At 70.8% G+C, this 57,378-nt stretch carries 44 protein-coding genes and 6 pseudogenes (2 of these 50 only partly in view); 29 read left to right on the top strand and 21 right to left on the bottom strand.

Annotated features, from left to right (window positions below; all coding sequences use genetic code 11):
• The 3 genes from KKZ08_RS01085 to KKZ08_RS01075 form a co-directional block, all read right to left on the bottom strand.
• A protein-coding gene (locus KKZ08_RS01085; protein WP_223772604.1) for a response regulator transcription factor crosses the window boundary here: on the bottom strand, positions 1-136 show its 5' end (the start). Its footprint begins 470 nt before the window's first position; 136 of the gene's 606 nt are visible here — the first part of the coding sequence; the start codon lies at positions 134-136; the stop codon falls past the left edge of the window.
• Positions 137-200: 64 nt separating this feature from the next.
• Complete coding sequence (locus tag KKZ08_RS01080) at positions 201-1,739, bottom strand: carboxylesterase family protein (RefSeq protein WP_223772603.1); 1,539 nt, start codon at positions 1,737-1,739, stop codon at positions 201-203.
• A gap of 21 nt (positions 1,740-1,760) precedes the next feature.
• Positions 1,761-2,675 (bottom strand): MBL fold metallo-hydrolase, encoded by a 915-nt coding sequence (locus KKZ08_RS01075; RefSeq protein ID WP_223772602.1) that lies wholly within the window; start codon positions 2,673-2,675, stop codon positions 1,761-1,763.
• A gap of 188 nt (positions 2,676-2,863) precedes the next feature.
• Between KKZ08_RS01075 and KKZ08_RS38895 the strand changes: the two are divergent.
• A pseudogene (locus KKZ08_RS38895) lies at positions 2,864-3,394 on the top strand (ATP-binding protein); the annotation flags it as partial.
• Between the two features lie 420 nt (positions 3,395-3,814).
• Positions 3,815-5,864 (top strand): annotated as a pseudogene (locus KKZ08_RS01065) (helix-turn-helix transcriptional regulator); the annotation flags it as partial.
• A 1-nt stretch (position 5,865) separates the two neighbouring features.
• Here KKZ08_RS01065 and KKZ08_RS01060 read toward each other — a convergent pair.
• A complete protein-coding gene (locus tag KKZ08_RS01060) occupies positions 5,866-6,804 on the bottom strand; it encodes a helix-turn-helix transcriptional regulator (RefSeq protein ID WP_223772599.1) in 939 nt (312 codons plus the stop codon).
• A gap of 109 nt (positions 6,805-6,913) precedes the next feature.
• Positions 6,914-8,239 (bottom strand): proprotein convertase P-domain-containing protein, encoded by a 1,326-nt coding sequence (locus KKZ08_RS01055; protein WP_223772598.1) that lies wholly within the window; start codon positions 8,237-8,239, stop codon positions 6,914-6,916.
• Positions 8,240-8,618: 379 nt separating this feature from the next.
• On the opposite strand from KKZ08_RS01055, the pseudogene KKZ08_RS01050 reads away from it, so the two are divergent.
• The 3 genes and pseudogenes from KKZ08_RS01050 to KKZ08_RS01040 all read left to right on the top strand — a co-directional run.
• A pseudogene (locus tag KKZ08_RS01050) lies at positions 8,619-9,220 on the top strand (LLM class flavin-dependent oxidoreductase); the annotation flags it as partial.
• Positions 9,221-9,311: 91 nt separating this feature from the next.
• Positions 9,312-10,517: an FAD-dependent oxidoreductase gene (locus tag KKZ08_RS01045; RefSeq protein ID WP_223772597.1), complete on the top strand. Its 1,206-nt coding sequence runs from the start codon at positions 9,312-9,314 to the stop codon at positions 10,515-10,517.
• A gap of 10 nt (positions 10,518-10,527) precedes the next feature.
• Complete coding sequence (locus tag KKZ08_RS01040) at positions 10,528-11,466, top strand: sigma-70 family RNA polymerase sigma factor (protein WP_223772596.1); 939 nt, start codon at positions 10,528-10,530, stop codon at positions 11,464-11,466.
• A gap of 58 nt (positions 11,467-11,524) precedes the next feature.
• On the opposite strand, the gene KKZ08_RS01035 is transcribed toward KKZ08_RS01040, so the two are convergent.
• The gene (locus KKZ08_RS01035; protein ID WP_263303395.1) at positions 11,525-13,432 is read right to left on the bottom strand and encodes a protein-arginine deiminase domain-containing protein; all 1,908 of its coding nucleotides are present in this window, start codon (positions 13,430-13,432) and stop codon (positions 11,525-11,527) included.
• A gap of 276 nt (positions 13,433-13,708) precedes the next feature.
• On the opposite strand from KKZ08_RS01035, the gene KKZ08_RS01030 reads away from it, so the two are divergent.
• Positions 13,709-14,287 (top strand): phosphoesterase, encoded by a 579-nt coding sequence (locus tag KKZ08_RS01030; protein WP_223772595.1) that lies wholly within the window; start codon positions 13,709-13,711, stop codon positions 14,285-14,287.
• Positions 14,284-15,849 carry an alkaline phosphatase D family protein gene (locus KKZ08_RS01025; RefSeq protein WP_223772594.1) on the top strand — a complete coding sequence of 522 codons (1,566 nt, stop codon included), beginning with the start codon at positions 14,284-14,286 and terminating at the stop codon, positions 15,847-15,849. The genes KKZ08_RS01030 and KKZ08_RS01025 overlap by 4 nt, the downstream gene beginning before the upstream one ends.
• A 37-nt stretch (positions 15,850-15,886) precedes the next feature.
• On the opposite strand, the gene KKZ08_RS01020 is transcribed toward KKZ08_RS01025, so the two are convergent.
• Positions 15,887-16,270, bottom strand: a complete 384-nt coding sequence (locus KKZ08_RS01020; RefSeq protein ID WP_223772593.1) for a DUF4383 domain-containing protein — start codon at positions 16,268-16,270, stop codon at positions 15,887-15,889.
• Between the two features lie 307 nt (positions 16,271-16,577).
• Between KKZ08_RS01020 and KKZ08_RS01015 the strand changes: the two genes are divergently transcribed.
• From KKZ08_RS01015 to KKZ08_RS01000, 4 genes are all read left to right on the top strand, one after another.
• Entirely contained in the window at positions 16,578-17,534 is a 957-nt protein-coding gene (locus KKZ08_RS01015; RefSeq protein ID WP_223772592.1) for a winged helix-turn-helix domain-containing protein, read from the top strand.
• A 245-nt stretch (positions 17,535-17,779) separates the two neighbouring features.
• Complete coding sequence (locus KKZ08_RS01010) at positions 17,780-18,253, top strand: ricin-type beta-trefoil lectin domain protein (protein WP_223772591.1); 474 nt, start codon at positions 17,780-17,782, stop codon at positions 18,251-18,253.
• An 87-nt stretch (positions 18,254-18,340) separates the two neighbouring features.
• The gene (locus tag KKZ08_RS01005) at positions 18,341-19,198 is read left to right on the top strand and encodes an NAD(P)H-binding protein (RefSeq protein WP_223772590.1); all 858 of its coding nucleotides are present in this window, start codon (positions 18,341-18,343) and stop codon (positions 19,196-19,198) included.
• Between the two features lie 224 nt (positions 19,199-19,422).
• Positions 19,423-20,238, top strand: coding sequence for an SAM-dependent methyltransferase (locus KKZ08_RS01000; RefSeq protein ID WP_223772589.1), 816 nt, complete (start codon positions 19,423-19,425; stop codon positions 20,236-20,238).
• Between the two features lie 12 nt (positions 20,239-20,250).
• Here KKZ08_RS01000 and KKZ08_RS00995 read toward each other — a convergent pair whose 3' ends face one another.
• Positions 20,251-21,213 carry a helix-turn-helix transcriptional regulator gene (locus tag KKZ08_RS00995; RefSeq protein ID WP_223772588.1) on the bottom strand — a complete coding sequence of 321 codons (963 nt, stop codon included), beginning with the start codon at positions 21,211-21,213 and terminating at the stop codon, positions 20,251-20,253.
• 90 nt (positions 21,214-21,303) lie between these two features.
• Positions 21,304-21,546, bottom strand: a complete 243-nt coding sequence (locus tag KKZ08_RS00990; protein WP_223772587.1) for a DUF397 domain-containing protein — start codon at positions 21,544-21,546, stop codon at positions 21,304-21,306.
• 94 nt (positions 21,547-21,640) lie between these two features.
• Between KKZ08_RS00990 and KKZ08_RS00985 the strand changes: the two genes are divergently transcribed.
• From KKZ08_RS00985 to KKZ08_RS00940, 10 genes and pseudogenes are all read left to right on the top strand, one after another.
• A complete protein-coding gene (locus KKZ08_RS00985; RefSeq protein ID WP_346657860.1) occupies positions 21,641-22,147 on the top strand; it encodes a restriction endonuclease in 507 nt (168 codons plus the stop codon).
• 194 nt (positions 22,148-22,341) lie between these two features.
• Positions 22,342-22,631, top strand: a pseudogene (locus KKZ08_RS00980) (hypothetical protein).
• 766 nt (positions 22,632-23,397) lie between these two features.
• On the top strand, positions 23,398-24,339 hold the full coding sequence (locus KKZ08_RS38890) for a hypothetical protein (protein WP_320592339.1): 942 nt from the start codon (positions 23,398-23,400) through the stop codon (positions 24,337-24,339).
• Positions 24,340-24,486: 147 nt separating this feature from the next.
• Positions 24,487-25,548, top strand: coding sequence for a LacI family DNA-binding transcriptional regulator (locus KKZ08_RS00970; protein ID WP_223772585.1), 1,062 nt, complete (start codon positions 24,487-24,489; stop codon positions 25,546-25,548).
• A 123-nt stretch (positions 25,549-25,671) separates the two neighbouring features.
• Positions 25,672-27,003, top strand: coding sequence for an extracellular solute-binding protein (locus KKZ08_RS00965; RefSeq protein ID WP_223772584.1), 1,332 nt, complete (start codon positions 25,672-25,674; stop codon positions 27,001-27,003).
• Between the two features lie 5 nt (positions 27,004-27,008).
• On the top strand, positions 27,009-27,992 hold the full coding sequence (locus KKZ08_RS00960; RefSeq protein ID WP_223778866.1) for a sugar ABC transporter permease: 984 nt from the start codon (positions 27,009-27,011) through the stop codon (positions 27,990-27,992).
• The gene (locus KKZ08_RS00955) at positions 27,989-28,825 is read left to right on the top strand and encodes a carbohydrate ABC transporter permease (RefSeq protein ID WP_223772583.1); all 837 of its coding nucleotides are present in this window, start codon (positions 27,989-27,991) and stop codon (positions 28,823-28,825) included. The genes KKZ08_RS00960 and KKZ08_RS00955 overlap by 4 nt, the downstream gene beginning before the upstream one ends.
• Positions 28,826-28,873: 48 nt before the next feature.
• A complete protein-coding gene (locus KKZ08_RS00950) occupies positions 28,874-31,105 on the top strand; it encodes a glycoside hydrolase family 3 N-terminal domain-containing protein (protein ID WP_223772582.1) in 2,232 nt (743 codons plus the stop codon).
• A gap of 107 nt (positions 31,106-31,212) precedes the next feature.
• Entirely contained in the window at positions 31,213-32,262 is a 1,050-nt protein-coding gene (locus tag KKZ08_RS00945) for an endo-1,4-beta-xylanase (RefSeq protein WP_223772581.1), read from the top strand.
• A 173-nt stretch (positions 32,263-32,435) separates the two neighbouring features.
• The gene (locus KKZ08_RS00940; RefSeq protein WP_223772580.1) at positions 32,436-33,401 is read left to right on the top strand and encodes a glycoside hydrolase family 6 protein; all 966 of its coding nucleotides are present in this window, start codon (positions 32,436-32,438) and stop codon (positions 33,399-33,401) included.
• 51 nt (positions 33,402-33,452) lie between these two features.
• On the opposite strand, the gene KKZ08_RS00935 is transcribed toward KKZ08_RS00940, so the two are convergent.
• Complete coding sequence (locus KKZ08_RS00935; protein ID WP_223778865.1) at positions 33,453-34,691, bottom strand: aromatic acid exporter family protein; 1,239 nt, start codon at positions 34,689-34,691, stop codon at positions 33,453-33,455.
• 174 nt (positions 34,692-34,865) lie between these two features.
• On the opposite strand from KKZ08_RS00935, the gene KKZ08_RS00930 reads away from it, so the two are divergent.
• The gene (locus KKZ08_RS00930; protein WP_223772579.1) at positions 34,866-35,795 is read left to right on the top strand and encodes a hypothetical protein; all 930 of its coding nucleotides are present in this window, start codon (positions 34,866-34,868) and stop codon (positions 35,793-35,795) included.
• A gap of 67 nt (positions 35,796-35,862) precedes the next feature.
• Here KKZ08_RS00930 and KKZ08_RS00925 read toward each other — a convergent pair.
• Positions 35,863-36,538, bottom strand: a pseudogene (locus KKZ08_RS00925) (SDR family oxidoreductase).
• Between the two features lie 237 nt (positions 36,539-36,775).
• Here KKZ08_RS00925 and KKZ08_RS00920 point away from each other — a divergent pair.
• The 4 genes and pseudogenes from KKZ08_RS00920 to KKZ08_RS00905 form a co-directional block, all read left to right on the top strand.
• Positions 36,776-37,567: pseudogene (locus tag KKZ08_RS00920) on the top strand (glycosyl hydrolase family 5); the annotation flags it as partial.
• Positions 37,568-37,626: 59 nt separating this feature from the next.
• On the top strand, positions 37,627-39,120 hold the full coding sequence (locus KKZ08_RS00915) for a glycoside hydrolase family 6 protein (protein ID WP_223772578.1): 1,494 nt from the start codon (positions 37,627-37,629) through the stop codon (positions 39,118-39,120).
• Positions 39,117-40,235 (top strand): lytic polysaccharide monooxygenase, encoded by a 1,119-nt coding sequence (locus tag KKZ08_RS00910; RefSeq protein WP_223772577.1) that lies wholly within the window; start codon positions 39,117-39,119, stop codon positions 40,233-40,235. Before KKZ08_RS00915 ends, KKZ08_RS00910 begins: the two co-directional genes overlap by 4 nt.
• A gap of 23 nt (positions 40,236-40,258) precedes the next feature.
• Positions 40,259-40,966: a lytic polysaccharide monooxygenase auxiliary activity family 9 protein gene (locus KKZ08_RS00905; RefSeq protein WP_223772576.1), complete on the top strand. Its 708-nt coding sequence runs from the start codon at positions 40,259-40,261 to the stop codon at positions 40,964-40,966.
• Positions 40,967-41,095: 129 nt separating this feature from the next.
• Here the strand turns inward: KKZ08_RS00905 and KKZ08_RS00900 are convergent, their stop codons facing one another.
• Positions 41,096-42,295: a serine hydrolase domain-containing protein gene (locus KKZ08_RS00900; protein WP_223772575.1), complete on the bottom strand. Its 1,200-nt coding sequence runs from the start codon at positions 42,293-42,295 to the stop codon at positions 41,096-41,098.
• A 61-nt stretch (positions 42,296-42,356) separates the two neighbouring features.
• Between KKZ08_RS00900 and KKZ08_RS00895 the strand changes: the two genes are divergently transcribed.
• On the top strand, positions 42,357-42,998 hold the full coding sequence (locus KKZ08_RS00895) for a TetR/AcrR family transcriptional regulator (protein ID WP_223772574.1): 642 nt from the start codon (positions 42,357-42,359) through the stop codon (positions 42,996-42,998).
• A gap of 136 nt (positions 42,999-43,134) precedes the next feature.
• On the opposite strand, the gene KKZ08_RS00890 is transcribed toward KKZ08_RS00895, so the two are convergent.
• From KKZ08_RS00890 to KKZ08_RS00880, 3 genes are all read right to left on the bottom strand, one after another.
• Complete coding sequence (locus KKZ08_RS00890; RefSeq protein WP_223772573.1) at positions 43,135-44,073, bottom strand: MerR family transcriptional regulator; 939 nt, start codon at positions 44,071-44,073, stop codon at positions 43,135-43,137.
• A gap of 147 nt (positions 44,074-44,220) precedes the next feature.
• Positions 44,221-44,421: a hypothetical protein gene (locus KKZ08_RS00885; protein WP_223772572.1), complete on the bottom strand. Its 201-nt coding sequence runs from the start codon at positions 44,419-44,421 to the stop codon at positions 44,221-44,223.
• A 457-nt stretch (positions 44,422-44,878) separates the two neighbouring features.
• Positions 44,879-46,060 (bottom strand): serine hydrolase domain-containing protein, encoded by a 1,182-nt coding sequence (locus KKZ08_RS00880; protein ID WP_223772571.1) that lies wholly within the window; start codon positions 46,058-46,060, stop codon positions 44,879-44,881.
• Between the two features lie 198 nt (positions 46,061-46,258).
• Here KKZ08_RS00880 and KKZ08_RS00875 point away from each other — a divergent pair, with 198 nt between their 5' ends.
• Together KKZ08_RS00875 and lipB are read left to right on the top strand one after the other, a co-directional pair.
• Complete coding sequence (locus KKZ08_RS00875; protein WP_223772570.1) at positions 46,259-47,017, top strand: hypothetical protein; 759 nt, start codon at positions 46,259-46,261, stop codon at positions 47,015-47,017.
• 985 nt (positions 47,018-48,002) lie between these two features.
• Positions 48,003-48,701, top strand: coding sequence for a lipoyl(octanoyl) transferase LipB (gene lipB / locus KKZ08_RS00870; protein ID WP_223772569.1), 699 nt, complete (start codon positions 48,003-48,005; stop codon positions 48,699-48,701).
• 197 nt (positions 48,702-48,898) lie between these two features.
• Here lipB and KKZ08_RS00865 read toward each other — a convergent pair whose 3' ends face one another.
• The 6 genes from KKZ08_RS00865 to KKZ08_RS00840 form a co-directional block, all read right to left on the bottom strand.
• On the bottom strand, positions 48,899-51,031 hold the full coding sequence (locus tag KKZ08_RS00865) for a carbon starvation CstA family protein (RefSeq protein ID WP_223772568.1): 2,133 nt from the start codon (positions 51,029-51,031) through the stop codon (positions 48,899-48,901).
• A gap of 78 nt (positions 51,032-51,109) precedes the next feature.
• Entirely contained in the window at positions 51,110-52,030 is a 921-nt protein-coding gene (locus KKZ08_RS00860; protein ID WP_223772567.1) for an AfsR/SARP family transcriptional regulator, read from the bottom strand.
• 240 nt (positions 52,031-52,270) lie between these two features.
• Complete coding sequence (locus KKZ08_RS00855) at positions 52,271-54,139, bottom strand: helix-turn-helix transcriptional regulator (protein ID WP_223772566.1); 1,869 nt, start codon at positions 54,137-54,139, stop codon at positions 52,271-52,273.
• 157 nt (positions 54,140-54,296) lie between these two features.
• Positions 54,297-55,796 (bottom strand): MFS transporter, encoded by a 1,500-nt coding sequence (locus tag KKZ08_RS00850; RefSeq protein WP_223772565.1) that lies wholly within the window; start codon positions 55,794-55,796, stop codon positions 54,297-54,299.
• The gene (locus KKZ08_RS00845; protein WP_223772564.1) at positions 55,793-56,254 is read right to left on the bottom strand and encodes a hotdog fold thioesterase; all 462 of its coding nucleotides are present in this window, start codon (positions 56,252-56,254) and stop codon (positions 55,793-55,795) included. Before KKZ08_RS00845 ends, KKZ08_RS00850 begins: the two co-directional genes overlap by 4 nt.
• Positions 56,251-57,378: the 3' portion of a long-chain fatty acid--CoA ligase gene (locus tag KKZ08_RS00840; protein WP_223772563.1), read on the bottom strand. 411 nt of this gene lie beyond the right edge of the window; the window shows 1,128 of its 1,539 coding nt (coding positions 412-1,539); its start codon lies beyond the right edge, outside the window — the gene reads right to left on this strand; it ends in the stop codon at positions 56,251-56,253. The genes KKZ08_RS00845 and KKZ08_RS00840 overlap by 4 nt, the downstream gene beginning before the upstream one ends.

Below are 57,378 nucleotides of genomic sequence, written 5' to 3'. Positions count from 1 at the left end.
ACGAGAGCGCTCGCGCGAGGACCAGTCCGTCCCCTCCGGTCTCCGCGACGACCTCGATGTCGTCCTCGCGGGTCAGGAGGGCGGCGAGTCCTCCGCGCAGCAGCCCGTTTTCCTCGACGAGAAGAACACGGATCACTGTGGCTCCCTGCTATCGCCTCTGCCTCCGAAGAATTATCCCCGGTTATGTCCAGAAAGGCCGGTTATCGCGCCCGCTCCGGCGGACGGGGGCGTATCCAGGCCCTCCGTTCCTGGCCGCGGGGGTCGTCCAGCTGGGTCCACTCGGCGTCGATTCGCATCGTGGCCCGGCGCTCGGTGTCGTACGGGTCCCAGCCGGGATTGCCGGTGGCGGCGAACCGGACCCAGGCCCCGTGCACGCGGGCGGCGAGCGCCGCGGGGGGCCCGCCGGGGCCGAGCAGCCCGCCCGCACCCCGCAGTCGGGGGAGCTGCGCGAGATCGAAGACGAACGGCAGCTCCACCGCGTGGGCGGCGCCGAGCGCTGCGTTCAGTGCCCGCGACCGCCAGGCGAACTCGTAGGCGAAGGTGGCGGACTCGGGGAGGGCGGCGTGGGCCTCCGCCAGGGCCCAGCTGCCCGCGCCGAACAGCGCGTCGCCCAGGATGGCGGACCGCAGCTCGCCGAAGGACGCCTCGGGTCGGGACGTGCGGTACGTCTCGACGAGCCGCGCCGGATCCGGGTGGGCGCGCGCCGCCGTGTCGTCGACGTCCGCGGCGGTCGAGGTGGCGTACTTGCCCACGGGGGCCAGGTAGAGGTTTCCCTCCTCGGTGTTGGTCCCGATGAGCAGGTCGATGCCGGCGCCGAGGCCGGTGGCGACGGATGCGGCGGGCTGCGTGTCGAGGACCAGGCCGAAGGGGCTGAGCCCGGCCAGCGGGTCGTGGTGTGTGTCGGTCCGCAGGTCGATGCCCCCGAGCCGGGAGGCGGCCTCGACCAGGCGCTCGTCGGAGATGTCCGCGAAGGCGTCGGCATGGGGCTCGATGCCCAGGGATCCGGCCGCCGCCCTGGTGACGCGGGCGGCCTGCTCCGTCGTGAACGCGCCCAGGCCGCTGCCGCTCTGGACGATCGCCCGGCGGACGAGACCGGTGGCTGCGGGCGTGGCGAGGACGCCGCCGACGATGGTCGCCCCGGCCGACTGGCCGAAGAGGGTGACGTTGTACGGGTCACCGCCGAAGGCGGTGATGTTCTCCCGCACCCAGCGCAGCGCGGCGACGACATCGAGCAGACCGCGGTTGGCGGGCGCACCGGGGATGTCGAGGAACCCGGCGATGCCAAGCCGGTAGTTGAGCGTGACGAGGACGACGCCGTCGCGGGCGAAGGCGGAGCCGTCGTACAGCGCGGACCGCGTCGAACCGGCGACGAATCCGCCGCCGTGCACGAACACCATGACGGGCAGGCCACCGGCGGCGGAGGCGGCAGCGGGCGCGGGCGCAGGCGCGAAGGCGTTGACGGTGAGGTAGTCCGCACCGCGGCTCCAACCGGCGCCGAAGTAGGGGGACATGTCCACGCTGCCGAGCTCGCGCGCGGACTGGGGAGCGTTGGGTCCCGGCGCGGTGGCGTCTCTTGTGCCGTCCCACGGCTCGTGCGGCTGCGGCGGGGCGAACCGGCCGGCGCCGAGGGGAGGCGCGGCGTAGGGGATGTTCAGGAAGGCTGCGGTGCCGTCACCCTGGCGCAGACCGCGGACGGCCCCCCGCGCGGTGATCACGACGGGGTCGGGGTGGTGGTTCACGGTGATGCCTTTCCGAGGGTCTCAGCCCTGCTCGGTGTACGGGGTGAAGGGGGCCCAGCCCTTGATGGCGAACTTCGTGCCGTCCCGCACGACTTCGGCCGCGCCGTGGCCGCCCAGGTGCGCGGGGACCACGAGGGCGTTGTCGTCGGCCGCCCGGCCCAGGACCTTGCGTCGGGTGGCGCGGGCGCCCGCGGGGTCCTCGCAGAAGCAGCTGTTGGCGTCCGGCTCCAGGATCTGCACCGGGGTGTGCAGCAGGTCGCCGACGAACACCGCGCGGTCCGACCCGGAGGCGAGGGTCAGCACGGAGGAGCCGGGTGTGTGTCCGGGAGCCGCGTCCAGGCGCAGGTCGGCGTCGATCCGGTGGCTGTTCTCCCACAGCAGCGTCTGGCCGGCCCGGTGCACCGGGGCCACGCTGTCCTCGAAGACGTTCTGGTTGCCGCGGCCGAGCAGCGGCTGGTGGCCGTTCTCGGGATTCCAGAAGTCGAAGTCGTCCTTCGGCATCAGATAGGTGGCGTTGGGGAAAGTGGGCACCCACTGCCTGCCGTCAAGATACGTGTTCCAGCCGACGTGATCGATGTGGAGATGCGTGTTGATCACGATGTCGACGTCCTCGGGCTCGACGCCGGCGCGCGCGAGCTCGGCCAGGAAGTCCGTTTCGAGACGGCTCCAGACCGGCGCGTACGGGCGGTCCTTGTGGTTGCCCACGCCGGTGTCGACGAGGATGGTCCTGCCCGCGCTGCGCAGCACCCACGTCTGGATGGCGGAATTCACGGTATTGGTCTCGGGGCGCAGGAAATGCGGGCTCAGCCAGGAGGCGCCGTCGTCCCATACTTCCTTCGAACTCTCCGGAAAGAAGGTGTCGGGCGTCATTTCGACGGAACCGTAGTACTCCCGGACCCGGGTGACGGTGACGTTGCCGAGCTTGATGTGTTCCATGGGTATTCCTCAAGAATTCGGAGGCTTTCCCGGAACCGTACGAGCGGCCTCCGGCCACGCGGTATCAGTCATGTGACTGCACCGGTCCGCAGGGCCCGGGCACCGCGTCCACGCTTGTAGCCTGAGGGCGAGGACGACAAGGCGAGACGCCACCGATCGACGAACACCATTCCTGGAGACCGGACCCCGTGCAAGAGCAAGCAGGCGACCCCCGTCCGGTCGCGGGGCCGGAGCCGGACGGGAAGAGGCCGATCGTCGGCCGGGACGCGGAACTGGCACGCCTCTTCCACATGGTGGACTCGGCGTCGGCCGACCCGGCTCTGATGCTTCTCGGTGATGTGGGCATGGGGAAGACCGCGCTGCTGGATCGCGCGGTGCGCCGGGCCGAAGCGAGCGGCGCTCGTGTCCTGCGCGCCGAGGGCAGCGAGTCGGAGTCGAGCCTCGCGTTCGCCGCCCTGCACCAGTTGCTGCGGCCGGTATCGGCTGACGTGGACGGGCTGCCGCTGAGGCAGCGCGCGGCGCTGCACGGTGCCTTCGGCGCCGGTCCGGCCACCGCGGAGCCCGACCTCATGCTGATCGGTGTCGCCGTCCTGAGCCTGCTCTCGGCCCTGGGGGACCGAGGGCCCGTGCTCGTGGTGCTGGACGACGCGCAGTGGCTCGACCGTTCCTCCGTGGACGTACTGTCCTTCGCCGCCCGACGGCTGGCGGGCGAACCGGTCACGATGCTGCTCGCGGCCCGCGTCGGTGATCGCGTCCCCGGGTTCGACCGGCACACGCCGACACTCACGCTCGGACCGCTCGACGACGCCGCGGCCGGCCGCCTGCTGGACCTGCAACCGCGGCGCCCCACCGGCAGGATCAGGACACAGATCCTCGACCAGTCCGCCGGCAACCCGCTGGCGCTGACCGAACTGACCAGGGCGGCCACGGCACGCTACGCGGCCGCCGCACGCAGCGGGGCCTCGGCACATGCCGCGGCCACCGGACACGACGCGGCCTCGGCACATGACGCGGTCTCGGCACGCAGCGCGGTCTCGGTACGCGATGCGGCCACCGGGCACAGCGCGGTCTCGGGACACAACACGGCCACCGCACACAACACGGCCACCGTACGCAGCGCGGCCTCGACACACGCCGCGGCCACCGCACACAACGCCGCCGCAGGCCCGCCGGCCGTGGGTCCGCTGCGGCTCACCGATCACCTGGAGCAGATCTTCGCGGCCCGCCTGCACGACCTCCCCGCCCCCACCCGTCGCGCCCTCCTGCTTCTGGCCGCCATGGACACCGCCGACTCCGCGACCGTCATCCCTGCCGTACTGCCGGACACCACCACCGCCGACGCGTGGTCGCCCGCCGAGCAAGCCGGTCTCGTCCGGCGGACCGGCCTGGAACTCCGGTTCAGCCACCCGCTGGTCCGGTCCGCCGCGTATCACGCCGCGCCCGTCGAAGCCCGGCGCGCGGCCCACCTGGCACTCGCCGAACTGCTGCGGGACGAGCCCGACCGGCGGGTCTGGCACCTCGCCGCCGCGGCCACACCTCCGGACGCGGCCGTATCGGCGCAGTTGGAGCGGACGGCCGACCGGGCGCGCCGCCGCGGCGGCCACGCGGCGGCAGGCCCTGCAACGCGCCGCGGAACTCGCGCCGCGCGAGGACAGCGCCCGGCTGCTGGTCGAGGCCGCCGCGGAGGCCGTGTTCACCGGTGACCTCGCCTGGGTCGAGGAACTGGCCGACTCGGTACGCGCGCGTACCGACGACGCGTCGCTCCTGTCCGACGCCGCCGCACAGGTCGGGCGACTGGCCGTACTGACCGTGCGCCACACCGTGGTCTTCTCCCGACTGGCCGACGCCGCCGAGCAGTTGGCTCTCACACGGCCCACCACCGCGCTGGATCTCCTGGCCGGTGCCGCCGTGGTCCGCTTCTACTGCGGAGAGGACGCCCAACGGCACCGTATCCAGGACATCCTGGCGAGCCTTCCCGAGGACGCGTCACACGCGTGGTTGCGCGCCTGGATACGGGCCGTGTCCGACCCCTTCGTCCACAGGGCCGAACTGCTCCCCCTGCTTCCGCAGGCCGCGGCCGAGGCGCGACGCCGTCCCGAGCGGCTCACCGCTTTCGCCATCATGGCGTGGCTGCTGGACGAAACCCCCGAGGCCGTCCGCGCCTTCGACGAGGCGTTCGACCGCTGGGGGTTGCGCGGGCCGCTGCCGGAGGGGCTGGGCGGCGCGGCCGCCTGGAGCTATGTGGAACAGGGAAAGTGGGGCCGGGCCAGGGAGGCCATCGCCCGCAGCGGCGTGGTCGCTTCGGCGGCCGGCCTCGACCACGCCGAGGCGTGTGCGGCCGCGGTGGACGCCGTCGTGCTGGCCTACCAGGGGGACCCGGCGGCGGCCCGCGCCCGGGCCGAGGAGGCGCTCGCCCTGGTCGACCCGCTGGAGAGCCGCTCGGTGGCCGTCTATGCCCGTCGCGCGCTCGGCGCCGCGGCCCTCGCGGAAGGCGCGCACGAGGCGGGGTACGACCAACTCCGCGCGGTCTTCACGGCAGATGGCGCCCCCGAGCACTACCACGCCTCCTACCCGGCGCTCGCGGATCTGGCCGCCACCGCCGTGCGCAGCGGGCGCCGTGAGGAAGCCACCGCGGTCGTCGAGCACTGCGCACGCGCCCTCGCGGCGGGCGCCTCGCCCCGCCTGCGCGCACTGATCAGCCGGGCCCGTGGCCTGCTGGCAGACCCGGCGGACGCGGAGCCGCACTTCCGGGCGGCGCTGGCGGACCCGCTGCTGAAGCACTGGCCCTTCGAACGCGCCCAGGCCCTGCTGGACCTCGCCGAGTGGCTGCGGCGCCGTCGGCGCATCGCCGAGGCCAGGGCGCCGCTCACCGAGGCCCTGGAGACCTTCCGGCGCCTGGGCGCCCGCCCGTGGATCGAGCGCGCCAGGGCCGAGGCACGCGCGGCCGGCCTCGACGTCACGGACCCGGCCCCCGACGCCCTCGCCGAACTCTCCCCGCAACAGCGGCAGATCGTCGGGCTCGCCGCCCGCGGGCTGACCAACCGCGAGATCGGCGAGAAGCTCTTCCTCTCCCCGCGCACGGTCGGCTCGCACCTGTACCGCAGCTTCCCCAAGCTGGGCATCACCGCCCGCTCCCAGCTGCGCGACCTCATCGCCACCACCCACGCGACGGCCGACGACCAAGGCTGAGTCAGTCCCACTCCCAGCGGATGCCATGGATCCCGGGGCGGAGCAGGGTGTCGGCCAGATGGACGTTGTGCCGACTGCTCAGCCGCAGTTCCGTGAGGTGGTCGGCCGGTGTGGACACGTTCGGTTGCCAGGCGCGGTAGCAGCGGGCGGGCAGGGCGGCCGGATCGAACTGCACCTGGAGCAGGTACGCGTGGGCGGGGAAGCGGAACCAACGCTGGTAGAAGTCGGTCGGCGGTCCGTCCTCCCGGTAGCCGAACCCGTACTCGATCACATAGGTCTCGCCGCGCTGGAGCGGGCGCTCGAAGAGCAGTTCCACCGCTGTGACGCCCGCGTCCGGGTCGGTCCGTACGCGGCCCGTCCGGCAGTACGCGCCGTGGCGGACGTCGGGAAGCCGGCCCAGTTCGTTGTGGTGTACCACCACGTGGCGGTCGACGCCGTCCGTACGCGCCCGGAACACCAGCCGGGTGTGCACGCTCCGCTCCTCGTGGTCGGGGCCGACCCGGAACCGCTCGTGACAGCCCAGCCATTCGAGCTTGCCGTCGGCGGTCTGCTCGATCTGGCCGAGCAGCCGGCCGACGCTGCCGGGCACCGGGCAGAGATCGCGGTAGGACAGCGCACCGGGCACCTGCCGGGCCCAGCGGCCGCGCGGGCGGGGCGGGCCGAGCCGGGTGACCAGGGATTCCCGCGGCAGGCCCAGGATCTGTTCCAGGGCGCGGACGGCGCGCAGCGAAGGGGCGCGTTCCGGGCGGCAGCGCCCCCGCTGCCAGTTGGAGAGACTCGCCACGCTGACCTGGATGCCGCGTTCCGCGAGCCGGGCGTGCAGTCTGTCGAGGCTGAGGCCGCGGGCCCGGATGGCCGTCCGCAGTGCCTCGTCGAAGGAGTCGGCGTACGGGAGTCCCGGCCGCCCGTGGCTGGGTGCGGTGCGCGTACTGGTGACCATGTGCGGGGTCCTCCTGACGGCGTACGTCCGCCCCCCGGACGAGCACGAAGGTACCCGGGGGCGCGGACGCAGTCGAGAGCGGCGGGACCACTCGTCCACCGCTCCCCGGTCAGAAGGTCAGGCTCCACGCGTCGATATGGCCGCTGTCGTTGACCGATGTGTCCGTGACCCGCAGCTTCCAGACGCCGTTGGCGGTCTCCGCGGAGGCGTCGACCGTGTCGGTCTCGTGGATGACGTCGCTGTCGTCGTCGGGGTCGGGGCTGCGCAGCCGGTAGGCCGTGCCGCTGGGGCCGATGAGGTCGATCCGCAGATCGCCGCGCCAGGTGTGGTGGACGTCCTGGAACACCGACAGGGACGCCGGCGCGTTTCCGCTGATCCCGCCGACGGTGATGGAGGACTCGGCTTGGCCCTGGTCAGGGATGTCGAGGTCGGAGGTGTTCTCGAAGAACGTGCCGGGGTCGCCGCCGCCTCCGTAGTTGATGAGGTCGCAGCACTGGTTGCGGTGGATGCGGGTGCTGCCCCGCTCGGCGTACCCCTGGTAGGGCGACGCGCCCTCGTACCAGGTCCAGCCGCCGATCTCCTTGCCCCGCACCGCTACCGGGGTGTTGCCGTCCGATCCCGTCCACAGGGTCCAGTGTGTGTGGTCGCCGTTGGCCGAGCCGCCGCACGGGAGTTCCTCCGCGATCCTGCCGAGGTACTCGCCGTGGGCCACCGCGCTTCCCGAGGGTTTGCCGGTGGTGTCGCGCAGGTGGTAGTAGCCGGTGGTGTAGCCGTTGTCGTGCATCACCGTGATGTGGGGCCACCGCCCGCCGCTGGTGCAGTGCCGGTACATCAGCCCGGCCCGCGAGGCGCGTACGTTGCCATCGCCGCCGTAGAAGTCGATCGAGTTGTACGGGCGGGACGCGCCGCTGTTGCCGTGGACACCCCAGTGTGCCCAGCCGGCGTTCCGCTGCCACGGCAGTGACAGACCGGTGGCCGCGCGCGGCTCGGGCGAGGCGGTACGGGCGAACGGGGCGCGCTCGGCGTCCTTGACCACCTGGGAGGGGGCGCGGTGCGACAGGGCGGCGAAGGCCGGTGTGCCCTGGAGGCCGACCTGCCAGGTACTGCCCGTACGCCGGGCGACGAACAGCGAGACCACGGGGGCGGTTTCGACACCCCGGGGGATGAGGAACACCGAACTGCCGAACGTCCAGCCCCGGTTGGCGGACCACCGCTGCGGCTCGACCAGGATCTCCAGCTTCGCCGAGGCCGCCAGCCCGTAACCGCTCCTGGCCTGCGCGCCGAGCCGGTCCTGCATGGCATCGCCCACGACCTGCCTCAACTCCCGCTCGGGGGGCAGGGCGGCGGCCCCGGCACCGCCGGCCGGGAGCACGGAGGCGGTGACGGCGAAGACCACACCGAGGGCCGTCAGGGCGGTACCTGTCCGTCTGTTCACGTTCGCTCCTTCTGGCGAGGGCGGGAGACGCGCCCTGGAGCACCGCGGGCGCCGTCCGGTACTGTCCGCCGACCGGCAGGGCGGAGCAACGAGAAGACGAAGCGGAGCGTGAAAACCCTGAATACGGCGCTCCCAACACTGAAGAGCCAGCCGGCCCCTTATCGGAGGCGCCGGGCATCGCGCCTGGTGGGAGGCAGGGCCCCGCAGGCGCAGCGGGCCGATGCCGAAACCGGCCCGGCCCGGCCGGGCTCATTGGACCTTTGACTTCAAGGGTGGGACGGCACCTTGCCGAGAGCGGGTGCGACCTGCACTCGGTGCACCTGCTGCCCTGTCCCTCCTCGTAGTGCGGACGGGGCTCGGCCCACGGCGGGGGAGGTTGGTGGCCACCTTGGACCACCTGAGCGGCGGCCGGGTGATCTTCGCCGCCGGCCTGGGCGGTCCGGTCGAGGACGAGTACCGCAGCTTCGGCGACGCCGCCGAGCCACGCCTCCTCGCCGAGCGACTGGACGAAGGGCTCGAGCTGTTGGGCCGCTTCTGGTCCGGCGAGCCGGTGAACCACCACGGTCGGCACTACGAGGCCCGGGATGTGGCGCTGCTCCCCGCCACCGTCCAACAGCCCGGTCCGCCGGTGTGGATCGGCGGGTTCTGGCCGCGTCCTGCGCCCATGCGGCGAGCGGCGCGGTGGGACGGCGCGGTGCCGCTCTTCGAGTCGGCCCGGCATGGTCATGTGCCGGACGTGGCGGAAGTACGGGACCTCGTCGACTACGTGCGCAGCACCGTACAGCCGGGTCCGAGCGTCCCTTCGAGTTCGTGCTCGGCGGTGCCACGCCCCCGGACGCGGCGAAGGCCAGGGACCTGATCGGCCCCCTGCGCGACGCCGGTGCCACCTGGTGGGACGAGCGGCAGGTCCAGACCGGCCCCGATCTGGACCGCCTCCCCGCGGTGCTGCGCCGCGTCGAGGCGGGGCCGCCGGTGGTCTGACCGAGCGGTGACCCGCGTCACATCGGACTTCTGTCAGCAATCGCGGCGCCGTCTCGTTCAAGGGGCACGCGAACGAGACAGGAGCCACGCCATGAAGCACCGCATCGTCGTACTCGGCGCCGGATACGCAGGAGCCTTCGCCGCCGGAAACCTCACCCGCAGGCTCTCCTCCGCCGACACCGAGATCACTGTCGTCAACGCCGAGGCCGACTTCGTCGAGCGGATGCGGCTCCACCAGCTCGCGGCCGGGCAGGACCTCGCGTTCCGCAAGCTCGCCGACGTGTTCGCGGGCACCGGCGTGCGGCTGCGCCTGGCACGCGTCACCGGCGTCGACCCCGAGCGCAGGACCGTCGCCGTGACCGGCGAGGACGGCGACGGCGAACTGGCGTACGACACGCTTCTCTACGCGCTCGGCAGCTCCGTCGCCCATCACGGCGTCCCCGGCGTGGCCGAGTACGCCTACGATGTGGCCGGCCGTTCCTCGGCGCTGCGTCTGCGCGAGCGCCTGGCCCGCCTGGACGAGGGCAGCGCCGTTCTGGTCGTCGGTGAGGGGCTGACCGGCATCGAGACCGCCACCGAGTTCGCCGAGTCCCGGTCCGACCTCTCGGTCGCGCTCGCCGCCCGCGGCGAACTGGGCGCCTGGCTCTCTCCCAAGGCCCGCCGCCATCTGCGTAAGGCCTTCGACCGGCTCGGCATCACCGTGCACGAGCACACCGCCATCGAAGCCGTCGAGCCGACACGGGCGATCACCGGCGGTGTCAGCGGTGTCGGCGGGCTGTCCATCCCGGCCGACGTGACCGTGTGGTCGGCCGGGTTCGCCGTGCACCCCATCGCGGCAGCCAGCGGCCTGGAGGTCGCCGAGACCGGCCAGATCGTCGTCGACCGCACCATGCGCTCGGTCTCGCACCCGGACGTCTACGCCGCCGGTGACTGCGCCTACGCGATCGGCGACAACGGCCGGCCGCTGCCGATGTCCTGCGCCTCGGCCGGCTTCACCAACATGCAGGCGACCGCCGCGATCATCGCGCGCCTGACGGGCGCCGAAGTCCCGACCACCGGGCTGAAGTACCACGGCAACCACATCAGCCTCGGGCGGCGCGACGCGATCTTCCAGATGGTGGACGCAGACGTCCGGTCGAAGTCCTGGTACCTGGGCGGCCGGACCGCCGCGCGGCTCAAGGCGGGCGTACTCAAGGGAGCCGGCTGGGGCATCGCCCACCCGACCTTCGGCATGCCGAAGCGCAAGCACCGCCTGGTCACCACGCCCGACCGGGCCGGCGTGAGGGTCGCCGCGTAGGTTGTTCCGCATGGACAGCTCAGCCATCGATCAGTTCGAGGCCGGCCGGGGCCGGCTGGCCTCGCTCGCGTACCGTCTGCTCGGCTCGGCCGCCGACGCCGAGGACGCCGTGCAGGACACCTTCCTGCGCTGGCAGGCCGCGGACCGTGAACGGATCGAGGTGCCACAAGCGTGGCTGACCAAGGTCGTCACGAATATCTGCCTCGACCGGCTCCGCTCGGCGCAGGCCCGCCATGAGCGGGCGGCCGGTGCCTGGCTGCCCGAGCCGCTCCTCGAAGGCGACCCGATGCTCGGCCCGGCCGACACCTTCGAGCAGCGTGAATCGGTGACCTTGGCCGTACTGACCCTCTTGGAGCGCCTCGCGCCTGTCGAGCGGGCCGTCTACGTCCTGCGCGAGGCCTTCTCGTACAGCCACGCGGAGATCGCCGGCATCCTCGACATCAGCGAGTCCGCGAGCCAGCAGCATGCCCACCGGGCCCGGACCCGGGTCGCCGCCGAGCGCCGCCGCGGCGGCGAGGCCGACCCCGTGTCCGCCCGCAGGGTCGTCGAGGAGTTCCTCGCCGCCGCCGCGTCGGGGCGCACCGAACGGCTGGTGGCGCTGCTCACCGACGACGTGACGGCGCTCTCGGACGGCGCCGGACTGGCGAAACGGCTGCTGCGCCACAACACGCCCGAGCGGGTCGCCTCCTACGTGCGGGCCGGCTTCAGGCCCACGCCGGCGAAGCGGCGGCTGGCAGGCGGCTCGCCCGCGATGCACCTCGCGTGGGTCAACGGAACCCCGGCAGTCGTCGCCGTGGTCGGCGAACGGGTCGTGGGCGCCGTGACGTTCGAAGTCAGCGAAGGAAAGATCGCGTTCCTGTGCGGCATCGCCGCCGCGGACCGGCTCGCGCGCCTCAGCGAGGCCTGGCGGCGGCACGAACCGGACGCGCCGGCCATCAGCACATGGTGACCCGCCCGGGTGAGCGGGGCCGGCACCCGTGTCGGCGTACCGGCCCCGCCGGAAGGCGTTACGCCGTGGGCCACCACGGCGCACGCGCGTCCCGCAGCGTGTTGGTGCCGCAGTGCACCTCACCCATGCCGAGGTGGTACGTGTACCAGTCGTCGATGTACGCCGTGGCGAACCCCGCCTTGGCGTACACGGAGTTCACCGCCTCGGTGAAGATGTCCCGGCCACCGATGACAGGACCCCACTGCTTGGGTGCCAGATAGCGGGTCGGGCTCAGCAGGACGCCGTTGACCGCGCCGGGTACGTAGGCGCTGTTCGGCCGGACGGCGGCGGCGCCGCTCCCGGCACCGCCCGCGGAATCCCGGCCGCCGCGCGCCTCGTCCGCACCACGCAGCTGGCTGAACCTCTCCAGGGTGTCGGGGCCCATGCGGCGCAACTTGCGGCTGCCGCTGAGGCCTTCGCTCTCGTCGGAGTCCCGCGTGTACAGACCGGGCACCCGAACTATGTCCGCGTCGGTGACGCCGGTCTCGCGCTTGAGGATGTCCAGGTTGGCCTCGATGCGCTCGGCCGCCACCTTGTTGTCGGTGTGGAACGAGGCCTTGTCGAGCACCTTGTCGATGGTCTCCTTGGGCGCGGGGATGTCGCTGCCGCGCGGGACGGAGAACATCTTCGTGGCGCCGTGCCCGTCCCGCTTCGCCTTGCGCAGGAGCTCCACCCCGGCGGCCGGGTCGGCGACGCCGATGCGCCAGCCGCGCTCGGTGTCGGCGGGCAGGAACTGCACGAACTCGTCCACGTGCCCGACCGAAAGCCACGACGTGTCGAGCAGCAGCGGCGCCTGCACTCCCTGCGAGGACAGGAACGTACGCATCGACTTGGCGGGCTTGGCACCGGAGTCGGCGCGGTAGCCCTGGATGATGCGGCCCGCCGGGTAGCTCTTGCCGTTCAGCGTGTACGGCGGAATGGTCTCCAGGTTGCCCATGGAGTTGAGCGTCCACTCCTCGTTCACCGTCGGCTTGCCGACCTGCACCACGCCGACGTCCGGCCCGCGCAGCTTCTCGAACAGCTCACGGCCCGCCTCCCGGTCGGGCTGCGCGGAGCGGATCATGACCCGCATCGTGCGCTGCTCGCCGCCCGGGCCCGGCATGCTCGCGTAGGCCGGCTCGACGAAGTCCTGCGCCCACGGGTCGCCGTACTTGGTGAAGGTCGTCAGCGGCTTCTCGATGCCGGCGTCCTTCACCTGCCGGGCGAGCTCCTTGACGAACTTGCGCTGGTCACGGCCGTAGACACCGGCGCCCTTCACCTTCGTGACGAGGACTTCCTCGGCACGCTGAAGGTGATGGTGGGTCAGTACGGGCGCGGTGCGCAGCACGACGTCGTCGGAGCGGGACGTGCCGCCGCCGGTGACGGTGAAGCGGACCTTCACCTCGCCGTTCCACTTCCGCGCGTCGCGCACCACGTCCGTGGCCTCGACGCCCAGCTCGACACCGGCGCGCAGCTCGGCGGCGGTCAGCCGGTCGGTGGACCGCAGCAGGGACCAGCGGCCGTCGCGCTTGATGAACAGGCGGGCCTTCTTGGCGCCGACGCCGATCGCCTTGACGGTGCCGTGGCTGCCCGCCGGGGTCCCGGTCAGCGGCACGGTCTTCAGACGGGCCAGGTCGGCCGCGTCACGCGCGCCGTTGACCTTGGTGTCGGACCCGTCGTTGCACCGGGCCAGCTTCGCGTCCGACAGGGGCCTGCCACGGGCGTCCTTGACCGGACAGCGCTTCGCGTCGTCGTCGACGTTCGGCAGCACGATCGCGCCGCGCCGCGCCGTCCAGGTGTTCTCGCCCGCCGAGTCGCTCGTACCCGCCACGTCGACGTCGCCGTCCCGGTTCACGTCGGCGCGTATATCGGGCACTTGGGGCGGTGCGTCGGGGGCGCCCGCCTCGGCCATGGCCGTGGCTCCCGTGGCCGCGAGCATCCCGGCCATGCCGGTCGCCAGAGCGGCGCTTCTCCATCTGTGCGTAGGCACAGTTCCCCTCCTTGTTCCCGGCCCTCTGGTCAGGTGGTCGGTCAGCGAGGGCCGTTGACCTTAAGGAGGCGCGCGGGACCGAGGAGGTTGTCAGGGCGCCGGGATTTGTTCAGGATCACGGGCCGCGTCATCGGCGCGGGCGCGGACGTAACAGAATTCGCCGAAACGCTTCTCCTGGTTCACACGCGGCTGGTGGGCTGGCCGCGCTCAACCCAACGATCACAGGAGGCGTGCGTGAATCTGGTCGTCAACGGCGACGCGGAGACCGGGGCGGGCGGCACCGCCGACCCCGTCACGAAGGTCCGGGGCTGGCAGGTCGCTCAGGGCGCCCCGGCGCTCATCGCCTACGGCCTCAGCGGTGGCTACCCGACCGCGTCGGACCCCGGTCCGGCCCGGCGCGGCAGCCGCTTCTTCTCGGGCGGCAACAGCGCCCGCACCGCCCTGGTCCAGGACATCTCCCTGCCGAGGACCGGCCGCACCGGGCACCGGGCCGTCGACGCGGGACGCGTGCGCTACACCCTGTCCGCCTGGCTCGGGGGCTACGCCCGGCAGGAGGACGGCGCCCGGCTCTCCGTGGAGTTCCGTGACGCCAAGGGCACGCCGGTCGCCCTGAGCGTGCTCGGCCCCGTCGGCGCCGCCGACCGCGAGGGCCGCACGGGCCTGGTGGAGCGCACCGCCGAGGCCGCGGTGCCGCCCACCGCCCGCTCGGCGCGGCTCCTCCTCGTCTTCACCCGCAGCGGCGGCGGCACCTCCAACGACGGCTACGCGGACGCCCTCTCCCTCACCCTCAGCGCCGACGGAGGCCACCGATGACCGTCAACCGCCGTGATCTGCTGAAGGCCGCCGCGGCGGCCGGCGCGCTGAACCTCGCCTGGCCGCTGGCCGCCGGACTCACCCCCGCACAGGCCCGCGAGGCCGCCGAGCGCCTGGGCGCCGAGTACGACCAGGCGCCGTTCACACTCGGTGTGGCCTCCGGCGATCCGCAGCCGCACTCGGTGCTCCTGTGGACCAGACTCGCGCCCGAACCCCTCGCCGCCGAGCAGAGACTGCCCGAGGTCGTCGAGGTCGAGTGGGTGGTCGCCAAGGACGCCCGGCTGCGCAGCGTGGTCGCCCGGGGCACCGCGCCGGCGTCGGCGACGCTCGGCCACAGCGTGCACGTGCCGGTGAGCGGTCTGACGCCCGGCCGCCACTACTGGTACGCGTTCAAGGCGCTCGGCAGGACCAGCCGCGTCGGCCGTACGAAGACCGCGCCGCGCGGCCGGGTCTCCAAGGTCACCTTCGCCGCCGCCAACTGCCAGGCCTTCCACGACGGCTTCTACGCCGCGCACCGCGGCATCGCCCGCGAGAACGTGGACTTCGTCGTACACCTCGGTGACTACATCTACGAGCACGGCCAGGTCGGCGGCGTACCGGAGAAGCACGTACGCGACCACGACGGACCGGAGATCCTCACCCTCGCCGACTACCGCAAGCGGCACGCCCTGTACAAGGGCGACAAGTCGCTGCGCGAGGCGCACGCCGCCCATCCGTGGTTCCTGACCTGGGACGACCACGAGGTCGTCAACGACTACAGCGGCACCGGGGGAGGGGCGTCGTTCATGCGCCGCCGCGCGGCCGCCTACCAGGCGTGGTTCGAGCACATGCCGCACCGCGACTCCTTCGGCGGCATGGCCCTGCCCGACCCCGAGATCCACCGGGTACGCCGCTGGGGCGACCTGCTCGAACTGAGCGTCCTCGACCTGCGGTCGTACCGCTCCGCACAGAACCTGCCCGACGGCACCATCCTCGGCGCCGAGCAGAAGGCCTGGCTCAAGCGCACCGTCGACCGCGCCCCGGACTCCTGGCACGTGTGGGCCAACTCGATCATGCTGAGCCAGCTGCGGGGCAGGCCGGGCGGCTCGTACATGTTCACCGACCAGTGGGACGGCTTCCTCGCCGAGCGCAGGGAGATCCTCGGACATGTGCACAAGAGCGGCCTGGAGGACCTGGTCGTCATCACCGGCGACTGGCACTCGGCGTTCGTCGACGACGTCCGCACCGACTTCGACCAGCCCGACTCGCCGCTGGTGGGTACGGAGTTCACCGCGCACTCGGTGACCTCCGGCGCCTACTCGCCCGAGTGGAACGCCGCCAACGGGCCCCTCATGGGCAAGGCCAACCCGCACCTGAAGTACTTCGAGGGCAACCGGTACGGCTACGACGTGTACGAGGTGACGCCCGAGCGCTTCACCACCCACATGCGCGTCATCGGCGACCGCCGCGACCCGAACTCTCCGGTGACCACGCTGACGAAGTTCCACGTGGACCGCGGCAAGGCCGGTTCGTACGAGGACGAGGGAACCAAGGGGTCACCCGCGCAGTACCGCAGGGACTAGCTCGGCCGATCCCTTCCCTTGTCGCCCGCCGCCCGCATCACCTTCCCGCGGTGGTGGTGCCGCGGCGGGTGAGCAGTACGCCGAGTGCGATCATGCCGAGCCCGAGGACGAAGTGCAGCCAGTCGTCGGCGTTGTTGAGCGGTACGAAGTTGGCGCTGCTGTGGTGGTCGATGATCAGGCCGTAGAGCCACAGCACCAGGTAGACGGCGCCTCCCACCAGCAGGAACGTCCGGGCCCCGGCGGCGCTCCGGGCCATGGCCACGCCTGCGGCACCAAAGGCCAGGTGGACCAGGTTGTGCAGGATGGAGGTCTGGAAGATGCCCAGCAGCTTGGCACCGGAGTCGTGGGAGGCGAACTTCATGGTGTCGTAGTCCGTGGTGATGCCGGGGATGAACCCCAGTACGCCGACCAGCAGGAACACCGCTCAGACGAGCAGGGCCGCCTGCTGGACCGGGGTACGAGCACCGCGTGCGGCGTGTGAGCGCGTTGTCATGACGGTGACCTTCCTGTTTCAGACGCTTCGGCGAACGCGCCGGCATCACACCACCGAACGGACCGCACGGCGACCTGGGGCCCGGTCCGTCTGCCGTGCGGTGAGCGAGAGATACCCATGGGGGTACCGAACTCGGGCATGCTGGTGGACCGGGCAGACGGGCACCACCAATGCGGCAGGGAGCGGGTCGGTGTTACGCATTCACTTCACTTCGGAAGACCTCGCGCGGACACGTGTGGCCGCCACGATCGGGGTCGCGGCGGAGACCTACTACAGCCTGGAACTGCTGAGAGGGGGCCGGGACCACCCTCACTTCCGCTCGTGGTGGTCAGCGGTCGCGGGCCGGATGGGAGCGGACACGCGCCCGCTGACGTCCCTGCTTCCCGTCCGCGGCCCGGGGCTCGACCTGCTGGCCCTGATGGGCGAGGCACCCTCGGTGGAGCACGCCGTGGACAATCTCCTGCATGTCCCCACGGCACGGCTGCGACGTGAATTCGAGGGGCTCGACTTCCATCCCGGACACCTGCCGTGGGCCAGGCGGGTGTCCGAGGGGGACAGCGAGGCGCGGAAGGAGCTCGCCGAGGCTGTGCGTGCCTGCCATCGGCTGACTGTGGCGCCCTACTGGGACAGCGCACGGTCCGAACTGGCCGCACTGTCCACCCGCTACGCGAACTTGATCCTTGAAGGCGGCATGGACCTGCTGCTGCGCTCGCTCTGCGCACCACTGGTCCGCTGGCGTCCGCCGGTGCTCGAAGCTCCCTACCCGCGCCGGACCGAGGTGCGTCTCCAGGGGAGGGGACTGATCATCACGCCCAGGATCTTCTCGACGCGCGCGGTGAACTTCCTGTGGGACCCGCTCGACGCCGCCCAGCCGCCCCGGCTGACCGTCCCGGCCCTCCGCGGGCCGCTGACCGGTGGCGGCCTGGCCGAACCGGCGGGCTCCGCCGGCCGGAACCTGGAGTCACTGCTCGGCCGCACCCGGGCTGCCGCGCTGCGTGTGACAGCGGAGGGCTGCACGACGACCGAGCTGGCACGCCGCCTCAACGTCTCGGCCGCGGCGGCCAGTCAGCACGCGACGGTGCTGAGGAACACGGGCCTCATCACCACCAGCCGCCGCGGCGGGTCGGTGCTGCACCTCATCACCCCTCTGGGCCTGGCCTTGCTGAAGACCGGCACGCCTACCCAGCCATGAGCCGAGGCCGCGCGAGCACCAGCCCGGAAAGAGCCGCCAGGCGTCCCTGAAAGAAGACCCCTGAGCGGCCCTCGCATCCCCCTTTAAGCCCTGACTTAAGAGATGGGCCGCAGTGCTAGGCCTGGGCAGGATACGAAACCGCCACCGGCTCACACCCGGGGGTCGAGGGATCACACAGGGCACCTGAACGACCGGGCGGGCGCCTCATTCGGCGCGCCGATCATCCGAACCAGAGGGGATCAACCATGGAACTCAAGGGACACCTCGCTCGACTCGCCGGTGCGGGCGCGGCGATCGCATTCGGCTCGACGCTGCTGGTCGGCGGCGCGACCCCGGCGCAGGCGGCGCCGGTCTACTACCAGGTGATCAACGGCAACAGCAGTAACGCCTGCCTTCAGGTGGTGGATGCCCAGACAGGCAAGGGAAACCTCGTCCTCGGCAGGTGTGACCGCAGCGCGAAGCAGGTGTGGACGATCTCCGGCGGTATCTTCAGGAACCCGGCATCAGGTCACTGCCTCGACGGAAACGGCGCGGACGTCTACTCGTACCCTTGCAACGGTGGCGGCTATCAGAAGTGGACGACCACGTCCGGCACTGCGAAGTCCATCAAGCACAACTGGAGCGGCAAGTATCTGCACGCGGACGGAGACATCGGGAACCAGGTCGTCTTCCGGCCCACCATCGAGACGGCGTCCCGATGGGTGTTCTATCAGCTGTAAACCGGGTGCCGGCCGACGGGCGCTTGACCTGAACTTTGGTTGACGTACGAGAGTCATGTCATCGAACACCGAGACGAGGAGACTTCGATGACACAGGCCAAGATTCTGGTGACCGGCGCGACGGGGAAGGTCGGGGGCGCGGTGGTGGCGCAACTGCACGCGGGGGGCGTGCCCGTGCGGGCGCTGGTGAGAGGGGAGGCGGACTTCCCGGAGGGTGTCCAGGCGGTGCGAGGTGATCTCGGTGATCCCGCGTCGCTGGACACGGCTCTGGAAGGTGTCGCTGCCGTCTTCCTGGTGTGGCCGTTCCTGAGCGCTGAGGGCGCGGCGGACGTGATCGACGCGATCGGGAAGCGCGCCCGGCGGGTGGTGTACCTGTCATCCGCCGGGGCCGGTGCCGGGGCCGAGGGGGAGGAGCCGGGCGAGGCGATCACCATGTTCCATACGGAGCTGGAGCGGTTGATCGAGGCTTCGGGCCTGGAGTGGACGGCGCTGCGGCCGACGGGGTTCGCGAGCAATACGCTCGGCTGGGCGGAGGAGGTCCGCACCACCGGTGTGGTCCGGGCGCCGCTGGCAGGGCTGGCCCGCCCGCTGATCCACGAGGCGGACATGGCCGCGGTAGCCGTCAAGGCGCTGACGACCGATACTCTGCTCGGCGCCCGTCCGCTGCTCACCGGCCCCGAACTGATCACGCAGGAACGGCAGGTGGCGCTGATCGGCGAGGTGGTCGGGCGGCCGGTGCGGTTCGAGGAGATCTCGCTGGACGAGGCCGTCGAGCAGATGAAGGCGGCAGGGTACCCGGCGGAGCTGGTGGAGGCGGTGCTGCCGGCCCAGGCGCAGTTGCTCGACGATCCGGAGCCGGTCAACGATGAGGTGGAGCGCATCACCGGCACCCCGGCCCGCTCCTTCCGGGAGTGGGCGGTGGACCACGCGGCGGACTTCCGCTGAGCGAGACGCCGGTATGCCATCGCACGGCGACGTGGGCGTGGGCTTCGGGACGGGGCGGCCGCCGAGTCCGGTGTCGTGCGCCCTTCGCGCACGGCGGTTGGCCCCGAGGGCCTGCAACGGAGGCCGCACGTAGGTATGTTGGGCTTCCTATCGGCATGGTCGTCTCCGGCGGCACGGCCGGTCGTGGTGGCCCGCCAAGGGCCCGGGGGACGGGAGAGCAGAACATGAGCCAGGACGGGCGACCGCAGTCCAGCGCCGTTGACGTCAGCATTCCGAGTGTGGCGCGGATGTACGACTACTACCTCGGCGGCAAGGACAACTACGCCGTGGACCGTGCGGCGTGCGAGGAACTGAACAAGGTCGTACCCAGTACGCAGGTGCTGGCCATCAACAACCGCCGTTTCCTTCAGCGGGTGGTCCGTTGGCTGGCGCAGGAACAGGGCATCCGGCAGTTCATCGACCACGGCTCAGGCCTGCCGACGCAGGACAACGTCCACCAGGTCGCCCAGCGGGTCGACCCGGACTCGCGGGTCGTCTACGTCGACAACGACCCCATCGTGCTGGCTCACGGCCGCGCGCTGCTGGAGGAGAACCAGAACACCGCGGTCATCCAGGCCGACATGCGCGACACCGACGGCATCATGAACCACCCCGAGGTGGAGCGGCTGATCGACTTCAGCCGACCGGTGGCCGCGCTCTTCGTGTCCGTGCTGCACTGCATTCCGGACGCCGACGATCCCGCCGGTCTGATCAGGCGGGTCGCGGACCGCCTGGCCCCCGGCAGTTTCCTGGTCGTGTGCCAACTGGTCAGCGAGGACCAGGAGACCCGTGACTTCGTGACCGAGTTCATGCGGGTCAGCACCCATGGCCAATGGGGCCGGGTCCGTACGGCCGCCGAACTCGGCTCGTTCCTGGAGGGCCTGGAGATCCTGGAACCGGGCCTGGTGGAGGTGTCGACCTGGAAGCCGGACGGGGATCTCGGGCCCAAGCAGCGCACCATGGAGTGGATCGAGTACGGCGGAGTCGCCCGCAAGCGGTGAACGACGAGCCGGTCAGCCCTTCTCCGCCCCCTTCCGCGTCGCCCTCTCCGTCCCGTGCTTCGTCCCGCCCTCCGTCCCTGCGATCAGTTCCTCCAGCATGGCCAAGGAGGCGCGCGGAGACGCGGCTTGAGCGCTGAGCTGGTCGGTGACGGCGAGGTAGTGGTCGACGTCGTCGCGCTTGTCCAGGTAGAGCGAGCTGGTCAGCTGTTCGAGGTAGACGATGTCGGGCAGGTCCGGCTCCAGGAAGCGCAGGATCGTTATCGGCCCGCCCGCCGCCGCGTGCCCGCCCAGATCGAACGGGGCGATCTGCACGGTGACGTTGGGCAGCTGCGCCATCTCCCACAGGTGCCGCAGCTGGGCCGCCATCACCTCGGCGCCGCCGAGCGGTCGCCGCAGACACGCCTCGTCGAGCACCGCCCATAGCCGGGGCGGGTTCGGGGCGGTGAGCAGGGCCTGCCGCCGCAGACGCAGTTCCACCCGGCGCTCGATCTCCGCCCCGGACGCCTGCGGGTTGCCGAGGCGGCACACGGCGTGCGCGTACTGCGACGTCTGCAGGAGCCCCGGGATGAACTGCACCTCATAGGTGCGGATGACGGAGGCGGCCTCTTCCAGACCGATGAGGGTCTCGAACCAGCCCGGCAGCACGTCGTTGTACCGGTGCCACCAGCCGGGCGTGCTGGTCCCGCGGGCCAGCGCCAGGAACTCCGCGCGTCGCTCCTCGTCCGTCACCTGGTAGAGCGTCAGTAGATCGGCCACGTCGCGTTCCTTGCAGCCCACCCGGCCGAGTTCCAGACGGCAGATCTTGGCGTGCGAGCCCCGGATGGCGTCCCCGGCCGCTTCCCGGGTGACGCCGGCGGCCTCCCGCAGCCGGCGCAGCTGCGTTCCGAGGATGATCCGTAGAACGGTCGGGCCGCCCCGGGGGTGCTCGATGTGACGGCGCGGGGGCGGTACGCGCCCCGGCTGCGCGGCTGTCATGCTGGCTCCCGTGTCGGTCGGATGAGCACACAGTGTCCCACCGCCTCCACTGTCCGTACAGCGATGGTGGTTATCCGGTCGACATATGCGTCAAGCAAGCCCGGCCAGGTCGTCGAAGTCGCCGTCCTTCGCTCCTTGGACGAAGGCCGCGATCTCGTCGCGCGTGTAGACGAGGGCCGGTCCGTCCGTGTGCCGGGAGTTGCGGACCGCCACCTCCCCGTCAGTGAGAACTGCCAGCTCAACGCAGTTCCCGTTGGGGTTGCTCCGGCGGCTCTTGCGCCACACCGCGCCTTCGATGGCGTCGGCGCGTACACCGTTCGACGGTGAGTTCATCGCGTTTTCTCCTCGCTCGGTGGTCCATCGCGGCTCCGCACGGGCCCGTGCGCCGCGGTGGCGTGAATCGGGCCCCGCACGACCGTTATTGCCGATGCAATTGCAGATGTACTTGCAGCAGAAGACGGCCGACGGGGATATTAGCCCTTCCGAACTGCGCGGCCCAGACCCCGAAAACGCCTGCGGGAAGATTGTGATGACGACCCACTCGGCACCCACCGTGCCCGACGTCTTCCATGAAGCATCGCCACTCGACCGTGAGCCGTACTTGTCGCTCGTCGAGGCCGTACTGGCGTGGTCCGTACCCGACACGGAGCTCCGGCCCCGTGACTGCGAACAGATCGCGCTGCAACTGTCGGGCCAGGCCGGCGTCCTCGCCGAGGACCTGCGGCGCCGCTGCACGCGGCTGCCGGAGATCAGCACGCTGCGGACACTCACCGAGATCTCGCTCGGCGAAGCGGAGCGGCGCCTGTCGACACCGCCGCGACTCACCGTGGCCGGGGTGCAGAACCTGGCCCGGCTCGTACGCGCCCTGTACGAGCGCCACGACCAGCTGCACGCCGCGGCGAGGCTCGACCGCACGGCCGAGATCGCCAGGTAGCCCGTGGGGAGAACTCCCCGCTGAGCGGGTGCCCGTCCCTGGAGGGCAGTCCGCCCCGGCACGCGTCGCCGTACGGCCCGGTGTGGCCGGCCGCGTATTTCCCCCGAGCAAACGTCATGTAATCAGCCAGATGTCTGCTGCGGATGGGTGTCGGACCAGGCCCGTTGTCAGTGGTCGTTGCGAGGATGTTCACCGTGACGCCATTGCTTCTCACCGACATCGAACGTGCTGTTCGCCGCAGCTGGAGTGCTGACACGAGTCCGCCGGCGTTCCGGTCACGATGGAGCCCGGACAACCCGGCCGAGAGCAGTTCCGGCCGGACGAGAGCGTCACCGGCGGCACCGTCGTCCCTCGGCCGCCCGTGGCCCAGTGGCGTCGGCTCCGTGCTGAGTACGAGCTCCTCCGCAGCCGTGTGCTGGAGGAGCTCGACCGGCGTCAACCAGAGCGAATGAGCCTTCTCGCACGCTCAGTGCGGTGCACCTGATTTGCTTCTGGTATCGCCGATGACGATGCTCCCGGGCAACAGATCAAGCAAGGGTGGAGGACGCGATATGGCGGTGGAGGCCGGCATGCGGCAAGAGCGTGCCGCGGGGCGGGTATGGGTGGTGCGGCTGGACCCATACGGGCGCCCTTCCGCAGGCGTGGTGAGGCTTTCCTGCTCCCGTCCCGCCTGCGCCGAACAGCGCTTACCCGGCGGCGCCGCCGAGGGACGCAAGGCCGCGATCGGCCACGTCAACCAACACCTCGCTCACGTCCGCGCGTCCGGCGGGCCCCGCGGCGAGGCATCGTGCGCCTGCCGCGCCGCCGACTGCGCGTGGCATACACCTGATCCCGACGCGGGACACCGCAGAGGAGCACAGCCACCGGCAGCAGCGGGAGGATGCGGCGGTCCGGTGGTGCTGGCGGTGTACGCGGACCGCGCGGGAAGGCTGTGGCGGATCGCGGAGATGTGCGCGCGGTGCGCGGCGGCTGTGCCCGACTGCCGGGTGCTGGCCACTGCCCCGCCACCGGCTCGTACGACCACGGCCGGACCGGGCAGGGCGGCAGCCGTGAAGCAGGCCGAAGGAGCCGGACGAAACGCTGAGCCGGATGGTGTGTCCGCGACGTTCTCCGATCACGGCGGCTCTTCCCCGGCGGCGGCCGGCGCTGCCTTCCTCGCCCCCGGACCGGGATCGCTGCCGCACGCTCGTACGGCCTCGCGGGGGGCGAGGTCCCGGCAGGCGAAACGGGGAAAGATCGCACAGCGGATCGTGCCGCACGACCTCGAGCCGGATGCCCTGCGGGCGGAACTGATCGAGCTCGGGGACGCGTTCCGCGCGTACCAGCAGCGCACCGAGCCCGACCTCGCTCTGCTCGCCGAACTCCACGAACGCAAGGCCGGCGCCTTCCGTCTGTGGGCCGATGTGAGCGGCGACGACTCCCTGCGCCACGAGGCGCATCGGGCGCAGACGGCCGCGCGGACCACCCGCGAGATGTACGTCAACCGCACCGGTCTGCTCATTGGTGACACCACGGTCGCAGGGCCGGTGGTGCAACGGCTCCTGACCCGGCAGCAGGCCGCGCAGGCCCGCACCGTCCTGGCGCACGTTCAGACGCACGCCCCGCACCCGCTGCCCGAGGTACGCCTCGCCGTCCTCATGCTCACCCTGCGTGCCGCGAAAGCCGGCACCGGGAACATCACCGGCCAGGAACTCACCACTTGGCTGCAGGATGACGCAGAGCGGGTGCTGCGACAACTGGTCGACGCCGACTGGCTGTGCCTGCCGGGAACCGTCGCCGACGCACTGGCCTCGCGTCCCGAGAGCCCCACCACCATCACCGTCCCGGACCTGCTGCCCGAGCGGCCCCGTCCGTTCACCTTGGGCAAGACCAGCCGGGCGAGGATCTCCGGATGGGCCCAGAAGGTGGTGGGGGACCGGAAGATCCGCAAGAAGAAGCTGGGCGCCGCCAGCCGGCTCCTCGCCCTGTACACCGCCGCCCACACCCGCCCGGACGGCCGGCTGGGCCGCGCCGAAGACGACGGACTGCCCCAGGAGGACGCCGCCGCGTTCAGCGCCCTGGCTCCTGACGAAGTCCACCCGCACGCCGAACTGCTGATCGCCGCGGACTGGCTCGCCGAGGCCGACACCACCGGAGGGAAGCTGCGCGGACAGCTCACCGAGCGCGTCCTGCCCCTGGGAGGGCTGCTTTGACCTTGGGGGAGTGACCATTGACGCCCCGCGGCGAAACACGCAGGCACGTTCGAGGTGCCGGACAGAAAGGCACGGGCGGCCGACGGCATGTCTTACGGTTTCCGGAAGGCGCCCGGAGCTTCCGGGTGTGCTGCTACGGAGGTGGGGATGGTGGCCGGGGAAGGCGCTCAGCGCAAGGCGGGCACACGGAGCGCGGACGGGGCGGCGAAGGTGACGATCGCCGAGATCGCGCGGGAGGCCGGGGTGTCCGTGCCGACCGTCTCGCGCGTCGTCAACGGGCGCTCGGACGTCTCGTCCGCGACCCGCGCTCGGATCGAGGACCTGCTGCACCGGCACGGCTACCGGCGCCGGCCGGCCGCGCCCGGAGGCCGGGCGGCCCTGCTCGACCTGGTCTTCAACGACCTGGACAGCCCGTGGGCCGTCGAGATCATCCGGGGTGTGGAGGAGGTCGCGCACGAGGCGGGCGTGGGCACGGTCGTCTCCGCGATCCACGACCGTGCGGGCGCCGCGCGACAGTGGATGACCAATCTGCGGGCCCGCGCCTCCGACGGAGTGATCCTCGTGACGTCGGTGCTCGAACCGGGCCTCCACGACGAACTGCGGCGCCTCGGCGTGCCGTTGGTGGTCGTCGACCCCGCCGGATCTCCCGCCACCGAGGCGCCGACCGTCGGCGCCACGAACTGGGCGGGCGGCATGGCTGCGACCGAGCACGTGCTCCAGCTCGGGCACCGGCGCATCGGGTTCATCGCAGGCCCTCCGCGGCTGCTGTGCTCGCGGGCCAGGCTCGACGGCTACCGGGCGGCGCTGGACGTGGCCGGGGTCGCCGTGGACGACGCGCTCGTGGTGCCCGGCGACTTCTACCACGAGTCCGGATTCACCGGCGCCGGGCGACTGCTGGACCTGGAAGAACCGCCGACGGCCATCTTCGCCGCCAGCGATCAGATGGCGCTCGGCGCGATCGAGGCGCTGCGCCGCCGGGGCCTTCGAGTGCCGGAGGACATGAGCGTCGTCGGCTTCGACGACCTGCCGGAGGTGCGCTGGTCGTCGCCTCCGCTCACGACGGTCCGACAACCGCTTTCCGAAATGGGCAAGTTGGCGGCGCGGATGCTGCTGGACCTGGCGCGGAACGTCGAGCTGGCGTCGCCGCGGGTGGAGCTGGCCACTGAGCTGGTAGTCCGCGCGAGCACCGCACCGCCGCGCCGCGCATAACCGAAGAGCGTACTCCGGGGGCGTCAACGGCCTTTTCTGTCCGGGCCGTTGACGCCCCCGACGTATGCCCGTAACTTCCATGGCCGTCCCGATAATTCTCGGAACCATTCCGGAAGGTGCGCCATGCCAGCCTTCGACCGAGCCGTCACGTCCGCGTCCGGCGCCGCGTCCTCAGCCCTCTCCCGCCGCCGCTTCCTGGGGGCCGCGTCGGCGGCGGGGCTGGGCGCGGCCGGTCTCTCCGCCTGCTCGGACTCCGGATCCACCACCGACAGCGAGGGCCGGACCGTCGTGGAGTGGTGGAACATCCAGACCACGGAACCGTCGAAGTCCGTCTGGCCCGAGCGCGCCAAGGCGTTCGAGGCCGAGCATCCCGATGTGCGCATCAAGCTCGTCACGATGGAGAACGACGCCTACAAGTCGAAGATGACGGCGCTGACCAGTTCCGGAAAGCTTCCGGACATCTACCACACGTGGGGCGGCGGCGTACTCCAGCAGCAGATCGACGCCGGCCTGGTCGAGGACCTGACCCCCTCGGTCCAGCCCTGGTCGGACACCCTCCTGGCGGCTTCGCTGAAGCCCTACCAGATCGACGGAAGGACGTACGCCGTACCGTTCGAGATAGGCGCGGTGGGCTTCTGGTACAACAAGGCGCTGTTCGCCGAGGCTGGTGTCAAGGCGCCGCCCGCCACCTGGGACGACTACCTCGACGTGGTCAAGAAGCTGAAGAGCGCCGGGATCACCCCCATCGCCCTCGCGGGCAAGGAGAAGTGGCCCGGCATGTACTACTGGGCCTACCTGTCCATGCGGATCGCCGGGGTCGACGGCATGCGGAAAGCCGCTGACGCCAAGGACTTCACCGGCGACGACTTCGTCAAGGCGGGCGAGCACCTCAAGGAACTCGTCGCCCTCCGGCCGTTCCAGAAGGGCCACCTCGGTGCCGCGTACTCGGCGCCCAACGGGGAGGCGGCCGCCATGGGCAACGGCAAGGCGGCCATGGAGCTGATGGGCCAGTGGGCGCCCGTCGCGCAGGCCGACGCGGGCAAGGGCATCGGCAAGGACCTCGGGTTCTTCCCCTTCCCCGCGGTCACCGGCGGCAAGGGCGCCCGCACCGACATCTTCGGCGGCGGAGGTGGCTACGCGGTGCGCAAGGGCGCGCCCCAGGCGGCCGTCGACTTCCTGAGGTTCTTCATGACGGCCGAGTCCGACCGCGTCCTCGTGACGAAGGGCTCGATCATGCCCGTCGTCAAGGACGCGATGAGCGCCCTGACCGATCGCAATCTCAAGCTCGTCTCCGACGCCGTCGACAAGGCGACCGGCTTCCAGCTCTACCTCGACCAGGCGTACCCGCCCGCCGTCGGCCAGGAGATCAACGACTCGGTGGCCGCCCTGATCGCCGGGTCCAAGTCGCCCGAGCAGGTGGCCCGTTCGGTCACCCAGGTAGCGCAGAGCCAGTGACCGACATGACCTCCACGTACGTGAAGGACCCGGCGCCCGCACCACCGAGGCCGCCGGAGACCGGGACGAGCCGGCCCCTGCCCCGACGGGCCGCCGACTGGCTGACCGCCTTCTGCTTCACCCTGCCCGCCCTGCTCCTGTTCGGCGCCCTCGTGCTCGCCCCGATCCTGTACGCCGTCTACGTCAGCCTCTTCAACTGGGGCGGCTTCGGGGCTCCTTCGGACTACGCCGGACTCGACAACTACACCCGGCTCGTCCACGACCCGGTATTCCTCGGCGACCTGTGGCGCGGCCTGCTGCTCGTGCTGTTCTCGGTGTGCGTGCAGCTGCCGTTCGCGCTCGGCATGGCCGTGCTGCTCAACCGGAAACTGCGCGGGCGGGCCCTGTACCGCATGCTGTTCTTCGCCCCCTACGTCCTGTCCGAGGTCATCACGGGCGTCCTCTTCTCCATGATCTTCGCGCCCGACGACGGGCTCGCCGACAAGGTGCTCGGCTCGGTCGGTCTCGACGGCCTCGGCGGGCTGTGGTTCGCGGACCAGGACCATGTGCTGCCGACCCTGTTCCTCGTCATGACATGGAAGTACTTCGGCTTCCACATGATGCTGTACCTCGCCGGACTACAGGGCATCCCCGCCGAACTGCACGAGGCGGCCCGCATCGACGGCGCGGGCCGCTGGCAGCGCTTCCGTCACATCACCCTGCCCCTGCTGGGACCGACGGTCCGCATCAGCGTCTTCCTCTCCGTGATCGGCGCCATCCAGCTCTTCGACCTGGTGTGGGTGGTCACGCAGGGCGGCCCCGACCACCACTCCGAGACCATGGCCGTGACCATGTTCCAGTTCGGCTTCAAGCGCTACCAGATCGGCTATGCCAGCGCGATCAGCATCGCCATGTTCCTCATCAGCCTCGTCTTCGCCCTCATCTACCAGCGGTCCGTGCTGCGCCGCGACACCCGAGGAGCCCTCACCGCCATGCGAGCCTCCCGATGAGCGCGGGCACGCGCCGCACGCTGCGCTCCGTGCCGCTGTACGTCATGGTGTGGCTGGTCGGTGCCGTGATGGTCACACCACTGCTGTACGCGTTCGTGTCCGGGTTCAAGTCCACCGGCCAGCTCTCCCGCAACACGTTCGGCCTGCCCTCGCCGTGGGTGACGTCCAACTACACCGACGTACTCGCCTCCGGCTCGTTCTGGCGCATGCTGGGTGCCTCCACGCTGATCGCCGTCGGGACGACTGTGCTGACGGTGGGCGCCGCGGCCCTCGCCGCCTTCGCGCTCGCCCGATTCGCCTTCCGCGGCCGGGAGTTGCTCTTCACCCTCTTCACCGTGGGGCTGATGTTCCCGTTCGCCGTGGCGATCCTGCCGCTCTTCGTCCTGCTGCGCACCTTCGGGCTGCTCGACAACCCCTGGGGCGTGATCCTGCCGCAGGCCGCCTTCGGACTGCCGATGACCATCGTCATCCTTCGCGGCTTCTTCCGGGAGATCCCCGGCGAACTGGAGGAGGCCGCCACCCTCGACGGCTGCTCGGCGTTCGGCTTCTTCTGGCGGATCCTGCTGCCCATGGCACGGCCCGCGCTCGGCACCGTCTCCATCCTCGCCGTCGTCAGCAGCTGGAACAACTTCCTGCTGCCGCTGCTGGTGTTCAGTGAGCAGACCTGGTGGACGATCCCCATCGGCGTCCAGCAGTTCCAGGGTCAGTACGGCACCGACATCGCCCGCGTCTTCGCCTATCTCGTCCTCGCGATGCTGCCCGCCCTCGCCTTCTACGCCGTCGCCGAACGGCAGTTGATCGGGGGCATCACCATGGGCGCCACCAAGGGCTGAGCACCCAGGCGCCGACGACCCCGTTCCGCACCGCACCTGAGGAGTTCCATGGTCGAGCCATGGCAGGACGCCACCCTGCCCGTCCACGTCCGGGCGGCGGACCTGCTTGCCCGGATGACCGCCGAGGAGAAGACCGCTCAGCTGTCCAGCGTATGGATCGGCGCCGAGCCCGCTGCCGACGGGGCCACCGACGTCGCCCCCGGACAGCACACCTACGCGGCCCGCAGTACCGTCCTCGACACCCTGCTGCCCCATGGCCTCGGCCATCTCACCCGGCCGTTCGGCACCGTGCCCCTCGAACCCGCCGAGGGGGTCGCCCGCCTCGCCGAACTCCAGCGCACGGTCCGCGCCGGCAATCGATTCGCCCTGCCCGCTATCGCCCACGAGGAGTGCTTGACCGGGTTCACCGCCTGGCGGGCCACCGTCTTTCCGACCCCGCTGGCCTGGGGCGCCACCTACGACCCGGTGCTGATCACCGAGATGGCGCAGGCAATCGGCAGATCGATGCGCGCCGTCGGCGTCCACCAGGGACTCGCGCCGGTCCTGGACGTCGTACGGGACCCGCGCTGGGGCCGGACCGAGGAGTCGATCGGCGAGGATCCGTACCTCGTCGGCACCATCGGCACCGCCTACGTGCGAGGCCTGGAGGCTGCCGGGATCGTCGCCACGCTCAAGCACTTCGCCGGATACTCGGCCTCACGCGCCGCCCGCAACCACGCGCCCGCCTCGCTCGGCCCGAGAGAGCTCGCGGACGTGATCCTGCCGCCGTTCGAAATGGCGGTACGCGACGGCGGTGCCCGCTCCGTGATGCCCGCTTACAACGACGTCGACGGCCTGCCAGCCCACGCCCACACGGAACTGCTCACCCAACTGCTGCGCGAACGGTGGCAGTTCACGGGGACTGTGGTGTCGGACTACTACGGCGTCTCGCTCCTCGAGGAGGCGCACCGGATCGCCGACGGGCAGGGCCGTGCCGCACGGCTCGCCCTGGCGGCCGGCGTCGACGTGGAGCTGCCGGCGGCCCGCTGTCTCCACCCCGCCGACCCACTTCCCGAGGACCTGCTCGACCGGGCCGCGCTGCGTGTCCTCACGCAGAAGTGCGAACTGGGGCTGCTCGACCCGGACTGGGAGCCCGTCACGGGCGGGGCGCCCGTCGACCTGAACCCGCCGCACATGCGGGAGCTGGCGCGGAAGGTCGCCGAGGAGTCGGTCGTCCTGCTCGCCAACGACCCCGGGACGCTGCCGCTCGGCAACGGGCTGCGCCTCGCCGTCGTCGGCCCGCTCGCCGACGAACAGGCCGCGATGCTCGGGTGCTACACGTTCCCCCGGCACGTGGGCGTGCACCATCCCGAACTGCCCACAGGGGTCGAGGTTCCGACGCTGGCCGAGGCGCTGCGCGTCGAGTTCCCGGACGCCGTGTTCGTCGACGATCCGGCAGCCGCCGACGTCTGCCTGGCCGTGGTCGGGGACCGGTCGGGCCTGTTCGGGCGCGGCTCGTCGGGCGAGGGCTGTGATGCCGAGGACCTCCAACTGCCCTATGCGCAGGGCGCGTTGCTCGACGAGGCGATGACCTACGGCCCGCCGGTCGTCATCGTCGTACTCAGCGGAAGGCCCTACGCGCTCGGCCGATGGGCAGAGAAGGCCGCCGCCGTCGTCCAGGCGTTCTTCCCCGGACAGGAGGGCGGCAGCGCCGTCGCGGGCGTGCTCTCCGGCCGCGTCGGCCCCTCAGGGCGACTGCCCGTCGGGGTGCCGCGCGGACCGGGTGGCCAGCCCGCACCGTACCTCGCGCCGCCCCTCGGCCGGCACGGCTTCCCCAGCACCGTGGACCCGACGCCCCTGTACCCGTTCGGGCACGGCCTGTCCTACACCACGTTCAGCTGGAGCCAACCGCTCTACGAGGTGGAGGAGTTCGCCACCGACGGCGAGGCCACGCTGCGGCTGACCGTCCGCAACACGGGGGAGCGTCCCGGAACCGAAGTCGTCCAGCTCTATCTGCATGACCCGGTCGGCACCGTCGCCCGTCCCGAGGTCCGGCTCGTCGGCTACGCCCGGGTGCCGCTGGAGGCAGGGGAGTCGGCCGAGGTGCACGCCACGTTCCCCGCCGACCTCGCCGCGTACACCGGCGCCGACGGCCGCCGCGTCGTCGAGCCCGGCGCCCTCGAACTGCGCGTCGCCGCCTCCAGCGACCACGTCCACCACACGGTGCCGCTCACCCTGACGGGACCGGTACGCGAGGTCGGGCACGAGCGCCGCATGTGGTGCGAGATGAGTGTCAAGTAGACCGCGGCCGCGCTCCGGTCCGCCCACGCCCTGAACCGATCCCACCGACCGCACCATCCACCGACCGCACCACCCACCCATCCACACCCAACCGCACGAGGAGAACCATGAACCCACTGAAGAGGCTCGGCCTTCGCCGAACCCCGGTGACGTCCCTGCTGGCAGCCGCGGTCCTGGTGGCCACCGGCACCGCTGCCGCCGTGCCCGACACCACGCCCCGGGCATCCACGCTGGGTGCCCAAGCCGCCCAGTCCGGACGCTACTTCGGCACCGCCGTGGCCGCCGGAAAGCTCGGGGACGGCACGTACACCGGGATCCTGGGCCGTGAGTTCAACAGCGTCACGCCCGAGAACGAGATGAAGTGGGACGCCACGGAACCGTCCCGCGGCTCGTTCAACTTCGGCCCCGCCGACCAGATCGTCAACGGCGCGACGGCCCGCGGTCAGCGTGTGCGCGGCCACACCCTGGTCTGGCACTCCCAACTGCCGGGCTGGGTCAGCTCCATCAGGGACGCGAACACCCTGCGCGGCGTGATGAACCACCACATCACCACCGTGATGAACCGCTACAAGGGCCGGATCCACTCCTGGGACGTGGTCAACGAGGCCTTCGCCGACGGGCCCAGCGGCCAGCTCCGCAGCTCGGTCTTCCGGGACGTGCTCGGCGACGGCTTCATCGAGCAGGCGTTCCGGACCGCCCGGTCCACCGACCCGGCGGCCAAGCTCTGCTACAACGACTACAACATCGAGAACTGGAACGACGCCAAGACCCAGGGCGCCTACCGTATGGTGCGCGACTTCAAGGCGCGGGGTGTGCCCATCGACTGCGTCGGCCTCCAGGCCCACTTCGGCGCCGGCGGGCCGCCCGCCAGTTTCCAGACGACGCTGTCGAACTTCGCCGCACTCGGCGTGGACGTCCAGATCACCGAACTGGACATCGCGCAGGCGTCGCCCACCGCGTACGCGAACACGGTCAGGGCCTGCATGAACGTCGCGCGCTGCACCGGCATCACCGTCTGGGGCATCCGCGACAGCGACTCCTGGCGCAGCGGCGAGAACCCGCTGCTGTTCGACCGCAACGGCAACAAGAAGCCGGCGTACAACGCGGTCCTGACGGCGCTGGGCGGCACGCCCGCCGCCACTCGCAGGGCGCCCTGAACCGCACACGCTCTGCCCAGCAACCACACGTCAGCCGCGTGATCCGCTGACCGACCGTGCCGTGGGGGAGCGCTTCCGTGGTGGGAGCGCTCCCTCGCGCTCGGCCGACCATCCGACATCCCGTGCTCGGCCGACCATCCGACGCATCCCTGCCAGAAAGCCGAGGTACCGTCATGCGCCGCAGACTGCTCACCCTGCTGGCAGCACTCTCCGCACTGTCGCTGACACTCGCCGCCGCACCCTCCGCCCACGCGGCCGACCCGACGAGCATGACCAACGGTTTCTACGTGGACCCCGACTCCAGCGCGCGGCGGTGGGTCGCCGCCAACCCCCGCGACGGCCGGGCGCCCGCGATCGACGCCGCCATCGCCAAGACTCCGATGGCCCGCTGGTTCGGCTCGTGGAGCGGCACCATCGGCACCGCCACCGGTGCGTACGTGGGGGCTGCCGATGCCCGGGACAAGCTGCCCGTCCTCGTCGCCTACAACATCTACAACCGCGACTACTGCGGCGGGCACTCCGGAGGCGGGGCCTCATCGCCGTCCGCCTACGCGAACTGGATCGCCCAGTTCGCGGGCGGGATCGCGGACCGCCCGGCCGTCGTCGTCCTCGAACCGGACTCCCTCGGGGACTACGGCTGCATGACCCAGGCCCAGATCGACGAACGCGAGGTCATGCTCACCGGCGCCCTCGCCGAGTTCAACCGCCGGGCTCCCCACACGTGGGTCTACCTCGACGCCGGCAATCCGGGCTGGGCGAGCGCGGCGACCATGGCCCGGCGCCTCCACGAAGCCGGCGTCCGACAGGCCCACGGCTTCTCGCTCAACGTCTCCAACTACCTCACCACGGCCGAGAACACCGCGTACGGCAACGCCGTCAACAGGGAACTCAGCGCCCGGTACGGCTACACCAAGCCGTTCGTCGTCGACACGAGCCGCAACGGCAACGGCTCCGACGGGCAGTGGTGCAATCCCTCGGGCCGCCGTATCGGCACCCCCACCCAGCTGGGCGGAGGCGCCGAGATGCTGCTGTGGATCAAGGTCCCGGGTGAGTCCGACGGTGACTGCGGCGTCGGAGCCGGCTCTTCGGCCGGTCAGTTCCTCCCCGAAGTCGCGTACAAGATGATCTACGGCTACTGAACCGGCCCGCGCACCGGCGAGACGGGCCGTGGAGTTCCGCGTGTGCCGGCCTCACGCCTCCACGGTCGGCCGCCGCTCCCTGCCGCTCTCACCGCGCAGCCGGCGGCGCAGCGCCGCGAGCCGCGGGTGGCGCTCGCTGACCTCCGCCGAGTGGCGGTCCAGCTCCTGCATGAGGCGCTCGGTGCGCTTGTGGAGGTCCAGCTCGTCGAGGATCCGGTCGACCTCGGCGAGCAGCGCGCCGTGCAGCTGCCACTGCCTGGGGTGCTCCTGTACGTCCTCGAGGAGCATGTCGGCGACCCGGTCGCGGGTGACCCGGCTCGCGGCCAGGGCGGCGGTCAGCCGCTCCTCGGCGTCCTCGGCGTTGGCGGCCACCTGAGTGGTGATCAGCCGGGCGAAGCTCTCGATGGCGTCGGCCAGTTGTTCGAACAGCTCCTTGATGCCGGCCGACACGTCCGGCGGGAACAGCGACTCCTCCGTACGGAACTTCGCCAGGTCCGTCAGGCTCCGGGTCAGCACCCGCAGCACCACCGCGCAGATCTCCAGGGTGTCAAGGCCCGTCCGCAGCACCACCCGGGACAGCAGCCCCTCCCGTACACGTGGGTTCATCCGCAGGCTCTCCTCCGCCTGCCGCAGCGAGGCGTCGACCTCCACGATGTCGTGGTCGAGCCGCCGCGCCTCGTGCAGCCGGGCGGCCGCGTGCGGGAAGGGGAGGTGGCCCCCGGCGATCTCCGCCCCCATGGTGCGGAACATGTTGCCCATCCCGCGCGCCAGCCCGTCGATGGACGCCCCCGCCGACTGCGTCCACACCGGGGGCGCGAACAGCAGGTTGAACAGCAGACCCACCCCGGCGCCGATCAGTGTCTCCAGTACCCGGTGCCAGGCCGCCGACGTGGCCTGGGAGACACCCAGGACCAGCATCGCGCTGATCGCCACCTCGGGCACGAACTCGTTCACCCGTACGAAACGGCCGATGATCAGTGAGGTGAAGATCGTCAGGCCGAGGCTCCACCAGGTCAGCCCGACCAGGGCGGTGAAGCCGATGGCGATGAGGACACCGACGACTACGGAGTTCACGCGCCGAATGCCGGTGGTGAGGGTCGCGTACAGGGTGACCTGGACGACCAGGAGCGCGGTCAGCGGGGCCGTCAGGGGAGCGGGTTGCGCGGGCAGGACCATCAGGGCAACGCTGAAGGAGATGACGGCGGCGGCCGTGGAACGCAGCGTCTGCGCCGCGACGGGTTCGGTGGTCCGCCGCACCAGTTTGATCACGGGTGCTGATACGTCCGGCATCCCATTCACGTGCCCGATCATGAGCCACTCAGCACACTTCAGTCCCAGGAACCCCCCGGACGCCGTTCCGCACCGCCCGTCACGGGGTACGCCGACCGGGCGCCGCGACCCGTGATCCTGCGGACATAGGATCGGGAAACAATGTCCGACCATCCGGTCCGGGGGGAAACAACCATGACAGGTCACTCACTCAGCCGCCGAAGACTGCTGGCGGGCTCGGCCGGTGCGGGCGCCGTGGTGATGGCCGGCTCGGCGGCGGGCACCGCGTCGGCCGCCGAGGCGCCGACGCCGAGCCCGTACCAGCTGAAGCTGCCGCACCAGATCGAGGCCGAAACGCTGATCGACTACCTGCGGATGCGGCCGTGGAGCGACGGAGCCAATCGCTACAAGACGGCGGGGCAGTTCCCGGACGAGAACTCCTCCCTCGTCTGGGGCGCTCCCGGCCACCCGGAGCAGTTCTCCGCACTGGCTCAGTGCTCGTCGTTCCTGACCATGGTCCTGCAGCGTGCCTACGGCACCGGCACGGCGTACGGCTGGGCGACCAGGGAGTACTTCAGCCAGTACTTCAAGACCGAGCCCGGCAAGTTCTATCCGACGGCGGAGAAGTTCCGTGAGGGCTTCACGAACGCGGCGTCCGTCCCGCACGTCACCGGAGTGACCAAGCCGGTCAACCTCCGCCCCGGGGACCTGGTCGCTTTCGACTACGACCCGGATGTCACCACCCAGCCGTACACCGGGCACATCGTCATGATCCGGGAGCGCAAGGGCACACTGGCTTCCCCGGTGGACGGCAAGGTCGGTGAGGGCGTCGTCCCGTACGTCTTCGAGGTCATCGACTGCACCAGCGACCCGCACGGCAATCCGGCCGCCTCCGAGGGCGCCGAGGCGACATACCGGGGCTTCCCCGACACCCGTATCGAGGAGACGGCCGACGGCACCGCGGGCTGGGCGGAGAGCAACGGCGTCGGCTACGGCCACATGGTGTTCTACGCGGACCCCACCACGAAGCTCTTCGCCGGCTACCGCTGGAGCGTGAACTCCTCGACACCCCGCAAGGCGGCCGACCGCCCGATCGCCGCAGCCCGCGTCCACCTGGCCGAATGAAGCCACACCCGTGTGCCGGAGCGTGCCGCGCACCGGCACACGGGCAAGGACCGGGGGTGCGGGCGATTCACCCGGCCGCGATCGGCCCGAGGTAGGTACCGCCGGAGACATCGATGGCCTGGCCGGTCACCCAGCGGCCCTGCGGGCCCGCCGGGAAGCCCACCACGTCGGCGACGTCCGCCGGCGCGCCGATCCGTCCGAGTGCGGTGATGGCCTCCAGGCGGGCGCCCCCCGGGGTCTCGGCGTGGTGGGCGGTCATGTCGGTCAGCACCACGCCGGGTTCGACGGTGTTCACGGTGATCCCACGGCGGCCCAGATCGTTGGCGAGCGACGGGCCGAGAGCCGCCGGCGCCGCCTGGTGACGGTGTACCCACGAAGACCGGCGCGCTCACGTTGACCGCCAACAGGCGGTCGGTGAGCTGCCCGATCGGAGTGGCCGAGTGGATGCCCGAGTTGTGGACGAGGATGTCCAGGCCGTCCGCGCCGTGGTCCGCCAGCCCGGCGGTGAGTTCCCCGAACAGCCGGTCCACCGCACCCTTGCCGCCGAACCGGGCCTGTACCGCGAACGCCCGGCCGCCGGCCTCGGCGATCCGTGCCACGGTCTCCGCGGCGGCCGCGCGATTGCCGCCGTAGTGGACCGCGACCAGCGCCCCATCGGCGGCGAGCGGCACGGCGACCGCGCGCCCGATCCCGCGTGAGCCTCCGGTCACCAGTGCGATCTTGTCGGCGGTCACCAGTGCGATCTTGTCGGCCAGCTCGCCCACGATCGCCCCTTCTGCGACTCCGGGCTTCAGTCATCGGCACCTTTTTGACCTGCTCTTTCGAAAATTCCGTCGCCGGATTGCCGCGCCTGCCCTTGTCAGGAACATGCGGGCCTTTTAGAGTCCCCGACCGAACCACCAGTGGGAGCGCTCCCATCATGGGGGAGACGGGAGCGCGTCCACGAGGTCGCCCCCCGCACTCTCACGAGAGGCCCCCCGATGCGACCGTTACCGCATCAAGTCAGCGCCCGGCACGGCCCGTTGGGAAGGCTCATCACGGCTCTTGCCGTCGTCACCGCGCTCGGCACCACGCTTGTCACCGCGTCGGCACCGGCGCAGGCCGACACCACGATCTGCGAACCATTCGGCTCGACCACGGTCCAGGGGCGCTACGTCGCCCAGAACAACCGCTGGGGCACCAGCGAGACGCAGTGCGTCTCCGTCTCGGACACGGGCTTCAAGGTCACCCGGGCCGACGGTTCCGTGCCGCTCGACGGCGCCCCCAAGTCATACCCGTCCCTCTTCAACGGCTGCCACTACGCCAACTGCTCGCCGGGGACCAACCTTCCGGCACGGCTCAGCACCATCTCCAGCGCGCCCACCAGCATTTCCTACGGCTATGTCAGCGACGCGGTCTACAACGCCTCGTACGACATCTGGCTCGACCCGACACCACGGAAGGACGGCGTGAACCGGACCGAGATCATGGTCTGGTTCAACAAGGCGGGTCCGATCCAGCCCATCGGCACGCAGGTGGGCACGGCCACCGTGGCCGGCCGCACGTGGCAGGTCTGGTCGGGCCACAACGGCGGCAACGACGTGCTGAGCTTCGTCGCCCCGTCGGCGATCACGAGCTGGAGCTTCGACGTCATGGACTTCGTCCGGCAGGCCGTCGCCCGCGGCATGGCCCGGAACGACTGGTACCTGACGAGTGTTCAGGCCGGGTTCGAGCCCTGGCGGAACGGCACGGGACTGTCGGTGAACTCCTTCTCGTCGACCGTCCTCACCGGCGCCGCCCGTCCCGGGGCCCGCCCGCACTCCGACGCCCTCCGGACCCTTGAGGAGACACGATGACCGACCCGAACAGCTCGGCCGGCCCACGCCCGGTGCGCTCGCGCCGACGTCGGTCGGTGGCCCTGGCCACCGCCCTGGCCACCCTGATGCTCGGCGCGGCGGGACAGCTCACGGGAGGGCCCGCGGCCGCCTCGGCAGCACACGCCGCCGCGAAAGCGCACGTCGACAACCCCTTCGCCGGCGCGAGCTTCTACGTCAACCCCGACTACGCGGCCAACGTCAAGCGTTCCATCGCCAAAACCCCGGACACCGCGCTCAAGGCCAAGATGGAGAAGGTCAAGAGATATCCCACCGCCGTCTGGCTGGACCGGATCGCGGCGATCCGCGGCGGCGACGCCAACGCCGGCCGCAAGAGCCTGGCCGACCACCTCGACCTGGCGCTGGCCCAGAAGAAGCCCGGGAAGCCGATCACGGCCACGTTCGTCGTGTACGACCTGCCGGGGCGGGACTGCGCGTCCCTGGCCTCCAACGGCGAACTGCCGCTGACCGAGGCGGGCCTTGACCGCTACAAGAACGACTACATCGACGGCATCGCGAGCGTCTTCAAGAACCCCAAGTACCGGAACGTCCGCATCACCACGGTCATCGAACCGGACGGTCTGCCGAACTTGGTGACCAACACCGCCGACCCGGAGTGCGCCCAGGCCAAGAGCAGCGGCATCTACGTAAAGGCCGCCCAGTACGCCCTGGACAAGCTGCACGCCATCCCCAACGTCTATACGTATCTGGACGTCGCGCACTCCGGTTGGCTCGGCTGGGACACCAACCTCGCGCAGACCGTGGAGTTGTACACCGAGGTGGCGAAGGGCACCGCGGCCGGGCTGAGCAGCGTCGACGGGTTGGTCACCAACGTCTCCAACTACACGCCGCTGGAGGAGCCGTTCCTGACCGACCCGGACAGGACGGTCGGCGGCAACATGGTCAAGTCCAGCGAGTTCTACGGGTGGAACCCCAACTTCGACGAGTCGGACTTCACCAGGAACCTGCACCGAACTCTGGTCGCGGCAGGCTGGCCCGCCTCCACCGGCATGGTCATCGACACCTCCCGCAACGGCTGGGGCGGCTCCGCCCGGCCGACCGCCGAGAGCAAGAGCACCACGCTCGACACCTACGTCGCCGAATCCAAGGCCGACCGGCGCGCGCATCGCGGGCTGTGGTGCAACGTCGACGGCGCGGGGCTCGGGCAGCCGCCGCGGAGTGCGCCGTCCGGCTTCCCGGAGTCGCACCTGGACGCGTTCCTGTGGGTCAAGCCGCCCGGTGAGTCCGACGGGGCCGGCGAGGACATCCCGAACGACGAGGGCAAGCGCAAGGACCCGATGTGCGACCCCACCTACACCGTGCCCGGCGCGGGCAACAGCAAGACCGGCGCCCTGCCCGGCGCGCCCTTGGCCGGTCACTGGTTCCACGACCAATTCTCGATGCTGGTGAAGAACGCCTACCCGGCGGTGCCGACCGACCCGAAGGCCACGACGAATAAGGAGACGCCATGACCCGAAGCACCCGAAGTGCTGGGGGGACCCGGAGGAGTAGGAACAAGAGACGACCGCTGTCCTTGCTGGCGGTGCTCGCCACCCTGCTCAGCGGGCTCGGCCTGACCCTGATCGGCCAGGACGACGCCCAGGCGCACGGTGTGACGATGACGCCCGGATCGCGGACCTACCTCTGCTATCGGGACGCCAAGACCAGCACCGGCGCGCTCGACCCGACGAACCCGGCGTGCAAGGCGGCGCTCGCGGAGAGCGGCGCGAACGCGCTGTACAACTGGTTCGCCGTGCTCGACTCCAACGCGGGCGGACGCGGCCCGGGTTACGTCCCTGACGGCAAGCTGTGCAGTGCCGGTGACCGCTCCCCGTACAACTTCACCGGCTACAACGCCGCCCGCGCCGACTGGCCCCGGACACACCTCACCTCCGGGGCGACGATCAGGATCAAGCACAGCAACTGGGCGGCGCACCCCGGCGACTTCAGGGTGTACATGTCCAAGCCCGGCTACTCGCCCACGAAGCCGCTGGGCTGGGGCGACCTGGAGCTCATCCAGACCGTCACCGACCCGCCGCAGTCCGGCTCGGTGGGCAGCGAATCCGGTCACTACTACTGGGACCTCAAGCTGCCCTCGGGCCGCTCCGGTGACGCGATGATGTTCATCCAGTGGGTGCGGTCGGACAGCCAGGAGAACTTCTTCTCCTGCTCCGACATCGTCTTCGACGGCGGCAACGGCGAGGTGACGGGGATCCGCGACCCGGGGAGCACCCCCACGCCGACGCCCACCCCCACGCCGACCCCGAGCGACCCGCACACCGGATGTATGGCCCTCTACAAGGTGACGAGCTCCTGGAACGGCGGCTTCCAGGGTTCCGTCGAGGTGATGAACCACAACACCACCGCCCGTGACGGATGGGCCGTGCGCTGGCAGCCGGGCGCGGGCACCAAGATCAATCAGGTCTGGAACGGCACCCTCAGTACCGGATCCGACGGCGCGGTCACGGTCAAGAACGTCGACCACAACCGCACCATCCCGCCGGACGGCACCGTGACGTTCGGCTTCACCGCCACCTCGACCGGGAGCAACCTGCCGGTCGGCTCGATCACCTGCGTCAAGCCGTAAGGGAACACGGAAAGAAGGAGATCATGGATTGTCATATACATGCCCATAGTGAGCGGGCCCCCGGCAAGCGGGCCTACGCCTACGGCAGTCAACGCCGTCTGACGCTCGTCCTGAGCACCTTCGTCGCCGTGCTGCTCGGCCTGCTCCCCTGGAGTGGCACCGCGGTGGCCCACGGATCGGTCGTCGACCCGGCATCGCGCAACTACGGCTGCTGGCAGCGCTGGGGCAGCGACTTCCAGAATCCGGCGATGGCCACGCTCGACCCCATGTGCTGGCAGGCGTGGCGGGCCGACCCCAACGCCATGTGGAACTGGAACGGCCTGTACCGCAACGGCTCCGGCGGCAACTTCCCGGCAGCCGTCCCCGACGGCCAACTGTGCAGCGGCGGCCGGACCGAGGGTGGTCGCTACAACGCGCTGGACGCCGCGGGCCCGTGGAAGACCACGGACGTCGGCGCCGACTTCGACGTCAAGCTGTACGACCAGGCCAGTCACGGCGCGGACTACTTCATGGTCTACGTCACTCGGCAGGGCTTCGACCCCACCACCCAGCCGCTGCGCTGGAGCGACCTGGAACTGGTGGCCCGCACCGGCAAGTACGCGCCCAGTCAGAACTACACGATCCCTGTGCGTACGTCCGGCTACAGCGGTCGCCATGTCGTCTACACGATCTGGCAGGCCTCGCACATGGATCAGACCTACTTCCTGTGCAGCGATGTGAACTTCCGCTGACCGCGTCGGAGCCTCGGCGCACCGTCTGAAGGGCAGGCCGCCACCGTCACCCCGGCGGCCTGTCCCGGCGGCGAATGCCGTGCCCCGTGCGGCGGCAGTCCGTATTGCCTGGGGGTGAAGGGGGCCTGATCACCCATGCGTTCGCGTTCGGCAGTAACCCCGCTGGAAGGCGGCCCAGAAGTCGTCGTCGATCCCGGTGTCGGCGAACGAGTTCCAGTTGGTGTGGGCGACGATCTGGTCGCGCCCGTCGCGGCTGTTGAGGGCGTAGGTCAGGTACCCGAGTGCGCTGCCGCCGTGGCCGTACGCACGGCCGCAGGCGGTGGCGTAGACATAGACACCGAGGCCGTAGGCGACAGCGGGCGGAGCACTGCCGGTGGTGGGGACCGTGTCGGTGAGCATCCGGCGAAGCAGGTCCGGGGGCAGCAGACGTCCTTGCAGCAGGGCCCGGTAGAAGCGTGCGATGTCGGCCGCGGTCGTGACGAGGGCGCCCGATGCCCCGGCCTCGGAGGGGCTGAAGCCGGTGACATCGGAACGGGTAGGGTCCGGCGCGTTCGGCAGCAAGGGCGAAATGTCCGCGTAGCCGTGTACATGGGCTCCCTCGATGGCGGCCTGCGCCAGCGGGTACGAGGTGTCGCGCAGCCCGAGGGGGGCGAAGACGCGGCGTTCGAGGTTGGTGCGCAGATCGCGGTCGGTGATCCGTTCGACGATCAGGTCGAGCAGCAGGTAGTTGGTGTTGGAGTACCGGAATCGGTTGCCGGGAGCCGGGAAGTACCGGGGTTCGGCAAGCCCGATGCCGATCAGCTGGTCGCGGGGCCAGTACTGGTCAAGCCTGCGGAAGTGGGGGAGCAGCCCGTCGATGTAGTCGTACAGCCCGCTCGTGTGGTTGAGCAGCTGGCGGACAGTGATGGGCGAACCGGCCAGTGCGTTGCCGGTGCGGACCTGGTCCGGCAGCAGGCTCTGCACGGTGTCGTCGAGTCGCAGCCGGTGCTCGGCGACGAGTTGCAGAACGACCGTTGCGGTGAAGGTCTTGGTGATGCTTCCGGCGCGGAACTTCAGGTCCGGCGCCATCGGCGTGCCGGCGGATCGGTCGGCGACGCCGGCCGCGCCGAAGCGGTCGTCCGAGCCGCGGCGGGCTCGCAGGAAAGCGCCCGGGTTGGGGTTCGGGTCGGCCACCACCTGGTCGACCAGGGTCTGCAGGGCCGGGTCACGACGACTGCCGGCCGTCTGTCCGTCACTGGCCTGGCCCGCGGTGGCCATACCGGGCGGCAGCAGGAGGGCAAGAGCAAGGCCGAGGCCCAACAGGCGTGTTGAGCGTCGTCGTCGGATCATCGCGGGGCCCTCTCGGGTAGCAATATGGACGTACGGTTATAGCACGCGATACCGTCCTCAGGTGCCGAGAGTCGCCGACCATGACGCCCGCCACGGGCAGATCACCGACGCCGTCCAACGCCTGATCGTGCGAGACGGCCTCACCTCCGTGACCGTCGCGCGGACCGCCGCGGAAGCGGGCGTGTCCGTCGGCCTGGTGCAGCACTACTTCACGGCGAAGGACGAGATGCTGCTGGCCACGTTCACCCGCGTCAACGGGCGCTTCACGGCACGAGTGGACGAGCTGGTGAACCGAGGGGAGGCCGAGGGCCGCACCATCGCCGAGATGCTGAGGCAGGCGCTGACCGAGCTCATCCCGCTCGACGACGACCGCCGCGGCGAATTCCTGGTCCGTCGCGCCTTCGCGGACCAGGCCGCGCACAACGCCCGCCTCGCCGACGTCCAGAAGGAGTCCCTCGTAGGCATCCGCTCACGCGTCGCCCAAGCGATCAAGAATGGCACGGTATGCGGCGAGGTCCCACAGGAGATGGACGCGGCTGACCAGGCCCTGCGCATCGTCGCGTTCGCCGAAGGGCTCGCCCTGCACAGGCACATCGACCCCGACGGCACACCAGAACCGGCGATGCTCGCCGCGCTTGACCAGCAACTCGACCGCGTATTCACCGGAACCTGCCGAGGCGCTCAGCTCCGTCAGGGGCCATGAGGGTGGCGGTGACCGGCACGGCACGGCGTGCGCGTCCGACAGCCGCCGGCTCGGCGCCTTGTCCGCGCCTGCCCGGGGGTGTGCGCCGCTTGCCAGATAGAGAAGAGGGCGTTCATGCCGCCCCGCGGCCGCCCCGTCATCCCTGTGTCCGAGCCCGCAGAGCAATGAAGGCCCAGTCGAGCACCGGTCGCAGGCTCTCCGGCTCCGGCCAGCCGTTGATCACCGCGAGCAGCGCGGAGTATCGCTCTCTGCGAGGGTCGTTCATGCGTTCCAGCCGGGCCAGGAGCTGCTCCCGCGACGTGGCATCGTCACAGCAGTCGAGGAGATGTGCACAGCGGGTCATGAGGCCCGCGACGATCGGATCGGCCTGAAGCGAGGCCGGCTCCACCCCCGCTGCCACGGCCGGTGCGATCTGGGCACGGACGATCGCAGCCAGGTCCCTGTGCGCCGCGGGTGGACCACCCTGGGCGTACCCGGCCGTCTGCTCCGCGGCCAAATGCCGCATGAGGCCGCGGAAGTCCGGGTCCTGGGACAGCTCGGCCAGTTCCACCCACGCCTGGACCTGCTCCGTATCGGGGTTGTCCGGCAGTTCCGGAGTCATCGAGCGTTTTACCCCCGCGAACATGGAGCCGGTACCCACACCACCGAAGGCGGCGTCGAGGAAGTCGCCGACCAGCTGTTGGCGTTCGACTTCAGAAAGCTTGGCCAGTTTGTGCATCAGATGTGTCTCCTCAGGGGTAGCCCCACGCTCCGCCACGGCGGTCAGCACCGCACGCCGCAGCCGCAGGATTCGGATCTGCACGTCCAACGCGTCGGCATGCGCCGCGGCGACCTCCGACAGCGCGAGTTCCCGGTCCATCACCTTCCGGATGGCCGCAAGGTCAAGTCCCAGGTCGCGCAGGGTTCGCACGAAGTCCAGGCGTGCGACGGCACTGTTGTCGTAAAGGCGGTATCCGGCCGGGCTGCGGCCAGCGGGCGGTATGAGTCCGCAGTCGGAGTAGAACCGGATGGTCTTGACCGTGGTACCAGTCCGCCGGGCCAGCTCGCCGATGGAGTGGAGCGTGTGGCCGTTCATGTCCCCACCTTCAGGTCTCCCCCTGCTGGAGACTCAAGCGCGTGAGCTCGCGGTGGTCGGATTCTCACAAACGGCCCTCTCCCGGAGCAAGATCCAAAACGGCCGGCGGAAGCGGTCCGGATCGCCTGAAGTTCGGGGTCGCTCATCTCACGGATGGACGGGCCGCCAGGGAACCTCCAGGCCATCAGCGGGATCGATCCACACCAGGCACCCCAGCGCCAGCACCGGCTGTTGTCTGTCAGCTGCTTCCAGCAGGGGCCCACCGCCGGTCTGAAGCAGCTCGCAGACCGCCTCCAGGTAGGCGGCCACGGACGGCCAAGCCGGGGGCGACAGATCTGGGCCGGTCATGGTTGACCATCTCCCCACACCCCGCAGGGTCGGATCCGTCGACCATGAGGCATACATGCCGAATTCGCCGGAGCCACTTGGATCCTCGGCATCGAGTCCTTGTTGCCCGGCACCTCGACATCCTGGACACCGCCGCCTGCCAAAGAGCTTCCAGTTCGGGCGGGAAGCCGAAGTCGAGCACATGCGTCAGACGGGCCCCGCCGTTGGGAGCAGCCCACGTTCCTGGGGTACAGTAGATCTTGAACTGGTCGCCGCAACACGCGGAAACCGGCGATGCGTTGGTGGTCCAAGGAAAGACGCCCCGCTTCCTGCGGGGAAATGCAGGTGCAAGGCCTGCCCAGCGCTCGATCAAGGGGCCCGTACGCGTCCGCGCGTACGGGCCCCTTGCATGGACCGGCCCTCTCTTGGCGCGCATGAGGTAGGTGCTCCGTTCGCGCCCGGCCCGTCCAGAGTCCCCTCACTTCACGTTGCACAAAGCGTTGTCGACGAACTGGTCGGTGCGGTCGTCGCGGTCCTCCGCCGCCATGTTGGTGGTCCGCATCACGATGACCCCCTTCTTGCCTTTGTCGACGAAGCCGTTGGCGTTGAGATGACCGAGGGTGGTCCCGCCGTGCCCCCAGTAGCTGCCGCCGCAGCTGAGCCGCGTCTTGAAGATGCCGAGCCCCATTTCCTGCCTGACCGACGTCTCGCCCTCTTCGGGGGCCGGTACCGTCGTGAGCATCTGCGCCATCTGCCGCGGCTTCAGCAGCTTGCCGCCGAGGAGCCTCTGCCAGAAGCGGGTCAGGTCGTTCCGGGTCGTGATCAGGTCGCCCGCCGCGTCGCCCCAGGTCATGCTCAACTCGGTGCTGTCGATCAGCGGGCCACCCGGCTTGAACTGGTGATAGCCCTTGGCGTGCGGCTGGGGGAGGCCGGTGCGCCTGCCCGGGGAGAAGGTGTGCTTGAGTCCGAGGGGTTCGATGATCCGGGCCCGGACCTCCTCACTCCAGTGCCGGCCGGTCGCCTCCTCGATGATCATCCCGGCCAGGACGTAACCGGTGTTGGAGTAGCCCCAGCCCTTGCCGGGCTCGAAGAGGGGCTTGTCCCGCAGGGCCAGGCCGACGAGGTCGCGCGGCGCGTAATGGTCGAAGCGGTGCTCCTGGAACTTCTTCTCGTCGAGGACGGGGAGTGCCGCGGCATAGTCGGGCAGGCCGCTGGTGTGTTGCAGCAACTGCCGTACGGTGATCCGTCTGCCGTCATGGCCGTTGCCCTCGACCACTCCGGGCAGCCACTGGTGGACGGTGTCGTCCAGGCGTATGCGGCCCTCGCCGACCAGCTGCAGTACGACGGTGGAGACGAAGGTCTTGGTGTTGCTGCCCATTCGGAAGTAGCCATGGTCCGGCACCGGCCGGTCGGTGCCGAGTTCGGCGGTTCCGCTCCGCACGGAGCTGCGGTGCCTTCCGTCCGCCAAGGTGGCCTCGGCGCCCACCACTTTGTCCTTGCGGACGATGTCGTCCAGGCCCCGCTGGAGGTCCGCCCGGCCGTAACCGGCTCTGCCACGGTCGTCGCCGGAACCGGCCCAGGCGGTGGCTACGGGCATCGCCAGCGTCGCCGCGACGGCTATCGCCGTCACCGAGCCCAGGGTGTTTCGCAGGTGCCTCATGGTGGTTGCCTCACATGGCTGGAGAGAGTGTGTGGTCAGTGCGCTCGTCCCAAGATCATTGAGTCATGGGCGAGCGGCGTGTGGCCATGGAGGAACCCCCCTGACAGGGGGTGTGGACAACCCCAGGGGGAGAAGACGCGAAGGGCCCCCCTTTCGCAAGCGAGGACCTGAACCGACCGAACGATTACAGTCACCTGCGTGGCTGACGGGATAGTGGGAGCGATCACCGGTCTCTTGCGGGGACGCAGGCGGGAGCCTGGGCTTGCCCGCGTCGATGCGGAGATCACGGCGTTCGGCGAGATGCTCGCCGGGCACTCCTTCGCGCCGGGGGACCACAAGAACGATCCCGGTCTCCTCGCTGACTGCCAACGGGCGCTGGACGCGTACGAGCAGGCCAAACGGAGTCTCGTCGGCGACCGGAACCTTCAGGACGCCACTGACGTGCTGCGCGCCCTCGATGAGGGGCGCCATGCGCTGGCCTGTGTAGAGGCCGTGCTCGAAGGGCGGCCACGGTCGCGGCGGCGTCCGCTGTGCTTCTTCGATCCCCGTCACGGACAGTCGACCGTAGAGGTCCGCTGGGCGCCCTCCGAGGGTGCCGCTCGGATGATCGCCCTGTGTGCGGCCGATGCCGTACGCCTGGCGGAGGGTGTGGCGCCGATCGAGACCGGACTGCGGGAACAGTGGTCCGCCCCGCAGCCCGACCTGACTTCGCATCCGACCGTCGCCGCCCGCACGGGCGCGAAAGGCGCACGGAGCATCGCCCGGCCTCCGCGCTTGCGCCTCCCTCATCGCTCGCGTCTCCTGACCCCTACGAGACATGGCCCGGGCACACCGGTGCGCGGCAGCACCGGGAGGGCCGCGGCAGCACGGGAGTCCAGCCGCTTCGCAACGACCCGCAAGAACCTGCCTTGTTGGTGGTCCACCTGGAGCGGCCCGCGGACTCCTGGGTCGAGCTGACCAGCCCGCCCGGCGACAAAGGGCGGCCCAGGCGGATCCTCACGCACGGCTCACCGCTGACGCGGGCGATCGTCCCGGTCGGGGCCGACGGCCGGGAGGCGATACGCCTCCAGATGCATACCAGGGGACGGTGGCGGGTCTGGCTGCATCCGACGGAGGAGATTCCGCTCGGGGAAGGAGCGTTGGGATCGACCGGCTCCTACGTCCTACGGCATCCCGGCGGTCGGACACCCCTGCGGATCACTCAACGCGAGGGGGCGGCTTTCTCGCTCCATGCGCTGCGCCCGGACTTCACTCTCGGGGCGCAGCTGTGCGTAGGGAACGGGTCGTTCACGGCACAGGCCGTCGCCCCGAGAAGAGCCGGTCTTGTGTACGTCCAATCACGCGGCTCCTGGAACATCGCTCCGTCGGGATCGGATTCCCGGTAGGGGTGCGCCGGCTGACAGAGGTCGTAGTGTGGGCCCATGCCCGAACACCCGTACACACTCCACCCCCACATCGCCGAGCGCCCGTTGTGGGACGCGGCTCGCGCGTCGCGGCGCGCATCGGATGTCCACGGTGGTTGAGGCGGAGCCGTGGCGGTAAGGGGACGCCGCAGGTTATGGCGGTGGGTCGTGGCCGTATGGCTGGCCCTCGTGGCCGCCGCGGGTGGGCTGACCCTGTGGTGGCAGGACACGGCAGAGCCGCAGCGATACGGCTGGGAGGAATCCGGCCCGACTCCGTCACGTCCCGAGCAGGGGGAGTCAGCGTGCCCGAGCGCCACGCCTGACGAGAACGGCCGAGTGCTCTGCTTCAACAGGATCCGTTAGCCGGACCATCGCTACGGAGCGCGGCGCCGCACCCAGGCGAGGCCCGGGCGTGACCCCGTACAACGCGGCCAGGGCCACACCTCGCGCACCACCCCCGCGCCCACGCTCCACCGCCGAGCTAAGGTCGGTGTCATATACAAACAGGGCGGAGGCCCGGCCAGTTGGGGAGGCGTGCAGTGACCGAGCGGGTACTCGAACGCATGGACCTGGGAGAGGTGCCGTACGGCGAGGCGACCGAGGCGATGAAGGGGTGGGTCGAGCGGCGCCGCGCGGGGGAGATCGAGGACCGGCTGGTTCTGCTGACGCATCCGCCGGTCATCACCTACGGTTCCCGGACGCCGCCGGACGAACTGCCCCGCGCCGACTCCCCGTTCCCGTTGGTCGAGGTCGACCGGGGCGGGCAGGCGACGTATCACGGTCCTGGTCAGCTGATCGGCTACCTGGTCATGCACCTGGGGGAGCGCGGCCCCGGCGATGTCGTGCGCTGGGTGGAGAACGGCCTCGTCCGTGCCCTGGCCTCGCTCGGCTTCGAGACCACGCGGCGCGACACGCCGCCGGGCGCGCAGAGCCTGGTCGGCGTGTGGACGCCGCGCCACGACAAGCTCGCGTCGATCGGCATGCGCATCCGGAACAAGGTGACGAGCCACGGCTTCGCGCTCAACATCGCACCCGACCTGGACGCGTTCACGCGGTTCACGGCGTGCGGGCTGCCCGAGGTGGCGATGACGTCCCTGACGGAGATGGCCGCGGAGCAGGACAGGCCGGCCCCGACGGAGAGTGCCGTACGGGACGCGGTGGCCCGCGCGTTCGGGGCGGTGGCGCCCGCCGGGGCCCCGAACGCGCCGGTCGGCCCCCACAGCGGTGTCAGCCGCTGACCCGGCCGGTCAGCAGCACCGCGCTGTCTCCCGGACGGTCCGCCGCGTGTGTTCGCGCCACAGGGCCCTGCGCGCGGCGGGGGACAAGGGCCCGGCCGCGTGGGCGGCGCACTGTCGCTCGAAGGCCGCCTCGCCCGAGACTTCGCGCAGATATGCGCCCACCTTGCGGAGCACCGCGCCTGCCGTGACGAACGGCCTCATGCGACGGGCTCGGATGCCGGTGCGGCAGAGGGCGCGTCGGGCGACGTGGTCCGCAGGGTCTTGGGGGTCTCCGAGGTCGGCAGGGGGTCCGGGGACCGCAGAGCCTTGCACCACACGCGTACGGCGTCCGCCACGACGATGACGACGAGGACGGCGAGGATCGCGGTGAGCGCGCCGTCGAGCGTGGAGTTCGTGACGATCTGACGCATCGAGGCCGCGTCGTGGGCGGGAGCGAGCAGCCGCCCCTCGTCCAAGGCGTCGGCGTACCGCCGGCGTTGGGCGAAGAAGCCGATCGCGGGGTCGGTGGAGAACACCTTCTGCCAGCTCGCGGTAAGTGTCACGACGACGTCCCAGGCCAGCGGGATCGCGGTGACCCAGACCCAGCGGACGCGCCCTTGCTTGATCAGGACGGTCGTGCACACGGAGAGGGCGATGGCGGCGAGCAACTGGTTGGCGATACCGAAGAGCGGGAAGAGCTGGTTGATGCCGCCCAGGGGGTCGGCGACACCGGCTCGCAGGAAGTACCCCCACGCCGCCACGACCGCCGCGCTGCACAGCCAGATGCCGGGCTTCCAGCTGATGTCGCGCATGGGGCGCCAGACGTTGCCGAGGGCGTCCTGGAGCATGAAGCGGCCCACGCGGGTCCCCGCGTCGACGGTCGTGAGGATGAACAGTGCCTCGAACATGATCGCGAAGTGATACCAGAAGGCCCGCATCGCCTCACCGCCGAACGCCTCCGAGAGGATGTGCGACAGTCCGAGCGCGAAGGTGGGAGCGCCACCGGTGCGGGCCACCACGGAGTGCTCGCCGACTGACGACGCGACCTGGTGCAGCGCCTCCGGAGTGATGGTGAACCCGAGGTGCCGCACGGCTTCCGCCGCTGACTCCGCTGTCGAACCGAGCATCGCGGCGGGCGAGTTGACCGCGTAATACAGGCCGGGGTCCAGGACGCACGCGGCGATCAACGCCATGAGCGCGACGAAGGACTCCGTGAGCATCGCCCCGTACCCGACGAGTCGTACGTCCGACTCGCGCCGCACCAGCTTGGGCGTCGTACCGGAGGAGATCAGGGCGTGGAAGCCCGACAGGGCGCCGCAGGCGATGGTGATGAACAGGAAGGGGAACAGGCTGCCGGAGAAGACCGGACCGGTGCCCTGGTGAGCGAACCGTGTGATCGGCTCCGCCTGCATACGCGGCAGCGCCAGCACCGCTCCCACGGCCATCAGCCCGATGACGCCGACCTTCATGAAGGTGGAGAGGTAGTCGCGCGGTGCCAGCAGCAGCCACACCGGCAGGACGCTCGCGATGAATCCGTACCCGATGAGGATCCACACAATGGTGGAGGGGGTGAGGGTGAACGCGTCCGCCAGGGCGGGCGTGCGGCTGACCCAGTCGCCGCCGATGATCGCGAACAGCAGGAGCACCCCGCCGATGGCGCTGGTCTCCAGTACCTTCCCGGGCCGTACGACGCGGAGCCAGAACCCCATGAACAGCGCGATCGGCAGAGTCATCGCGAGGGAGAAGGCGCCCCAGGGGGAGTCGGCGAGGGCGTTGACGACGACCAGGGCGAGCACCGCGAGCAGGATGATCATGATGGCGAAGACGGCGAGGATCGCCGCCACGCCACCGACCGGGCCTATCTCGTCACGTGCCATCTGGCCCAGGCCCCGGCCGTCACGCCGTACCGAAAGGAAGAGCGTCACCATGTCCTGGACGGCGCCGGCGAACACGGCCCCGACAACGATCCACACGGTGCTGGGCAGATAACCCATCTGCGCGGCGAGGACCGGCCCCACCAGCGGCCCCGCCCCGGCGATGGCCGCGAAGTGGTGGCCGAACAGGACGCGGCGGTCGGTGGGCACGAAGTCGACGCCGTCGTCCAGGCGCTCCGCCGGGGTCCGGCGTTCGTCGTCCGTGCGCAGCACCCTGCGGGCGATCCACCGGGCGTAGAAGCGGTGGGCGATCGCGTACGTGCACAGCGCGGCCAGCAACAGCCATGCGGCGCTGATGTGTTCACCGCGGGAGAGGGCGAGTACCGCCCACCCCGCGGTCCCGGCGACGACCACGCCGGTCCACAGCACGATGCGCGACGCGCGGCTGCCGTTCGTGCGCCGATCCTGCGAAACCATGAATGCACTCTTCCTGGGGAGCTGAAGACGGGAACTGGTGTGTTGCGTGGGAGGTGTCACGTGTTGCGCGTTGCGGTATTACGAGCGCACTCGCGCGCCGTGCGGGCCCATGAGCCGGGCCATGAGGCGGCCGATGCGCTGCCTTTCCGCACGGAGCGAGGCGTTTTCTCGTTCCAGCAGGGCCAGCCGGGTCTGGGCATTGTGTGACAGTGCGGAATCTTCGTCCTTCAGCTCTGGATTCTGCTTCAGAATTTTCACTTCCAGAGCGCGAAGGCGATGTGATGGATCCATTCCGAGTTCTTCCGCGAAGCGGCGTTTCATGTCCCGATAGGCGTTCAACGCGTCCGCCTGGCGGCCCGAATGGTAAAGGGCGGTGATGAGCTGGGACTGCAGGCGTTCACGGAAGGGGTGCTCGGCGGCGCTGGCCGTCAGTTCCGGGACGATGCGGTGGTGCCGGCCCAGCTGGAGCTCCAGGCCGAAGCAGCGCTCCAGGGCGCTCGCCCGCTCCTCGTCGAGGCGGGCCGCGGCGGCCCGGACGAGGGGGCCGGTCAGGCCTTCGGCGGCGGGCCCGCGCCACAGGGCGAGCGCCGCACGCAGCAGCCGCACGGCCTCGGCGGCGTCGCCGTCGGCCTCGGCCCGCCCGGCACGCTCCAGCGCGCTGCGGAAGCGGTGCACGTCGACGCGGCTCTCGGGCAGGTTCAGGCGGTAGCCCTGGCTCTCCGTGCTGATCACGTTCCGCAGGCCGCCGTCGGCCAGGCGGCGTCGGAGCCGGGACACGCAGATGCGCAGCTGTGCCTCCGCCGTCTCCGGAGCCCGGCCGCCCCAGATGCCCTCGATCAGCCGGCTGCCGCTGATGGTCTTGCCTACATCCAGCAGGAGCAGCGCGAGGAGTGTTTGCTGGCGCACTCCGGCGATGGGTACCTCTTGACCCTTCGTACGGAATTCCAGCGGGCCCAGGAGGTCGAAAGAGAATTCGCCAAAAATATCGTCCGGCTGCATTTTGACTCCCCCGTGGGTGGTGCATTGGGCGACGCAACGCTACATCCGTACTGGCGGGTAATGGTGTGTGGCGAGTGTCACATCGATAAATTGTTGAAGGCGGTAAACCTGGAAGGTGTCTCAGGCAACTAAGAGCTGGGCGAGTTGCAGGAATATGCCATTTTCCGGCTATCGAACGCCCCAGGGGAAAGGCGGGGCAAGGCAATGGAAAGGGGAAGGGGTGGCCGCGGCCGGCGGTCCTCAGCGCATCAATCGGGCCAGTTCCACGCGCGAGGTCACGTCGAGCTTCCGGAAGATCTGACGGAGGTGGTAGTTGACGGTGTGCGGCGAGCACGAAACCCGGTTGGCCACCTGCTTGTTGGTCAGGCCTTCGGCCACGAGGTGGGCGATACGGCGCTCGGCCGCGGTCAGTACGGCGCCGGCCGGCGCCTCGGCACGCTCCGGGCGCGACGGAGCCCCGGCGGGCTCGGGCCGGCTCTCGCGGGCCGCACGGAGCAGCGGTTCGAGGCGGGCGAGCGCGGACAGTGAGCCGATGGCGCGGTACCGCTCCGCCGCTGCCCGCAGGTGCCGCAGTGCCGCACCGCTGCCGGGCCCGTGCCGTTCGACCAACAGGAGCCCCAGGTCCTCGCTCGCCGCGGCGGCGGCCCAGGGCGCACGGTGCTCGGCGGCCGCGTACTCCAGGGCGTCGGCATCTTGGTGCAGCAGGCCCCACGCGTGTCCCGCCGCGGCGGCGAGGCCGGGGTGCCGCGGGTTCTGCTCCGCGAGCCGTTCGACGCGGCGCGTGACCGCCGCGGCCAGCGAGTTCTCACCCGCGGCGCGGCTCAGCCGCACCAGGCGGGCCGCGGCGCCTGGGTCGCGCAGGAACAGGGAAGGGCTGGTCAGCAGCGAGGGGAACCGCTCCACCAGGAGGTCCACCGAGCCACGTGCGTCCATGCCGCTCGTGGCCACCAGGAAGTCGGCCCAGCTGTGCCGCAGCGAGGGGAACGCGCCGGGCTGGGCGACGAGTTCCATGCGTGCCCGCCACACCTGGTCGGCCGCCTCACCCTGGTGACCTCGGGCCAGTGAGAGCAGCGACAGCAGGGACAGGCCCTGCGACGCGGCCAGATGGGCCTGGGCACGCTGCGCGAGCGCGACCCCGGCGCTCACCTCGGCCTCCGCGGCGTCCGTACGGCCCGTCCCGAGCAGCAGCCGGCCGCGCACGATGCCCGCCTCCGCCAGCGCGCGCCGGTGGCGCAGCCCTTCGGCCAGGTCCCGGCTCCGGGTCAGCTCGGCCTCCGCCTCGGCGAAGTGCCCCAGCTGGACCAGCTTCACGGCCAGGGCGAGCGGGGGGTACGGGCGCCAGGCGGCAGGCAGGGTTCCATGGTCGGCACGCAGCGCCTCACGCCCCCAGGCCAGCCCCTCGTCGAGCTGCCCGGCCGCCCACTCCAGGTTCGACAGGACCACCGCCGCGACGACCGACGCGGCCCCCTGCCGCTCCTTCATGACGATGGCCCGGGCACGGTCCCGCTTCCCCTGCTCGTCATGGCCGAACAGGGAGAGCACCAGGGCGGCCTCCGCCTCCGCCGGTCCGCTGTCGCGAGCCGGGGAGAGCGCCTCGACCAGCGCCTGGCGCATCGCCGCCTCGGTCCGCACGTCGAGAGGGTGGTCCGGACTGTCCTGGGACAAGAACAGGGCGGACACCAAGGAGTCCGAAGCGCCATGGGCGTTCGGGAACGGCTGCCGCGCCGGGCGGGGAGCGGTGACGTCGCGCAGCAGTGTCCGCCGTACCGGTGCCGGGATCCTGGCGTTGAGCGCCCGGCGCGTGTCGGGGGACCGGAAGGCGAGACGGTCGCCGGAGAACCGGATGAGCCCGGCGGAGATCGTCTCCTCAAGGGCGGGCAGCATCGACAGGGTCGTCACCGACTGCACCCTGGCGATCTCCTGAAGACTGAACACGTCACCGACGAGTGCGGCCGCCTGCGCGAACTGCCGGGCGGATTCCGAGAGATCGCCGACGGCCGCGCCGGGCACGGTCTTCGCGCCAGGCACGGTCTTCGTGCCCGTCGCGGTCGTCGCGTTCCTCGTGGTCGTGTCGAGTCGGGGTTCGTGCGGTGCAGCGTGGTCCAGCATGCGAGACATCCATCAGCTCTGTTCGGCCGGTTCCGGTGTGTGCCCGGTGAGTCTGCTGGTCCCCCTGGGGACCAACAAGCGCTGGAGGCCGTGATGAGCGTGATGGATGCCGTGGTGATACACGCGTGATGCGTCGCGGATACGGGTGATCGTCTGCCTACCGCTCCCGGCCGGGTTCCCGCGTGGATACCGGGGTGGACTCCCGCGCGGTGATGCGACGGAACACCCACATCATGGCCATGACGATGAGGAGCATGAACACGCACACGGAGGTGGCCGCCACCATCGCGTCCGGATAGCCGGCGCCCGGTGACCGGTCCCCGGCGGTGGTGAAGAACACCGCGCCGACGACGGCGATACCGGCCGAACTCGCGAACTGCTGCGCCGTGGTGAGCGCCCCCGACGCCATGCCCGCCTTCCGCGGCGGCACGTCAAGGAGCGCCGCGCCGATCAGGGAGGGCAGCACGACCCCGTTGCCCAGACCCACCAGGCACAGACAGCCGCAGATCCAGACGACCTCGGTGTCCGCACCGGCCGACCGCACGCGCAGCAGCAGCGCCAGCAGGCCGGCAGCGGTCACCGCCGCGCCCACGATCAGGGCGTTCATACCGAACCGGGCCGTCAGGCGCTTGCCGATCATGGACGTCACCATGTAGCTGAGCCCCATCGGTGTGAAGGCCAGACCCGCCTCCACCGGGCTGAGTGAGAGGCCGCCCTGCAACAGCAGCGTGAGCGTGAAGATGAAGCTGCCGAAGTAGATGTAGAAGGCCGCGCTCGCGATGATTCCGGCGCGGAAGGACGAGCCGTGGAACAGGGTCAGGTCGAGGACCGGTGAGCCGCCCCGTGCGGCCAGGGCCCGCTCCCACCACAGAGCCGGCGCACCCAGGGCCACGCCGCCCGCCATGGACAGCCAGGTCCACGCCGGCCAGCCCGACGAGTGCCCGAGCGCCAGCGGAACCAGGACCAGCGCGAGGGCGACGCTGATGCCGGCCGCGCCCACCGGGTCGATGCCCGTGCGCCGGCCCGTCTCGGCCTTCGGCAGCACACGCGGGGCGAGCAGCGCGACCACGGCGCACACGGGCACGTTCACCAGGAAGATGACACGCCAGCCGAGACCCGCGATATCGGCGTCCAGAAGCAGCCCGCCAAGGAGTTGCCCCGCGATCGAGCCGATGCCGGCCGTCACGCCGTACGAGGCGATGGCCCGGGGCCGCTGCGCCGGAGTGAACGTGGCCGTGATCGTCGCGAGGACCTGAGGGGCCAGCATGGCGGCGGTCAGCCCCTGGAAGAGACGAGCCGCGATGAGCTGCCCCGGACTGGCGGCGATGCCGCACAGCAGTGAGGCGAGACCGAATCCGGCCATGCCGAGCGCGAACAGCCTGCGGTGCCCGTAGAGGTCGCCGAGCCGCCCGCCCGTGATCATGCCGCTGGCGAGGGCGAACGCGTAGCCGCCCACGATGAGTTCGAGTGCCGTGGCCCCGGCGCCGAGGTCGGCCTTCAGGGAGGGGGCCGCCACGTTCACGACGAAGAAGTCGAACTGGGCGATGAACGTGCCCGCCAGCAGGACGGTCAGCACCGCGGCGGCGGACGGGCCGCGGCGGGCCGGGACGTCGGCCTGCTGGGTCTGCGCGGTGGTGGGGGGAGCCGCGTCGGTCATTTCCTACCTCGTTGCATGCGCTGAGCGGTGTTGGGGGCGACGGTGATCCGGGCGGAGCACGTGCGTCGTCCGGCCTCGTCGGTGATGACCACGTCGTACGAGGCCGACGTCGGGCCGAGTGCGAGGGCCGTGGCCACGCCGGTGACGATGCCGCTGCGCACCGGCCGGTGGTGCGTGGCGTTGACGTCGACGCCCAGGGCGATGTGGCCGCCGCCGGCGTGCAGCGCCGCGCCGATCGAACCGAGCGTCTCGGCGAGCACCACGGAGGCACCGCCGTGCAGCATCCCGTACAACTGCTTGTTGCCTGCCACCGGCATGGTGGCGACGAGCCGTTCGGGCGATGCCTCGACGAGCTCGATGCCCATGCGCGCGGCGAGCGTCTCGGGGGCGCCGGGCCGGGTGATCCACGCCGACAGGTCGGCGGACTCGCCCGTCCCGGGGTGGGGGGAGCGGGTCATCGGGCCGTGGCGTCCTTCGTGTCGGCGGCGAACCGGCCGGTGGCCGACGCGGCGTAGGCGTCGAGGTCCGCGTACCGCTCGCGCAGCACGCGCTTGAGGACCTTGCCGGTGGATCCGATGGGGATGTCGGCGGCGTCCCGGGCCAGCTCCAAGAGCGCCAAGGGCGGCTGACCGGCCTCGCGGAGCCCGGCGTTGGCGCGGGCGAGCAGCTCCGCGGGGTCCGCGTCCTTGGGCGCCCTGACCACGGCGACCGGAGCGGGGACGCCGCCCCGGTGGCCCGCGGCGACCGCGCAGTCGGTCACCTCGGGCAGGGCCAGCAGGAGGATCTCCTCCATCAGCACCGAGTAGCCGGGGCCCTCGGGCGTGTGGATCGCGTCCACCGCGCGGTCGATGTGGAAGAAGTCGTCGCCTTCCCGGTAGGCGAGGTCGCCCGACAGCCAGTAACCGGCCAGCTTGCTGCGGTAGTACGTGTCGGCGTCGTTCCAGTAGCCGGGGATGACGGAGTTGCTGCGCAGGGCGAACAGGCCGACCTCGCCGTCGGCGGCCGGGGTGCCGTCCTCGCGCAACACCGCCACCTCACCGGCGGGTACCGGGTTGCCGAGGAAGCGGGGCCGGGGCGGGGTGTCCTGGGTGACGTAGCGGCGCAGCGTGGCCCACCCCAGCTCCGAGGAGCCGAGGCCGTCGCTGAAGACGGAACCCGGCCGGCGTTCGCCGTCCACGAGGTGGTGGCCGTAGCGGATCAGCTTGCGGATGTGGGCGTCGTGCGCCGAGTCCCCGGTGTTCTGCCACTCACGGACCGACGTGAAGTCCTCGGCGTCCAGGTCCATGGCGGCGAGTTCCGAGTACGTCTGGTTGAACGCCAGGATGCGGGTCGGCCGGTGCTCGCGGGCGCCCCGCGCCACCCCCGCCCCGCTCTGGTCGGAGAAGGAGATCAGCGGCAGGCCGCACAGCAGCGAGTAGAAGGTGTACGCGATCGCCGACGAGTGCGACTGCGGCACCGCCGACAGCATCACCGTCGGGTCCTCGGGCACGGACAGACGCCAACCCGGCCCGGCCAGGCTCTGCTTGTGGGCCCAGATGACCGGCTTCGGGTTGCCCGTCGTCCCGGAGGAGTGGCAAAGGAA

Source organism: Streptomyces sp. 135 (genome assembly GCF_020026305.1).
Lineage (GTDB): Bacteria > Actinomycetota > Actinomycetes > Streptomycetales > Streptomycetaceae > Streptomyces.
This window is presented reverse-complemented; position numbering and strand designations above follow the sequence as displayed.

What these genes read in the sequence shown, in the direction of transcription:
- KKZ08_RS00950 (WP_223772582.1), top strand. Translation starts at nt 28,874, where the DNA reads ATGGTCGAGCCATGGCAGGACGCCACCCTGCCCGTCCACGTCCGGGCG.
- KKZ08_RS00995 (WP_223772588.1), bottom strand. Translation starts at nt 21,213, where the DNA reads ATGACAGCCGCGCAGCCGGGGCGCGTACCGCCCCCGCGCCGTCACATC.
- KKZ08_RS00885 (WP_223772572.1), bottom strand. Translation starts at nt 44,421, where the DNA reads ATGACCGGCCCAGATCTGTCGCCCCCGGCTTGGCCGTCCGTGGCCGCC.
- KKZ08_RS00865 (WP_223772568.1), bottom strand. Translation starts at nt 51,031, where the DNA reads ATGGTTTCGCAGGATCGGCGCACGAACGGCAGCCGCGCGTCGCGCATC.
- KKZ08_RS00845 (WP_223772564.1), bottom strand. Translation starts at nt 56,254, where the DNA reads ATGACCCGCTCCCCCCACCCCGGGACGGGCGAGTCCGCCGACCTGTCG.
- KKZ08_RS00905 (WP_223772576.1), top strand. Translation starts at nt 40,259, where the DNA reads ATGGATTGTCATATACATGCCCATAGTGAGCGGGCCCCCGGCAAGCGG.
- KKZ08_RS00955 (WP_223772583.1), top strand. Translation starts at nt 27,989, where the DNA reads ATGAGCGCGGGCACGCGCCGCACGCTGCGCTCCGTGCCGCTGTACGTC.
- KKZ08_RS00860 (WP_223772567.1), bottom strand. Translation starts at nt 52,030, where the DNA reads ATGCAGCCGGACGATATTTTTGGCGAATTCTCTTTCGACCTCCTGGGC.
- KKZ08_RS00890 (WP_223772573.1), bottom strand. Translation starts at nt 44,073, where the DNA reads ATGAACGGCCACACGCTCCACTCCATCGGCGAGCTGGCCCGGCGGACT.
- KKZ08_RS00910 (WP_223772577.1), top strand. Translation starts at nt 39,117, where the DNA reads ATGACCCGAAGCACCCGAAGTGCTGGGGGGACCCGGAGGAGTAGGAAC.
- KKZ08_RS00985 (WP_346657860.1), top strand. Translation starts at nt 21,641, where the DNA reads ATGCAATTGCAGATGTACTTGCAGCAGAAGACGGCCGACGGGGATATT.
- KKZ08_RS01045 (WP_223772597.1), top strand. Translation starts at nt 9,312, where the DNA reads ATGAAGCACCGCATCGTCGTACTCGGCGCCGGATACGCAGGAGCCTTC.
- KKZ08_RS00940 (WP_223772580.1), top strand. Translation starts at nt 32,436, where the DNA reads ATGCGCCGCAGACTGCTCACCCTGCTGGCAGCACTCTCCGCACTGTCG.
- KKZ08_RS01025 (WP_223772594.1), top strand. Translation starts at nt 14,284, where the DNA reads ATGACCGTCAACCGCCGTGATCTGCTGAAGGCCGCCGCGGCGGCCGGC.
- KKZ08_RS00965 (WP_223772584.1), top strand. Translation starts at nt 25,672, where the DNA reads ATGCCAGCCTTCGACCGAGCCGTCACGTCCGCGTCCGGCGCCGCGTCC.
- KKZ08_RS01000 (WP_223772589.1), top strand. Translation starts at nt 19,423, where the DNA reads ATGAGCCAGGACGGGCGACCGCAGTCCAGCGCCGTTGACGTCAGCATT.
- KKZ08_RS00850 (WP_223772565.1), bottom strand. Translation starts at nt 55,796, where the DNA reads ATGACCGACGCGGCTCCCCCCACCACCGCGCAGACCCAGCAGGCCGAC.
- KKZ08_RS00990 (WP_223772587.1), bottom strand. Translation starts at nt 21,546, where the DNA reads ATGAACTCACCGTCGAACGGTGTACGCGCCGACGCCATCGAAGGCGCG.
- KKZ08_RS00960 (WP_223778866.1), top strand. Translation starts at nt 27,009, where the DNA reads ATGACCTCCACGTACGTGAAGGACCCGGCGCCCGCACCACCGAGGCCG.
- KKZ08_RS00945 (WP_223772581.1), top strand. Translation starts at nt 31,213, where the DNA reads ATGAACCCACTGAAGAGGCTCGGCCTTCGCCGAACCCCGGTGACGTCC.
- KKZ08_RS01075 (WP_223772602.1), bottom strand. Translation starts at nt 2,675, where the DNA reads ATGGAACACATCAAGCTCGGCAACGTCACCGTCACCCGGGTCCGGGAG.
- KKZ08_RS00915 (WP_223772578.1), top strand. Translation starts at nt 37,627, where the DNA reads ATGACCGACCCGAACAGCTCGGCCGGCCCACGCCCGGTGCGCTCGCGC.
- KKZ08_RS01010 (WP_223772591.1), top strand. Translation starts at nt 17,780, where the DNA reads ATGGAACTCAAGGGACACCTCGCTCGACTCGCCGGTGCGGGCGCGGCG.
- KKZ08_RS01060 (WP_223772599.1), bottom strand. Translation starts at nt 6,804, where the DNA reads ATGGTCACCAGTACGCGCACCGCACCCAGCCACGGGCGGCCGGGACTC.
- KKZ08_RS00970 (WP_223772585.1), top strand. Translation starts at nt 24,487, where the DNA reads ATGGTGGCCGGGGAAGGCGCTCAGCGCAAGGCGGGCACACGGAGCGCG.
- KKZ08_RS00935 (WP_223778865.1), bottom strand. Translation starts at nt 34,691, where the DNA reads ATGCCGGACGTATCAGCACCCGTGATCAAACTGGTGCGGCGGACCACC.
- KKZ08_RS00900 (WP_223772575.1), bottom strand. Translation starts at nt 42,295, where the DNA reads ATGATCCGACGACGACGCTCAACACGCCTGTTGGGCCTCGGCCTTGCT.
- KKZ08_RS01040 (WP_223772596.1), top strand. Translation starts at nt 10,528, where the DNA reads ATGGACAGCTCAGCCATCGATCAGTTCGAGGCCGGCCGGGGCCGGCTG.
- KKZ08_RS01005 (WP_223772590.1), top strand. Translation starts at nt 18,341, where the DNA reads ATGACACAGGCCAAGATTCTGGTGACCGGCGCGACGGGGAAGGTCGGG.
- KKZ08_RS00880 (WP_223772571.1), bottom strand. Translation starts at nt 46,060, where the DNA reads ATGAGGCACCTGCGAAACACCCTGGGCTCGGTGACGGCGATAGCCGTC.
- KKZ08_RS00930 (WP_223772579.1), top strand. Translation starts at nt 34,866, where the DNA reads ATGACAGGTCACTCACTCAGCCGCCGAAGACTGCTGGCGGGCTCGGCC.
- KKZ08_RS01035 (WP_263303395.1), bottom strand. Translation starts at nt 13,432, where the DNA reads ATGGCCGGGATGCTCGCGGCCACGGGAGCCACGGCCATGGCCGAGGCG.
- KKZ08_RS00855 (WP_223772566.1), bottom strand. Translation starts at nt 54,139, where the DNA reads ATGCTGGACCACGCTGCACCGCACGAACCCCGACTCGACACGACCACG.